This is a genomic window from Actinosynnema sp. NPDC050801 (genome assembly GCF_040673975.1).
GTDB lineage: Bacteria > Actinomycetota > Actinomycetes > Mycobacteriales > Pseudonocardiaceae > Actinosynnema.
Map to the genome: position 1 here is coordinate 57672 of NZ_JBFAQZ010000004.1, position 55094 is coordinate 112765.

At 71.7% G+C, this 55094-nt stretch carries 59 protein-coding genes and 1 tRNA gene (1 of these 60 only partly in view); 34 read left to right on the forward strand and 26 right to left on the reverse strand.

Annotation, left to right across the window (positions count from 1 at the left end):
- From AB0K14_RS10635 to AB0K14_RS10660, 6 genes are all read left to right on the forward strand, one after another.
- Window positions 1-413: the 3' portion of a hypothetical protein gene (locus AB0K14_RS10635; RefSeq protein ID WP_360451830.1), read on the forward strand. The gene continues 364 nt to the left of window position 1, outside the view; the window shows 413 of its 777 coding nt (coding positions 365-777); the start codon falls outside the window, past its left edge; its stop codon occupies window positions 411-413.
- Window positions 414-581: 168 nt separating this feature from the next.
- Window positions 582-1325 carry a hypothetical protein gene (locus AB0K14_RS10640; RefSeq protein WP_360451832.1) on the forward strand — a complete coding sequence of 248 codons (744 nt, stop codon included), beginning with the start codon at window positions 582-584 and terminating at the stop codon, window positions 1323-1325.
- 187 nt (window positions 1326-1512) lie between these two features.
- Window positions 1513-3300 carry a cytochrome c oxidase subunit I gene (ctaD, locus tag AB0K14_RS10645; RefSeq protein ID WP_360451834.1) on the forward strand — a complete coding sequence of 596 codons (1788 nt, stop codon included), beginning with the start codon at window positions 1513-1515 and terminating at the stop codon, window positions 3298-3300.
- A gap of 128 nt (window positions 3301-3428) precedes the next feature.
- A complete protein-coding gene (gene serB, locus AB0K14_RS10650) occupies window positions 3429-4646 on the forward strand; it encodes a phosphoserine phosphatase SerB (protein ID WP_360452149.1) in 1218 nt (405 codons plus the stop codon).
- Window positions 4647-4660: 14 nt separating this feature from the next.
- Window positions 4661-5350 (forward strand): peptidyl-tRNA hydrolase, encoded by a 690-nt coding sequence (locus AB0K14_RS10655; RefSeq protein ID WP_360452151.1) that lies wholly within the window; start codon window positions 4661-4663, stop codon window positions 5348-5350.
- A gap of 25 nt (window positions 5351-5375) precedes the next feature.
- Window positions 5376-6785 carry a phospholipase D family protein gene (locus AB0K14_RS10660; RefSeq protein ID WP_360451836.1) on the forward strand — a complete coding sequence of 470 codons (1410 nt, stop codon included), beginning with the start codon at window positions 5376-5378 and terminating at the stop codon, window positions 6783-6785.
- 149 nt (window positions 6786-6934) lie between these two features.
- Here AB0K14_RS10660 and AB0K14_RS10665 read toward each other — a convergent pair whose 3' ends face one another.
- Both AB0K14_RS10665 and AB0K14_RS10670 read right to left on the reverse strand, forming a co-directional pair.
- Window positions 6935-8962, reverse strand: a complete 2028-nt coding sequence (locus tag AB0K14_RS10665; protein WP_360451838.1) for an ATP-dependent DNA helicase — start codon at window positions 8960-8962, stop codon at window positions 6935-6937.
- Window positions 8963-9169: 207 nt separating this feature from the next.
- Complete coding sequence (locus AB0K14_RS10670; protein ID WP_360451840.1) at window positions 9170-9745, reverse strand: biotin transporter BioY; 576 nt, start codon at window positions 9743-9745, stop codon at window positions 9170-9172.
- 458 nt (window positions 9746-10203) lie between these two features.
- Between AB0K14_RS10670 and AB0K14_RS10675 the strand changes: the two genes are divergently transcribed.
- The 4 genes from AB0K14_RS10675 to AB0K14_RS10690 all read left to right on the forward strand — a co-directional run bounded on the left by AB0K14_RS10675 (window position 10204) and on the right by AB0K14_RS10690 (window position 13199).
- On the forward strand, window positions 10204-10992 hold the full coding sequence (locus AB0K14_RS10675) for a choice-of-anchor P family protein (RefSeq protein WP_360451842.1): 789 nt from the start codon (window positions 10204-10206) through the stop codon (window positions 10990-10992).
- A 3-nt stretch (window positions 10993-10995) separates the two neighbouring features.
- Window positions 10996-11163, forward strand: coding sequence for a peptidase (locus tag AB0K14_RS10680; protein WP_360451844.1), 168 nt, complete (start codon window positions 10996-10998; stop codon window positions 11161-11163).
- Window positions 11164-11246: 83 nt separating this feature from the next.
- The gene (gene wecB, locus AB0K14_RS10685) at window positions 11247-12410 is read left to right on the forward strand and encodes a UDP-N-acetylglucosamine 2-epimerase (non-hydrolyzing) (protein ID WP_360451846.1); all 1164 of its coding nucleotides are present in this window, start codon (window positions 11247-11249) and stop codon (window positions 12408-12410) included.
- Window positions 12411-12539: 129 nt separating this feature from the next.
- On the forward strand, window positions 12540-13199 hold the full coding sequence (locus tag AB0K14_RS10690; protein WP_360451848.1) for a hypothetical protein: 660 nt from the start codon (window positions 12540-12542) through the stop codon (window positions 13197-13199).
- 198 nt (window positions 13200-13397) lie between these two features.
- Here AB0K14_RS10690 and AB0K14_RS10695 read toward each other — a convergent pair whose 3' ends face one another.
- Both AB0K14_RS10695 and AB0K14_RS10700 read right to left on the reverse strand, forming a co-directional pair.
- Window positions 13398-13967 (reverse strand): isochorismatase family protein, encoded by a 570-nt coding sequence (locus tag AB0K14_RS10695; protein ID WP_360451850.1) that lies wholly within the window; start codon window positions 13965-13967, stop codon window positions 13398-13400.
- An 8-nt stretch (window positions 13968-13975) separates the two neighbouring features.
- Entirely contained in the window at window positions 13976-15250 is a 1275-nt protein-coding gene (locus tag AB0K14_RS10700; RefSeq protein ID WP_360451852.1) for a nicotinate phosphoribosyltransferase, read from the reverse strand.
- A 76-nt stretch (window positions 15251-15326) separates the two neighbouring features.
- Between AB0K14_RS10700 and clpS the strand changes: the two genes are divergently transcribed.
- From clpS to AB0K14_RS10735, 7 genes are all read left to right on the forward strand, one after another.
- Complete coding sequence (clpS, locus tag AB0K14_RS10705) at window positions 15327-15626, forward strand: ATP-dependent Clp protease adapter ClpS (RefSeq protein WP_360451854.1); 300 nt, start codon at window positions 15327-15329, stop codon at window positions 15624-15626.
- Complete coding sequence (locus tag AB0K14_RS10710; RefSeq protein WP_360451856.1) at window positions 15623-16180, forward strand: DUF2017 domain-containing protein; 558 nt, start codon at window positions 15623-15625, stop codon at window positions 16178-16180. Before clpS ends, AB0K14_RS10710 begins: the two co-directional genes overlap by 4 nt.
- Window positions 16180-16743, forward strand: a complete 564-nt coding sequence (locus AB0K14_RS10715) for a P1 family peptidase (protein WP_360451858.1) — start codon at window positions 16180-16182, stop codon at window positions 16741-16743. Before AB0K14_RS10710 ends, AB0K14_RS10715 begins: the two co-directional genes overlap by 1 nt.
- A 147-nt stretch (window positions 16744-16890) precedes the next feature.
- Window positions 16891-17427 carry a DUF2231 domain-containing protein gene (locus AB0K14_RS10720; RefSeq protein ID WP_360451860.1) on the forward strand — a complete coding sequence of 179 codons (537 nt, stop codon included), beginning with the start codon at window positions 16891-16893 and terminating at the stop codon, window positions 17425-17427.
- 51 nt (window positions 17428-17478) lie between these two features.
- Window positions 17479-17934 (forward strand): M67 family metallopeptidase, encoded by a 456-nt coding sequence (locus tag AB0K14_RS10725; protein ID WP_360451862.1) that lies wholly within the window; start codon window positions 17479-17481, stop codon window positions 17932-17934.
- Between the two features lie 71 nt (window positions 17935-18005).
- Window positions 18006-18278, forward strand: a complete 273-nt coding sequence (locus tag AB0K14_RS10730) for a MoaD/ThiS family protein (RefSeq protein ID WP_360451864.1) — start codon at window positions 18006-18008, stop codon at window positions 18276-18278.
- Window positions 18279-18328: 50 nt separating this feature from the next.
- Entirely contained in the window at window positions 18329-19279 is a 951-nt protein-coding gene (locus tag AB0K14_RS10735; RefSeq protein WP_360451866.1) for a cysteine synthase, read from the forward strand.
- A gap of 92 nt (window positions 19280-19371) precedes the next feature.
- Here AB0K14_RS10735 and AB0K14_RS10740 read toward each other — a convergent pair whose 3' ends face one another.
- Both AB0K14_RS10740 and AB0K14_RS10745 read right to left on the reverse strand, forming a co-directional pair.
- A complete protein-coding gene (locus tag AB0K14_RS10740; protein WP_360451868.1) occupies window positions 19372-20718 on the reverse strand; it encodes a PHB depolymerase family esterase in 1347 nt (448 codons plus the stop codon).
- Window positions 20715-21398, reverse strand: coding sequence for a polysaccharide deacetylase family protein (locus AB0K14_RS10745; RefSeq protein WP_360451870.1), 684 nt, complete (start codon window positions 21396-21398; stop codon window positions 20715-20717). The genes AB0K14_RS10740 and AB0K14_RS10745 overlap by 4 nt, the downstream gene beginning before the upstream one ends.
- 346 nt (window positions 21399-21744) lie before the next feature.
- Here AB0K14_RS10745 and AB0K14_RS10750 point away from each other — a divergent pair, with 346 nt between their 5' ends.
- Entirely contained in the window at window positions 21745-22515 is a 771-nt protein-coding gene (locus AB0K14_RS10750; protein WP_360451872.1) for an MBL fold metallo-hydrolase, read from the forward strand.
- Window positions 22516-22531: 16 nt separating this feature from the next.
- Here AB0K14_RS10750 and AB0K14_RS10755 read toward each other — a convergent pair whose 3' ends face one another.
- Entirely contained in the window at window positions 22532-23377 is an 846-nt protein-coding gene (locus AB0K14_RS10755) for an SMP-30/gluconolactonase/LRE family protein (protein ID WP_360451874.1), read from the reverse strand.
- 81 nt (window positions 23378-23458) lie between these two features.
- Between AB0K14_RS10755 and AB0K14_RS10760 the strand changes: the two genes are divergently transcribed.
- Genes AB0K14_RS10760 through AB0K14_RS10780 form a run of 5 tightly spaced genes read left to right on the forward strand, consistent with a single transcriptional unit; the run spans window position 23459 to window position 26650 of the window.
- Window positions 23459-24124 carry a rhomboid family intramembrane serine protease gene (locus tag AB0K14_RS10760; RefSeq protein WP_360451876.1) on the forward strand — a complete coding sequence of 222 codons (666 nt, stop codon included), beginning with the start codon at window positions 23459-23461 and terminating at the stop codon, window positions 24122-24124.
- Window positions 24121-24918: a glutamate racemase gene (gene murI, locus AB0K14_RS10765; protein WP_360451878.1), complete on the forward strand. Its 798-nt coding sequence runs from the start codon at window positions 24121-24123 to the stop codon at window positions 24916-24918. Before AB0K14_RS10760 ends, murI begins: the two co-directional genes overlap by 4 nt.
- A 17-nt stretch (window positions 24919-24935) precedes the next feature.
- Window positions 24936-25748 (forward strand): MBL fold metallo-hydrolase, encoded by an 813-nt coding sequence (locus AB0K14_RS10770; protein WP_360451880.1) that lies wholly within the window; start codon window positions 24936-24938, stop codon window positions 25746-25748.
- Window positions 25738-26241: a hemerythrin domain-containing protein gene (locus AB0K14_RS10775; RefSeq protein WP_360451882.1), complete on the forward strand. Its 504-nt coding sequence runs from the start codon at window positions 25738-25740 to the stop codon at window positions 26239-26241. The genes AB0K14_RS10770 and AB0K14_RS10775 overlap by 11 nt, the downstream gene beginning before the upstream one ends.
- A gap of 10 nt (window positions 26242-26251) precedes the next feature.
- Window positions 26252-26650, forward strand: coding sequence for an OsmC family protein (locus AB0K14_RS10780; RefSeq protein WP_360451884.1), 399 nt, complete (start codon window positions 26252-26254; stop codon window positions 26648-26650).
- A gap of 226 nt (window positions 26651-26876) precedes the next feature.
- Here the strand turns inward: AB0K14_RS10780 and AB0K14_RS10785 are convergent, their stop codons facing one another.
- Window positions 26877-27395: a DUF2231 domain-containing protein gene (locus AB0K14_RS10785; RefSeq protein WP_360451886.1), complete on the reverse strand. Its 519-nt coding sequence runs from the start codon at window positions 27393-27395 to the stop codon at window positions 26877-26879.
- Between the two features lie 54 nt (window positions 27396-27449).
- On the opposite strand from AB0K14_RS10785, the gene rph reads away from it, so the two are divergent.
- Both rph and rdgB read left to right on the forward strand, forming a co-directional pair.
- On the forward strand, window positions 27450-28214 hold the full coding sequence (gene rph / locus AB0K14_RS10790) for a ribonuclease PH (protein WP_360451888.1): 765 nt from the start codon (window positions 27450-27452) through the stop codon (window positions 28212-28214).
- Window positions 28211-28816, forward strand: coding sequence for an RdgB/HAM1 family non-canonical purine NTP pyrophosphatase (gene rdgB / locus AB0K14_RS10795; protein WP_360451890.1), 606 nt, complete (start codon window positions 28211-28213; stop codon window positions 28814-28816). The genes rph and rdgB overlap by 4 nt, the downstream gene beginning before the upstream one ends.
- On the opposite strand, the gene AB0K14_RS10800 is transcribed toward rdgB, so the two are convergent.
- From AB0K14_RS10800 to AB0K14_RS10815, 4 genes are all read right to left on the reverse strand, one after another.
- Window positions 28807-31983 carry an NACHT domain-containing protein gene (locus AB0K14_RS10800; protein WP_360451892.1) on the reverse strand — a complete coding sequence of 1059 codons (3177 nt, stop codon included), beginning with the start codon at window positions 31981-31983 and terminating at the stop codon, window positions 28807-28809. The genes rdgB and AB0K14_RS10800 overlap by 10 nt on opposite strands.
- A gap of 16 nt (window positions 31984-31999) precedes the next feature.
- On the reverse strand, window positions 32000-32473 hold the full coding sequence (gene bcp, locus AB0K14_RS10805; protein ID WP_360451894.1) for a thioredoxin-dependent thiol peroxidase: 474 nt from the start codon (window positions 32471-32473) through the stop codon (window positions 32000-32002).
- A 19-nt stretch (window positions 32474-32492) separates the two neighbouring features.
- Window positions 32493-33023: a hypothetical protein gene (locus tag AB0K14_RS10810; RefSeq protein ID WP_360451896.1), complete on the reverse strand. Its 531-nt coding sequence runs from the start codon at window positions 33021-33023 to the stop codon at window positions 32493-32495.
- 294 nt (window positions 33024-33317) lie between these two features.
- Complete coding sequence (locus AB0K14_RS10815) at window positions 33318-34370, reverse strand: LLM class flavin-dependent oxidoreductase (RefSeq protein WP_360451898.1); 1053 nt, start codon at window positions 34368-34370, stop codon at window positions 33318-33320.
- Window positions 34371-34464: 94 nt separating this feature from the next.
- On the opposite strand from AB0K14_RS10815, the gene AB0K14_RS10820 reads away from it, so the two are divergent.
- A complete protein-coding gene (locus tag AB0K14_RS10820; protein ID WP_360451900.1) occupies window positions 34465-35505 on the forward strand; it encodes an FAD-dependent oxidoreductase in 1041 nt (346 codons plus the stop codon).
- Here AB0K14_RS10820 and AB0K14_RS10825 read toward each other — a convergent pair.
- A complete protein-coding gene (locus tag AB0K14_RS10825) occupies window positions 35471-36802 on the reverse strand; it encodes a styrene monooxygenase/indole monooxygenase family protein (protein WP_360451902.1) in 1332 nt (443 codons plus the stop codon). The two genes, AB0K14_RS10820 and AB0K14_RS10825, sit on opposite strands and share 35 nt — an antisense overlap.
- A gap of 67 nt (window positions 36803-36869) precedes the next feature.
- Between AB0K14_RS10825 and AB0K14_RS10830 the strand changes: the two genes are divergently transcribed.
- Window positions 36870-37943 carry a histidine kinase gene (locus AB0K14_RS10830; RefSeq protein ID WP_360451904.1) on the forward strand — a complete coding sequence of 358 codons (1074 nt, stop codon included), beginning with the start codon at window positions 36870-36872 and terminating at the stop codon, window positions 37941-37943.
- Complete coding sequence (locus AB0K14_RS10835; protein WP_360451906.1) at window positions 37934-38572, forward strand: response regulator transcription factor; 639 nt, start codon at window positions 37934-37936, stop codon at window positions 38570-38572. Before AB0K14_RS10830 ends, AB0K14_RS10835 begins: the two co-directional genes overlap by 10 nt.
- Here AB0K14_RS10835 and AB0K14_RS10840 read toward each other — a convergent pair.
- The gene (locus AB0K14_RS10840) at window positions 38557-39195 is read right to left on the reverse strand and encodes a DedA family protein (RefSeq protein ID WP_360451908.1); all 639 of its coding nucleotides are present in this window, start codon (window positions 39193-39195) and stop codon (window positions 38557-38559) included. The two genes, AB0K14_RS10835 and AB0K14_RS10840, sit on opposite strands and share 16 nt — an antisense overlap.
- An 88-nt stretch (window positions 39196-39283) precedes the next feature.
- A complete protein-coding gene (locus AB0K14_RS10845; protein ID WP_360451910.1) occupies window positions 39284-39712 on the reverse strand; it encodes an SRPBCC family protein in 429 nt (142 codons plus the stop codon).
- 23 nt (window positions 39713-39735) lie between these two features.
- Between AB0K14_RS10845 and AB0K14_RS10850 the strand changes: the two genes are divergently transcribed.
- A complete protein-coding gene (locus AB0K14_RS10850) occupies window positions 39736-40284 on the forward strand; it encodes a TetR/AcrR family transcriptional regulator (protein ID WP_360451912.1) in 549 nt (182 codons plus the stop codon).
- 103 nt (window positions 40285-40387) lie between these two features.
- The gene (locus AB0K14_RS10855) at window positions 40388-41338 is read left to right on the forward strand and encodes a GTP-binding protein (RefSeq protein ID WP_360451913.1); all 951 of its coding nucleotides are present in this window, start codon (window positions 40388-40390) and stop codon (window positions 41336-41338) included.
- Between the two features lie 38 nt (window positions 41339-41376).
- Here AB0K14_RS10855 and AB0K14_RS10860 read toward each other — a convergent pair.
- A tRNA-Leu gene (locus AB0K14_RS10860) sits at window positions 41377-41450 on the reverse strand.
- The gene (locus AB0K14_RS10865) at window positions 41441-41884 is read right to left on the reverse strand and encodes a hypothetical protein (protein ID WP_360451915.1); all 444 of its coding nucleotides are present in this window, start codon (window positions 41882-41884) and stop codon (window positions 41441-41443) included. The genes AB0K14_RS10860 and AB0K14_RS10865 overlap by 10 nt, the downstream gene beginning before the upstream one ends.
- 114 nt (window positions 41885-41998) lie before the next feature.
- Between AB0K14_RS10865 and AB0K14_RS10870 the strand changes: the two genes are divergently transcribed.
- Entirely contained in the window at window positions 41999-42220 is a 222-nt protein-coding gene (locus tag AB0K14_RS10870) for a DUF3618 domain-containing protein (RefSeq protein WP_360451917.1), read from the forward strand.
- A 6-nt stretch (window positions 42221-42226) separates the two neighbouring features.
- Here the strand turns inward: AB0K14_RS10870 and AB0K14_RS10875 are convergent, their stop codons facing one another.
- On the reverse strand, window positions 42227-42871 hold the full coding sequence (locus tag AB0K14_RS10875; RefSeq protein ID WP_360451919.1) for a TetR/AcrR family transcriptional regulator: 645 nt from the start codon (window positions 42869-42871) through the stop codon (window positions 42227-42229).
- Window positions 42872-42934: 63 nt separating this feature from the next.
- Window positions 42935-43195, reverse strand: coding sequence for a hypothetical protein (locus tag AB0K14_RS10880; protein ID WP_360451921.1), 261 nt, complete (start codon window positions 43193-43195; stop codon window positions 42935-42937).
- Between the two features lie 278 nt (window positions 43196-43473).
- On the opposite strand from AB0K14_RS10880, the gene AB0K14_RS10885 reads away from it, so the two are divergent.
- Window positions 43474-44067 (forward strand): LPXTG cell wall anchor domain-containing protein, encoded by a 594-nt coding sequence (locus AB0K14_RS10885; protein WP_360451923.1) that lies wholly within the window; start codon window positions 43474-43476, stop codon window positions 44065-44067.
- Between the two features lie 15 nt (window positions 44068-44082).
- Here AB0K14_RS10885 and AB0K14_RS10890 read toward each other — a convergent pair whose 3' ends face one another.
- The gene (locus tag AB0K14_RS10890) at window positions 44083-44661 is read right to left on the reverse strand and encodes a TetR/AcrR family transcriptional regulator (RefSeq protein ID WP_360452153.1); all 579 of its coding nucleotides are present in this window, start codon (window positions 44659-44661) and stop codon (window positions 44083-44085) included.
- A 107-nt stretch (window positions 44662-44768) separates the two neighbouring features.
- Between AB0K14_RS10890 and AB0K14_RS10895 the strand changes: the two genes are divergently transcribed.
- Window positions 44769-46256 carry an NAD(P)/FAD-dependent oxidoreductase gene (locus tag AB0K14_RS10895; protein WP_360451925.1) on the forward strand — a complete coding sequence of 496 codons (1488 nt, stop codon included), beginning with the start codon at window positions 44769-44771 and terminating at the stop codon, window positions 46254-46256.
- 95 nt (window positions 46257-46351) lie between these two features.
- On the opposite strand, the gene AB0K14_RS10900 is transcribed toward AB0K14_RS10895, so the two are convergent.
- From AB0K14_RS10900 to AB0K14_RS10920, 5 genes are all read right to left on the reverse strand, one after another.
- Window positions 46352-47077 (reverse strand): glutamine amidotransferase, encoded by a 726-nt coding sequence (locus AB0K14_RS10900; protein ID WP_360451927.1) that lies wholly within the window; start codon window positions 47075-47077, stop codon window positions 46352-46354.
- Window positions 47074-48252, reverse strand: coding sequence for a MurT ligase domain-containing protein (locus AB0K14_RS10905; protein ID WP_360451929.1), 1179 nt, complete (start codon window positions 48250-48252; stop codon window positions 47074-47076). The genes AB0K14_RS10900 and AB0K14_RS10905 overlap by 4 nt, the downstream gene beginning before the upstream one ends.
- Window positions 48253-48365: 113 nt before the next feature.
- On the reverse strand, window positions 48366-48848 hold the full coding sequence (locus AB0K14_RS10910; RefSeq protein ID WP_360451931.1) for a helix-turn-helix transcriptional regulator: 483 nt from the start codon (window positions 48846-48848) through the stop codon (window positions 48366-48368).
- Window positions 48849-48980: 132 nt separating this feature from the next.
- Window positions 48981-49646, reverse strand: coding sequence for an ElyC/SanA/YdcF family protein (locus AB0K14_RS10915; RefSeq protein WP_360451933.1), 666 nt, complete (start codon window positions 49644-49646; stop codon window positions 48981-48983).
- Between the two features lie 22 nt (window positions 49647-49668).
- Window positions 49669-51468 (reverse strand): LCP family protein, encoded by a 1800-nt coding sequence (locus tag AB0K14_RS10920; protein ID WP_360451935.1) that lies wholly within the window; start codon window positions 51466-51468, stop codon window positions 49669-49671.
- Window positions 51469-51875: 407 nt separating this feature from the next.
- Here AB0K14_RS10920 and AB0K14_RS10925 point away from each other — a divergent pair, with 407 nt between their 5' ends.
- A complete protein-coding gene (locus AB0K14_RS10925) occupies window positions 51876-54851 on the forward strand; it encodes a glycine--tRNA ligase (protein WP_360452155.1) in 2976 nt (991 codons plus the stop codon).
- Window positions 54852-54913: 62 nt separating this feature from the next.
- Here AB0K14_RS10925 and AB0K14_RS10930 read toward each other — a convergent pair whose 3' ends face one another.
- Window positions 54914-55063, reverse strand: a complete 150-nt coding sequence (locus AB0K14_RS10930; protein WP_360451937.1) for a hypothetical protein — start codon at window positions 55061-55063, stop codon at window positions 54914-54916.
- Between the last annotated feature and the right edge of the window lie 31 nt (window positions 55064-55094).

The window sequence follows — 55094 nt, forward strand, 5'->3', positions numbered from 1 at the left end:
CGCTGAACAGCAGCGGCGACCCGGCCGGCATCAGCCACTGGTTCGTCTGCCTGACCACGACCACCACAACCACCACCACGACGACGACCACCACGGGCACGACCACCACCACCTACGGCACGACCACCACCACTCACGGCACGACGACCACCACCACACCCGGCACCACGACCACGACCACCACCCCGCCGGGCATGACCACCACGACCACCCCGACGACCACCACGACCCCGCCACCCGGCCTGGTCGCCACCACGACCAAGGCCGTGGCCGCGGTGAGCCCCGGCTCGCGTGACGGTCTGGCGAGCACCGGCTTCTCCGGCTGGTGGCTGCTCGTCGCCGGCCTCTCCCTGCTGGCCGCCGGCTCCGCCTTCCTCGTCTCACCGAAGCTCCGCAACCTGCTGCGTCGCTGACGCCTCCGACACCCGGTGGTGGTCCCATGGCCACCACCGGGCGTGTCACATCACCGACTCATAACGAATAGACGGCAACCCGCGTCATCTGAATGGGCTACCTCGATAGGAGGGCGACCGGTGTAGTTCGATCCCCCGGTCAGCCCTCGAACCCCGCGGAGCAGCACCATGCGCATGACCACCCGCCGCCTCTTCGGAGCAGCCGCCCTGCTCGCCCTGAGCGCCACCGGCCTGCTGGGCGGCACCGCCTCGGCGAGCCCCGAGAAGCCGGCGCCCCCTCCCGGCGACCCGCGCGCCACCTCCTTCTCCGGCAACGTCGAGTGGGACCACGACAAGGCGTGCGCCACGGCGGGCCTGGCCGGCGAGGCGTTCGACGACGAGGGCACGCCGACCCTGGCCAACACCTCGACCGGCACCCACCTCACCATCACCGGCGGCCTTGAGGGCTACACCGTGACCGGTGTCGTGGTGAAGGGCGGCGACGCCTACAACGTGTACACCGCCGCCAAGCTCGGCGACCTGGCCTGGGAAGGCCTGCACGCCCCCGAGCACCAGAACAAGGGCGGCGCCGGCACCGTCCCCGAGATCAGCCACTGGTTCTTCTGCGCCGAGAAGACCACCTCGGAGCAGACCACCACGCCCGAGAGCCCGAACCCGGAGAACCCCGGCGAGGAGACGCCGGTCGAGGAGACCCCGGCCGAGGAGACCGAAGAGGTCGTCCCGACCACCGAGTCCGTGGCCGTCACCCCGACCGCCACCACGACCCCGGCCCCCGCCGCCGGCGCGAACGACGGTGACCTCGCCAACACCGGCTTCGACGGCGGCTGGCTGCTCGCCGTCGGCCTCGCCCTGGTCGCCGCGGGCGCCGCGTTCGTCGCCTCCCCCAAGCTCCGCCACCTCCTGCGCCGCTGACCCGCACCGCGAGCCCGAGGGCCGCTCCCGCCCCGGCGAGGGCCGCCCTCGGGCTTGTGACCTGCGCTACCTCACTTGATCCAGGGGGCAGCCCAGCCGCACCACCCTGAACGCCGCCGTCTACGATCCGTTGAGCCGGCGGCGTCACCCACCGGCGAAGCCAGAACCAGACAGTGCAGGAGGCACCGTGACGGCCGTAGCCCCGCAGCCGATCGCAACGCGGCCCTTCGGGACGCGCGAGGCGGCCAAGGGTTCGTTCCTGCTGCGGATGTTCCGCACCACGGACCACAAGCAGATCGGGATCATGTACCTGGTCACCTCGTTCGCCTTCTTCATGGTGGGCGGCGCGATGGCCATGCTGATGCGCACGGAGCTGGCCCGACCGGGCATGCAGTTCCTGTCGCAGGAGCAGTTCAACCAGCTGTTCACCATGCACGGCACGGTGATGCTGCTGCTGTACGCGACCCCCATCGTGTTCGGCTTCGCCAACTTCGTCCTGCCGTTGCAGATCGGCTCCCCGGACGTGGCGTTCCCGCGGCTCAACGCCTTCTCGTACTGGCTGTACCTGTTCGGCGGCCTGATCGTGATGGCGGGCTTCCTCACGCCCGGTGGCGCGGCCGACTTCGGCTGGTTCGCCTACACCCCGCTGTCCAACGCGATCCACTCGCCCGGTGTCGGCGCCGACCTGTGGATCTCCGGCCTGGTCGTCGGCGGTCTCGGCACCATCCTCGGCGCGGTCAACATGATCACCACCGTGGTCTGCCTCCGGGCGCCCGGCATGACCATGTTCCGCATGCCGATCTTCACCTGGAACATCCTGGTGACGTCCGTGCTGGTGCTGCTGGCGTTCCCGATCCTGACCGCCGCCCTGCTCGGCCTGCTGGCCGACCGCCACCTCGGTGCCCACGTGTTCGACCCCGCCAACGGCGGCGTGATCCTGTGGCAGCACCTGTTCTGGTTCTTCGGCCACCCCGAGGTCTACATCGTCGCGCTGCCGTTCTTCGGCATCGTGTCGGAGATCTTCCCGGTGTTCAGCCGCAAGCCGATCTTCGGCTACAACGGCCTGGTCTACGCGACGCTGGGCATCGCGGCGCTGTCCGTGGCCGTGTGGGCGCACCACATGTACGCCACCGGCGCGGTGCTGCTGCCGTTCTTCGCGTTCATGACGTTCCTGATCGCCGTGCCGACCGGCATCAAGTTCTTCAACTGGATCGGCACGATGTGGAAGGGGCAGCTGACGTTCGAGACACCGATGCTGTTCAGCATCGGCTTCATCGTCACGTTCCTGTTCGGCGGTCTGTCCGGCATCCTGCTGGCCGCGCCGGCGATCGACTTCCACGTGTCGGACACGTACTTCGTCGTCGCGCACTTCCACTACGTGCTGTACGGCACGATCGTGTTCGCCACCTTCGCGGGCATCTACTTCTGGTTCCCGAAGATCACCGGCCGGATGATGGACGAGCCGCTGGGCAAGCTCCACTTCTGGACCACGTTCCTCGGATTCCACGCCACGTTCCTGGTGCAGCACTGGCTGGGCAACGAGGGCATGCCGCGCCGGTACGCGGACTACCTGCCCGGCGACGGCTTCACCACGCTGAACACGATCTCCACCATCGGCGCGTACATCCTGGGCGCGTCCACGCTGCCGTTCATCTGGAACGTGTTCAAGAGCTACCGCTACGGCGAGACCGTGAAGGTGGACGACCCGTGGGGCTTCGGCAACTCGCTGGAGTGGGCGACCTCGTGCCCGCCGCCGCGGCACAACTTCACCGAGCTGCCGCGGATCCGCTCGGCGCGCCCGGCCTTCGAGCTGCACTACCCGCACATGATCGAGCGGCTGCACAGCGAGGCCCACGTCACGTTCACCGGCAAGGCCATCGCGCACGAGGACGCGAAGCCCGCGCCGTCCGAACTGGCCGCCTCCGCTGTGCAATCGGGCACAGCCTCGGAGCACACCGAGAGCGACCACAAGTAACGCTTGTAACCTGAGCGCAGGTTCAACGACGAGCCCCGACGACCGCGTCCGACTCCCTCGGCCGGGTCGTCGGGGCTCGCCGCTGTCTGGCATAGGAGCCATCAGTGACCAAGCCCAGTGGGGTCAAGATCAGCGCCACACCCGTCCTGATCACGGTCACCGGACCGGACAAGCCGGGGGTGTCCTCGGTGTTGTTCGCGGTGCTGACCAGGCACGGCGTGGACATCCTCGACGTCGAGCAGGTCGTCATCCGCGGCCGGCTGGTGCTCGGCGTGCTCGTCGGGGCCGACCACGACCCGGAGGGGTTGCAGGAGGCCGTCGAGCAGGCCATGGCGACGGTCTCCATGCACGTCGAGGTGGAGATCGGCGCGGACTCCAAGCGGACGGCGCGGCTGGAGTCGAGCCACGTGCTGATCCTGCTCGGCCGCCCGGTCACGGCCCGCGCGTTCACCGAGGTGGCGCGGCGGCTGGCGGCGCTCGGCGTGAACATCGACGCGATCCGGGGTGTCGCCGACTACCCCGTCACAGGCCTTGAGCTGCGGGTTTCCGTGGCGGACGACACGGCGGAGGGTGACGCGCAGCTGCGGTCGGCGTTGGCCGAGGTGGCGGTGCGCGGTGGGTTGGACATCGCGGTGGAGCGGGCCGGGCTGACCCGGCGGGCCAAGCGGCTGGTGGTGTTCGACGTCGACTCCACGCTCATCCAGGGCGAGGTGATCGAGATGCTGGCCGCGCACGTCGGGGTGGAGCCGCAGGTCAAGGAGATCACCGACGCGGCGATGCGGGGCGAGCTGGACTTCACCGAGTCGTTGCGGCGGCGGGTGGCGTTGCTGGAGGGCCTGGACGAGGCCGTGCTGGACGAGGTCGCGGAGTCGTTGGAGCTGACGCCGGGCGCGCGCACGACGGTGCGGACGCTCAAGCGGCTCGGGTTCCGCTGCGGCGTGGTGTCCGGTGGCTTCACCCGGGTGATCCAGCGCCTGGTGGACGACCTGGGGCTGGACTTCTGCGCGGCCAACGAGCTGGAGGTCGTGGACGGCAAGCTGACCGGTCGGGTCCTCGGCGACGTGGTGGACCGGGCGGGCAAGGCGGTGGCGCTGCGGCGGTTCGCCGACGAGCAGGGCATCACGCTGGCGCAGACCGTCGCCGTGGGTGACGGCGCGAACGACATCGACATGCTCGGCGCGGCCGGGCTGGGCATCGCGTTCAACGCCAAGCCCGCGTTGCGCGAGGTCGCGGACACGGCGTTGTCCCACCCGTTCCTGGACGCGGTGCTGTTCGTGCTCGGCGTGACCCGTGCGGAGGTGGAGGCCGCGGACGCGGCGGACGGCATGGAGCTGAACCGGCTGTGAACCCGATCCTGCGGATGCTGGTGGACCGGCACTACGCGACCGACCCGGAGGACCCGGAGTCGGTGCGGGCGATGCCGGTCGTGCTGCGGATCGAGCGGACCGCGCCGCCGTCGAGGACCGAAGCGCTGGAGGCGGCCGCCGCGGCGGCCATCGCGGTGTGCCTGGACGATCGCGCCCTGCCGGGCGGTGAGTGGCACGACGAGGTCGTGGCGTGGGTGGACGGGCGGATCCGGAAGGTGACGCGACGGGCACGCGGCGCGCACTGGGAGGCCGTGCAGGCGTTGCCGGGCGTGACGATCACCGTGGGCGGCGCGTCGGCGCGGGCCTTCGTGCCCGGGCGGGTGGTGGACCTGCCCAAAGAGCTGAGCCGGTTGCAGATCTCGGGCAGCGAGCTACCGCCCGACACCCCCGGACCGATCCCCGCCGGAGCCTGCGAGCTGTGGCTGAACCCGCGGGTGGAGATGACGGCCGGCAAGGCGGCGGCCCAGGTGGGGCACGCGACGATGCTGCTCGCGCCGCACCTGTCCGACGCGGAGCTGAAGGAATGGGCGTCGCTGGACTACCGGTGCGCCGTCCGGACACCGTCCGCGGCCGAGTGGGACGCCCTGGTGGCGCGCCCGGACGTGGTCATGGTCCGGGACGCCGGTTTCACCGAGGTCGCGCCGGGAACCGCCACGGTCGCGGTGAACCGACGTTTCGGTTGACCGGTTTGCGGTAACCATCCCCGGCGTGGGCCTGTTGGACGTGCTGGATGCCAAGCTCGGTGACGGGCTGGAGAGCTTGCTGTGCGCGCACCACGCCAGACGGTTGCGCAAACTGGGCTGGGGTTCGGCGTTCGCGCCGGAGGCCGGCTGGTGGACGCCGCGGCGGCCGGTGAGGACCGGCAACCGGGTCGAGGTGCTGGTGGACGGGCACGAGGTGCTGCCCGCCATCGCCTCGGCGATCTCGTCGGCGCGCAAGTCCGTGCACCTGGCGGGGTGGTGTGCCAGCCCGGACTTCCGGTTGACCCGCGAGCCGGGCTCGCCGACGTTGCGCGAGCTGCTGGCGTCGGCCGCGTCCCGGGTGCCGGTGCGCGTGCTGCTGTGGGCGGGGCCGCCGGTGCCGATGTTCGAGCCGACCCGCAAGCGGGTGCTGGAGAGCCGGCGCGAGTTCACCCGCGACAGCGCGGTGAGGTGCGAGATCGACGCGCGGGAGCGGACGCTGCACTGCCACCACGAGAAGATCGTGGTGGTGGACGACGAGGTGGCGTTCGTCGGCGGGATGGACCTGACCGCCGTGGAGGGCGACCGCCACGACACCGCCGAGCACCCGCCGCGTGAACCGCTGGGCTGGCACGACATCGGGACGCGCCTGCACGGGCCCATCGTCGCCGATGTGGCCGAGCACTTCCGGCAGCGCTGGCAGGAGATCACCGGCGAGCAGCTGCCCGCCGTCGCACCGCCACCCCCGGCCGGCTCGTCGTCGGCCCAACTGGTGCGGACGATCCCGGAGCGCACCTACGACTTCGCGTCCCGCGGCGAGTTCAGCCTGCTCGACTCGTACCTGCGCGCGCTGCGCTCGGCGACGAGCCTGGTCTACATCGAGAACCAGTTCCTGTGGTCACCCGAGATCACCGAGATCCTCATTTCGAAGCTCCGCAAGCCACCGACCGACGACTTCCGGGTGGTCCTGGTCCTGCCTCGCAAGCCGAGCAACGGCGCGGACACCACCCGTGGACAGCTCGGCCGCCTGCTCGACGCCGACGACGGCAACCACCGCCTGGTCGCCGCCACCCTGTCCTCGCACGACGGCGCCACGTCCTCGTCGGTCTACGTGCACGCCAAGCTGGCCATCGTGGACGACCGGTGGCTGAGCGTCGGCTCCGCCAACCTGAACGAGCACTCCCTGTTCAACGACACCGAGGTCAACCTGGTGACCGACGACCCGGACGTCGCCCGCGACACCCGCCTGCGCCTCTGGTCCGAACACCTGCAACGGCCGCTCGCGGACGTCTCCGCCCCCGCGCACGAGGTCGTGGACACCCTGTGGCGCCCCACCCTGTCCGCCCCGGGCAAGCACCGCCTGACCGCCCTCCCCGGCGTCTCCCGCCGAGCGGGCCGCCTCCAAGGCCCACTCCGCGGCCTCCTCGTCGACGGCTAACCCCACCCCCCCCACACGCGAGAGTCCTACCTCCACCTCCCGCGAGTCCTACCTCCAGAACGCGCGTGTCCTACGTTCACGTCACGCGTGTCCTACGTTCAGGACCCCCGAGTTCAACGCTCAGAACATGCGACCTGCAGGTTCGGGGCTCAGTTGTGGGCCGCGTCGAGGCGCTTGAGCGCCGCCCGCACGACCTCCGGGTCGTACGTCGTCCAGAACGGCGGCAGCGAAGCACGCAGGAACCCGCCGTAACGCGCGGTGGCCAGGCGCGAGTCCAGGACGGCGACCACGCCCTTGTCGTTCATCGAACGCAGCAGCCGCCCGGCGCCCTGGGCCAGCAGCAGCGCCGCGTGCGTCGCCGCCACGGTGAGGAAACCGTTGCCGCCCCGCGATTCCACCGCCTTCTGCCGCGCCGACGCCAACGGGTCGTCCGGCCGCGGGAACGGGATGCGGTCCATCACCACCAGCTGCAACGCCGGCCCCGGCACGTCCACCCCCTGCCACAACGACAACGTGCCGAACAGGCACGTCCGCGCGTCCTCGGCGAACCGCTTCACCAACTGCCCCGTGGCGTCGTCACCCTGGCACAGCACGGGGTGGTCGACCTTGCCCCGCAACGCCTCCGCCGCCGCCTTCGCCGCACGCATCGACGAGAACAGCCCCAACGTCCGCCCGCCCGCCGCGTTGACCAGACCCTCGATCTCGTCCACATAGGACGGTGGCAGGCCGTCGCGTCCCGGCGGCGGCAGGTGGCGCGCCACGTACAGGATCCCGCTGCTGCCGTGCTCGAACGGCGAGCCGACGTCCAGCCCGGTCCACCGCGGCCCGCTCACGTCCGACGGCGGCTCCTTGTCCGTCGCCGTCCCCTCCGCCTTGCGAACCCCCGACGCCGCCGGCAACCCCCACTGCCGCGCCAACGTGTCGAACGTGCCGCCCAACGTCAAGGTCGCCGACGTCAGGACCGTGGTCCGCTTCCCGAACAACCGCTCCCGCAGCAGCCCACCGACCCCCAACGGCGCGACGCGCAGCGACGGCGCCTTGTTGCGGTCCGCGAAATCACCCGACACCCAGACCACGTCGTGGTCCTCGTCGAACGCGTCCAGGATCCGCGTCGCGCAGTCGTGCACGTCGTCCAGCAGCGACAGCGCCAGCTTGCGGGACGTCGCGCCGTCGACGTCCTCCTTGCGGTCCGGCCCCAACGACGTGATGCACGCGTGCGCCGCGTCCTTCGTTGCCCGCAACGCCCCGGCCAACGCCTGCGGCAGGCTGTCGAGCCTGCCCACCGGCATCTCCTCCAGGATCATCGCCAGGCCGTCGCTCGCCTCCGCCATCCGGTCGGCCACGTTCTGGTCGATCAGCCGCCCGCAGCGCCGCGCGGCCGTGGCGACCAGCGACGCGCTCAGCTCCTCCGTCGCCACCGACGTCACCCGGTCGACCAGGTCGTGCGCCTCGTCGATCACGACCACGTCGTGGTCGGGCAGGACCTGGTAGCCCTCCAGCGCGTCCACGGCCAGCATCGCGTGGTTGGTCACCACGACGTCCGCCCGGCCCGCCTCGGCGCGTGCCTTCTCCGCGAAGCAGTCCACGCCGATCGGGCACTTGTTCACGCCGAGGCACTCACGCGCCGTGACCGAGACCTGACGCCACGCCTGGTCCGTGACGCCGGGCACGAGCTCGTCCCGGTCACCGGTCTCGGTGTCGGACGACCACTCGTGCAGGCGCTTGACCTCGCGGCCCATCTTGGACACCGCGAACGGGTCGAACAGGCCCGCTTCCTCCGGCTCGTCCGGCGCACCGGTGTGCAGCCGGTGCATGCACAGGTAGTTGCGGCGGCCCTTGAGGATGGCGAACCGCGGTTCGCGCCCCAGCTCCTTGCGCAACGCCTTGGCGAGCCTGGGCAGGTCGCGGTCCACGAGCTGGCGTTGCAGGGCGATCGTGGCGGTGGAGATGACGACCGTCGACTCCTCGGCCACGGCGTGCCGCAGCGCCGGCACCAAGTACGCCAACGACTTGCCGGTCCCGGTGCCCGCCTGGACGGCCAGGTGCTCGCCGGTCCGGATCGCGCGCTCGACCGCCTCGGCCATGTCGACCTGGCCCTCGCGTTCCGCTCCACCCACCGCCTCGACGGCGACGGCGAGCAACGTCCTGGTGTCGGGGATCGCGGTGGTGGCGGGCACGGCGAAAACCGTACCCGCCCACCCCGTCATCCCGGTCCGGACCCGCCTACGCGTTCCGAGCGTTGAACTCGGGTGTCCTGGACGTAGGACTCGCGCGTCCTGGACGTACGACTCGCGCGACGCGAACGTACGACTCGCGCGTTCTGAACGTAGGACACGCGCGACGCGAACGTAGGACACGCGCGTTCTGGAGGTAGGACACGCGGGTTACTTGCGGTTGATCAAGGCCCAGGTGGCGGGCAGGAGGCCGGCGGCCAGGGCGATCTTCAGCGCGTCACCCAACAGGAACGGCGTCACGCCCAGTTGCAGCGCCTTGCCGAGGCCCACGCCCGCGGCGGCCATCAGCCACGGCACGCCGCACGCGTAGATCGCCAGGTTGCCCACCGCCATCGTGCCGACGGTCCGCAACGGCGTCCGGTCACCACCGCGCGCCGCCAGGTGCCCGACCAGCGCACCGGCGAGCACGAACCCGACCACGTACCCGAGCGACGCGGGCATCCCCGACGAACCGCCCTGGAACCACGGCACCCCGGCCACGCCCGCGACCAGGTACAGCACCATCGACGCACCACCGCGCTGCCACCCGAGCGCCGCGCCCACCAGCAGGGCGGCGAACGTCTGGCCGGTGATCGGCACCGGGCTGCCCGGCACGGGCAGCGCGACCTGGGCGGCCAGGCCGGTCAACCCGGCGCCCGCGACGACCAGGGCGATGTCACGCGCGAGCGCGCCGGGGACCAGGTCGGCGAGCACCGCGCGACGGCCGGGAACGGCGAGGACGGACACTTGGGACCTCCCAGAGGATCGACTTCCCGGGAGGTTAACCGGCGATCACAGGTTCGGTCTTTGTCGAAGCTCTACAAAGTTGGCCATCTCACGCAGGACACATCAGGTCGAACGCAGCACCGCGAGGTCGGGAGCGCAGCCACCACCAGTGCGACGACGACCACCCGGTCGAGGGGCCCGGCGCGAAGCACGGTCGCCACCGCCGAACGAGTCCCATTCCTCCATCGGGGATCGCCCGATAGGGCTGCCTGATGGTCATCGGGTTTGCGGAGGGCGGACCTCACCCCCGGATCGGGTGACAACGTGAAGCATTTTCGGGCTCCGGACCCACCTTTGGTGGCGGTGGTTGGGCGGTTCGAGTGGACGGCATCCCCCTTTACGGTCAGCAACCTTCAACACCACCGGTGGAACGCCGATAGGGGAAATTGCTCGGTCAAACGGTTCGAGGGAGGAGTTCCATGCGTGGGGGACTGACGCGTCACGCCGCGGTGGCCGGACTGGTCGTCGTCGCGGCGCTGGTGGTCGGCGCCGCGCCCGCCTGGGCGTCGCCCGGAGACGCCTCGGCCCGCGGCGTGGCGCTCGACCTCTCGCTGGTGGGCCGGGACGCGGTCTCGGCCGGCCCGTTCGCCGCCGCCGACGCGAACGGCCCCACCGCCGGCACGTTGGCGGCCGTGCACCTGCCGGACGTCCTCAGCACCGGCGTGATCACCGCGACCGCCTCGCGTGACGACAAGACCGGTGGCGTCGCGTCCCGGGCGAGCACCGCCGACGTCCGGCTCGACCTGCTCCGCACCGTCACCGGAGGCATGTCCGCCGAACTGGTCGAAGCCGAGTGCGCGGCCACCCAGAAGGGCCTCACCGGCAAGTCCCGGCTCGTCGGGCTGGACCTCGGCCGACTGGGCGACCTCGACCTCGACCCCCACCCCGGCCCCGACCTCGAACCCGCCCCGAACACCGCGGTCGACCTGGACCTCCTCGGTGTGGACGTCGCGAAGGTCGTGTTCAACGAGCAGATGCGCGGCACCGACGGCAGCCTCACCGTCAACGCCGTCCGCCTCACCCTGACCGGCGGCGTGCCGGGCACCGCCGATCTGGTGCTCTCGTCCGCCACCTGCGGCCCCGCCGGCCTGCCCACCGCGATGGCCTCGGCCGCGGGCCTGTGGATCGGGCTCGGCCTGCTCACCGCGTTCGGCGTGCCCGTCGGCGCGGTGGCGCTGCGCCGACGGCACGAACTCGGGACGGTCTGAGACATGTCCCGGATCCCCGGCAGCGGTGTCCCGGCCGGTACGGGATCCGGCTCGTCGGCGGCCACCGGCGCCGGGGTCGCGTGGTGGGCGGTGGCCGGTGTCGCGCTCCCCGTGACCGGCCTGCCGCCGACCCGCGCGGTCCGCGGGCGTCGAGCGGCGGCCGGCGAGTAGCGCGCGTGCGCCCCGGCGCCTGCCTGCCCCCGGGCACGCTCCGGGGCGCCGCACGCCCGTGGGACCTCCGAGGAAGGAGCAAGGTGAAGGAAGTCGTGTTGTTCGCGGGCACCCGGCCCGAAGCGGTCAAGATCGCACCGGTGGCGCTGGCGCTGGCCGACCACCCGGTGCTCCGGCCGATCGTCGTCCACAGTGGACAGGACACGGGGATGGTCGAGCAGGCGTTGCGGGCGTTCGGCCTCTCCGTGGACGTCGAGCTGGACGCGCCGCGCGCCACCGGCGGCCAGGCGGAGCTGCTGGCGTGCCTGGTGGCGGAGTTCGACCGGCTGCTGCGCACCCGCGAACCGGCCGTCGTCCTGGTCCAGGGCGACACGACCACCGCCCTGGCGGGTGCGCTCGCCGCGTTCTGGCGCGGCATCCCCGTCGCGCACCTCGAAGCCGGCCTGCGCACCGGCGACCTCGCGGGACCGTTCCCCGAGGAGGGCACGCGGCAGATGATCGCCCGGATCGCCACGCTGCACCTCGCGCCGACCGACGACGACGCCGCGGCGCTGGTCGGTGAGGGCATGGCGGACCGCCGGATCGTGGTCACCGGCAACACCGTGGTCGACGCCGTGCGCCGGGTCGCCGCCGCCGACCTGCCCGCCCGCGACCCCGACCTCGCGCTGCTGGAACGCGTGCTGGACGGGCGCTCCGAACGGCTGGTGCTGGTGACGGTGCGCCGGCGGGAGTCGTGGGGCGAGCCGCTGCGACGCGTGCTGGGCGCCGTGCGGGCCATCGCGGACCGGCACCCCGACGTGCGCGTGCTGCTGCCCCTGCACCCCGACCCGGGGGTGCGCGCGGCGGCACGGGACGTGCTCGGCGGGCACGAGCGGATCGTGGTGACCGAGCCGTTGGACTACTCCGACCTGGTGCGCGCGCTGCGCCGGTCCGTGCTGGTGCTCACCGACTCCGGCGGCATCCAGGAGGAGGCGCCGACGTTCGGCGTGCCGGTGCTGGTGCTGCGCGAGACGACCGAGCGGGTGTCCGCGGTGGAGGCCGGCTGCGCGTGGTTGGTCGGCACCGACCCGATCCGGATCGTCGCCGAGGCGGGTTGGGTGCTCGGTGCGCGCCTGCGGCTGCCGGTGGGGCACAACCCGTTCGGCGACGGCCGTGCGGCGGCGCGGGTCCGCGGGGCCCTGGAGCGGCTCGTGGGCCTGCCGACCGATTTCGCCAGTGCGCCGCTGCCGGTGCGCATCCCGTCCTGACGGCACCGGTCGTCGTCACTCGATCAGGTATCGGTCTTTGCTCTTGTGGGTGATGTGGGGTCGAGATCGTCTGGTCGCGGCGGCCCGGGCTCGATAGTCCTCTTCGAGGAAGAGCAGAAGGGCAACACGATGAAGCAGATCGGAGCGCGCCGGGTCGGTGCGGTGACCGCGGCGCTCGTGCTCGGCCTGGTCGCCGCCCCACCCGCGTGGGCGGCCAACCCGGCGGGGGTCGCGTCGGTCGGCTCCGCCGAGTTCACCAAGGACGGCGCGCAGGTCAGCGTGCCGCCGCTGGCGGCGTGCGCGGTGGACGGCACGACGTCGAACCGGTCCGAGGCGGTGAGCCGCCAAGGCGTGCGGTTCGGCGCCGGGACGTCGTCGTGCACGACGGTGGTCGTGGACCCGGCGAACAACACCACCAAGACCACGTCCGAGGCGATCGGTGCGGAGTTCGAGCTGTCGGCCCTGGTGTCGGCGGGCGGGCCGCGGCTGCGGGTGGCCAAGTGGAAGGTCACCTGCACGGGGGTCGAGAGCGGCACGAACGCCGGTTGGGCGGCGGACGGCCTGTACGGCTTCGCCGGGTTGCCCGACCAGATCCCGGCGAACTACGTGCACGAGGTGAAGTCCGGCGACGGCACGGTGCTGGCCACCGCGACGTTCGGCGAGACGCTGTTCCCCGAGCCGAACGACGGCGGCATCGCGATGAACCTGCTGCACCTGCGGTTCACCGAGGCCTCCACCGTCACCGGCGACGTCATCCTCGGCGCCACCGCCTGCTCCCCAACCCCCTAGACCCGCGCGAGTCCTACCTCCAAAACCCGCGTGTCCTACGTCCAGAACGCGCGTGTCCTACGTCCAGAACGCGCGTGTCCTACGTTCGCGTCGCGCGAGTCCTACGTTCAGGACCCCCGAGTTCAACGCTCAGAACACCGCGACGCGCGTGCGGGTGCCCGGAACCGGAACGCTCCGGGCACCCGCACGAAGGTGCCGTCAGCCGACGTGCGGCGCACCCGTCAACGTCACGCCCGCCGCACCGAGCCGCGTCAACGCGCTGTCCACGGTCGTCCGCGTCACACCCGCCGTCAGGTCCAGCAGCACGGTCGTGGCGAACCCGGCCTCGGCCGCGTCCATCGCGGTCGCCCGCACGCAGTGGTCGGTGGCGATGCCCACCACGTCCACCTGCTCGACGCCACGAGCCCGCAGCCAGTCCACCAGCTGCTCACCGGCCCCGGACGCGCCCTCGAACCCCGAGTACGCCGCCGCGTACGCGCCCTTCGAGAACACCTCCTGCACCGCCGTCACGTCCAGCTCCGGGTGGAACGACGCCCCCGCCGTCCCCGCCACGCAGTGCACCGGCCACGAGTCCACGAAATCCGGCGTCTCGCTGAAGTGCGGCCCGGGGTCCACGTGGTAGTCACGGGTCGCCACCACGTGGTCGTACGAGGACGACGCGACGTGCGCCGAGATCGCCGCCGCCACGGCCGCGCCACCGGCCACCGCCAGCGAGCCGCCCTCGCAGAAGTCGTTCTGCACGTCCACCACGATCAGCGCCTTGCTCATCTGACCCCCTACAGGTACGTCGTCGGGATCGCGGGTTCACCGCGGGACAGCTTCAGACCTTCCCACGGCACGGTCACCAGGGCAGCGCGCAACCGCTCCCGGCTCTCCGCCAGGGTGTCCAGGCCGTCCACCCGCTGTCCGGCGCGGATCATCGGCACGGGCAGCAGCCGGTCGTGCTCGCCCATCGACGGCTCGGCCGCGTGCGGGAACACGACTTCCTCCAACGCCGTCCCGGTCTCCTTGTGCCGCCGCAGCGCGCTCTTGCGCCCACCGCGTGACTCCTTCAGCGAACTGCGCTTCGCCACCGGCCGCCCGGCCACCTCGACCAGCTTGTAGACCATGCCCGCGGTCGGCGCGCCGGACCCCGTGACCAGGGACGTCCCCACGCCGTACGCGTCCACCGGCTCCGCCCGCAGCATCGCGATCGAGTACTCGTCCAGGTCGCCCGAGACCACGATCCGGGTGTTCCGCGCGCCCAACGAGTCCAGCTGGTCGCGTGCCTGCCTGGCCAGCACGCCCAGGTCGCCGGAGTCGATCCGCACCGCGCCCAACGACGGCCCCGCGACCTCGACGGCGGTCTTGATGCCGTTGGTGATGTCGTAGGTGTCCACCAGGAGCGTCGTGTCCACGCCCAACGCCTCGACCTGCGACCGGAACGCCGACTCCTCGGTGTCGTGCAGCAGGGTGAACGCGTGCGCGCACGTCCCGGCGGTCGGGATGCCGTGCCGCCGTGCCGCCTCCAGGTTCGACGTCGCGGTGAACCCCGCCAGGTACGCGGCCCGCGCCGACGCCACGGCCGCCTCCTCGTGCGTGCGGCGCGACCCCATCTCGATCATCCGCCGACCGTTGGCCGCACCCACCATCCGGGCCGCCGCCGACGCGATCGCGCTGTCGTGGTTGAGGATCGACAGCGCCAGGGTCTCCATCACCACGCCCACGCCGAACGGCGCCCGCACCGACAGGATCGGCGAGCCGGGGAAGTACAGCTCACCCTCCGGGTAGCCGTCCACGTCACCGGTGAACGAGTAGTCCGCCAGCCACGACAGGGTCGCCTGGTCGACCACGTTCGTGCGTTCCAGCAGCTCCAGGTCACGCTCGGTGAACGTGAAGTCGGCGATCGCGTCCAGCAGCCTGCCGGTGCCGGCGACCACGCCGTACCGCCTGCCCTCCGGCAGCCGCCGGGCGAAGACCTCGAAGACGCACGGCCGGTCGGCGGTGCCGTCGCGCAGCGCCGCGGCAAGCATCGTCAACTCGTAGTGGTCGGTGAACAGCGACATCGACATGGGGCGAAGCCTAAGCCGTCGAACACCGGGGCCCTGCGGGCTCCACCACGCACGGGAACATGACACCATTGGCGGTATGACCACGCCCGTCGAGCATGAGCGGACGCAGGTTGACCCGGCCGGCGAGGAGGTCCGCAGCGAGGACCGCCCCTGGCAGACCCTGGTCTGGAACGACCCGGTGAACCTGATGTCCTACGTGACGTTCGTGCTGCAGAAGCTGTTCGGCTACAGCCGCGACCACGCGACGAAGTTGATGCTGGACGTGCACCACAAGGGCAGGGCGATCGTGTCGTCGGGGACCAAGGACAAGGTGGAGGCCGACGTGGCCAAGCTGCACGCGGCCGGGCTCTGGGCGACCATGCAGCGTTCGTCGTGAAGAAGTGGACACGCACCGGCGACCTGGTGCTCGGCCGGTTCGACCGGCAGGAGGCCGCGGTGGTGCGCGGCCTGGTGAGCCAGATCCAGGACATGCTGCTGGCCCGTGCCGAGGAGGCGCCGCAGGACGAGCTGGCGGAGCTCACCGGCATCCGCACCGGCCCGTCCACGCCGCCGGACGACCCGATCCTGGGTCGGCTGCTGCCCGACTTCCACCGGCTCGACCCCGACGCGCCGGACCCGGGCGAGGTCGACTCGGCCAACGCGCTGCGGTCGCTGCACGAGCCGGAGCTGCTGGACCTGAAGACCGGGGTCGCGGCGGTGGTGCTGGAGACGTGCCCGCCCGGTGGCGGTGAGGTGCGGCTGGCGTTGGAGCAGGCCGAGGCGTGGCTGTCGGCGTTGAACGACGTGCGGCTGGCGCTGGGCACGGCGTTGGACGTGCAGGAGGACATGCCGGACGAGTTGCCGCCGGACGACCCGCGGTCGCCGCACCTGGGCGTGTACCACTGGCTGACGTGGGTGCAGGAGACGCTGGTCGAAGCGGTCATGAGCTGATGCTGCTCGGGCGGGCGCCGGGGGCCGCGGTGCTGCTGACGCCCGCCGGTGCGGTGGCCGGGGTCGACGTGCGGGGCGCGCCGGTCGGCACGCGTGAGCTGGACCTGCTGGACCCGTCGACGTTGGTGCGTCGGGTGCACGCGGTGGTGCTGGGCGGGCCGGCGGCGGTCGACGGCGTGGTGCGGTGGCTGGCGGAGCGGGGGCACGGGTTCCCGGTGGGCGCGCGGCCGTTCGAGGTGGTGCCGATCGTGCCCGCGGCGGAGGCCCTGGGGCTCGTGCCGGGTGACGGTCACGCGGCTTGCGAGGCGGCTGCCCCGGTCGACGTGCCGGCGTTGGCCCGCATCGGTGGCACGGCGGTCGGCCTGGTCGTGGTGGACGCCGACCTGGATCCGGCGGAATGCCGAAGGGTCGCGATGTCGGCGCACGACGGCTTCACGCGGGCGGGCGTCACGGTGCCCGCCACCGTCTTCGCCGTGGCCACCGGCCGCCCGACCGACACCCCGCTGAACGACCTCTGCACCACCGCCGCCGACGCCCTGCAACGCGCGGCCCAGCCGTCCTGAGCGTTGAACTCGGGGGTCCTGAACGTAGGACACGCGCGTTCTGAACGTAGGACACGCGCGACGCGAACGTAGGACACGCGGGGTCTGGAGGTAGGACTCGCGGGGCGGGAGTGTTCGACTCGCGGGTCGGAGGGGTAACCGGCCGGTATGGCGGGTGTGCAGAAGGCGTTGAAGTGGGTGCGGACCAGTCCGGCGGTGGGCAAGGCGGCCGGGGCGTTGGCCGAGGCGGTGCCGGCGGCGCTGCGGCGCCGCGAGGTGACCGACCTGCTGCGCGCGCGGGCGCTCGGCCGACCGGTGCACCCGGCGGTCGTGGCGCTGCCCATCGGGCTGTACGCGGCGTCGGCGGCGCTGGACCTGATGCCGGGCGCGAGCAAGGCGGCACGGGCGTTCATCGGGGCCGGGTTGGCGATCGCGCCCGCGGCGCTGGCCACCGAGCTGGCCGAGTACGGGACGTTGGCCGAGGACAAGCGGCGCGCGGCGTTCGTGCAGCTGACGGCCAACGCGGCGGCGACGGTGTGCTACCTCACGTCGTTCCGCCTGCGCGGCCACGGGTTCGGCCTGCTGGCCAGGGGCGCCTCGGCCCTCGGGCTCGCGGCGCTCGGTGCGGGCGGCCTGCTGGGCGTGCACCCGACCGACCCGAAGGTGCACCGAGCGGTCTTCGAAGGCGTGCGCGAACCGGTGTAGTGCGGGTTCTCACAAGCCGGGACACCTTCCCCCACCACGTAGGATGGAGGTGTGCTGGTGATTCGCCGTGACCTCGTGGACGCGATGGTGGCTCATGCCCGTCGCGACCACCCGGACGAGGCGTGCGGGATCATCGCGGGCCCCGAGGGCTCCGACCGCCCGGAGCGGTTCGTCGCGATGACCAACGCCGAGCGCTCGCCGACGTTCTACCGCTTCGACTCGATGGAGCAGCTGCGCGTCCACCGCGAGATGACCGCGAACGACGAGGAAACGGTCGTCGTCTACCACTCGCACACCGCGACGGAGGCGTACCCGTCCCGCACGGACGTCTCGTACGCGAGCGAGCCGCAGGCGCACTACGTGCTCGTCTCGACCCGTGACCCGGAGCAGCACGAGCTGCGCTCCTACCGGATCGTGGACGGCGTGGTGACCGAAGAGCCGGTCGAGGTCGTGGAGTCGTACATGTTCGCCCACACCGGCGCCGACGACACCCCCGACTGTCCCTGAGCCCTCCAGGTGCGCCCGCGCACCGCTCGTGGCACGACTCTCACCAAACCCGGCTCCTCGGAGGTACCAGCATGGCCGTCATCGTCTCCATCCCCACGATCCTGCGCACCCACACCGGTGGGCAGAAGTCCGTCGAGGCCGCGGGCGCGACGCTCGCCGAGATCATCGACGACTTGGAGACCAACCACGGTGGCCTGAAGCAGCGCCTGGTCAAGGAGGGCGCGCTCCACCGGTTCGTCAACGTCTACGTCAACGACGAGGACGTGCGGTTCGCGGGTGGCCTGGCGGCCGCGATCAAGGACGGCGACACCGTGACGATCCTCCCCGCCGTCGCGGGCGGCTGACCCACCCCCTAAGGACGCACCCCCAAGGACGCACCTCGGAGGACTGGACCGTGGCCCGCTACGAGTCACTGCTCGACGCGGTCGGCGGCACGCCCCTGATCGGGCTGCCCCGGCTGTCGCCGTCGAAGGACGTGCGGCTGTGGGCGAAGCTGGAGGACCGCAACCCGACCGGCTCGATCAAGGACCGCCCGGTCCTGATGATGATCGAGGAGGCCGAGCGGTCCGGGGCGCTCACGCCGGGCTGCACGATCCTCGAACCGACCTCGGGCAACACCGGCATCGCCCTCGCCATGGCGGCGAAGCTCAAGGGCTACGGCCTGGTGTGCGTGATGCCGGAGAACACCTCCACCGAGCGCAAGCAGCTGCTGCAGGCCTACGGCGCGCGGATCGTGTACTCGCCCGCGGCGGGCGGCTCGAACCAGGCCGTGGCGATGGCGAAGGAACTGGCCGCGCAGAACCCGGACTGGGTGATGCTCTACCAGTACGGCAACCCGGCGAACGCGGGCGCGCACTACCACGGCACCGGGCCGGAGATCCTCAAGGACCTGCCGACGATCACGCACTTCGTGGCCGGCCTGGGCACCACCGGCACGTTGGTCGGCGTCGGCCGGTACCTGCGCGAGCAGAAGCCGGACGTGCAGATCATCGCGGCCGAGCCGCGGTACGGCGAGCTGGTGTACGGCCTGCGCAACCTGGACGAGGGCTTCGTGCCCGAGCTGTACGACGCCGAGGTGCTGACCGGCCGCTACTCGGTCGGCTCGTACGACGCGCTGCGCCGCACCAGGCAGCTGCTGGAGGTGGAGGGCATCTTCGCGGGCATCTCCACCGGTGCGATCCTGCACGCGGCGCTGGCCGCGGCGGAGAAGGCGGCGGTGCGCGGCGAGTCGGCGGACGTGGCGTTCGTGGTCGCCGACGCGGGCTGGAAGTACCTGTCCACCGGCGCGTACGCGGGCACGTTGGACGAGGCCGCGGAGCGGCTCGACGGCCACCTCTGGGCCTGAGGCCGAGGAGCTCTGGGCCTGAGGCCAGAGAAGCGGAGAAGGGCCCCGCCTTGCAGCGGGGCCCTTCTCCCGTGTCAGCCGACCGTGCAGGGTCAGCCGATCGTGCAGGGGATCCCGTTGAGCCGGAACGAGCTCGGCTTCTCGGTGTTGCCGCCGTGGGTGGCCTGGAAGCCGATCCCGACCGACGAGGACGGGTTGATGGTGCCGTTGTAGTTGACGTTGGTCGCGTTGACCGTGCCGCTGGTGGGCGAGTAGGTCGCGCTCCAGCCGCTGGTGATCGTCTGCCCGTTGGGCAGGACGAAGGCGAGCGTCCAGCCGTTCACCGCCGTGGTGCCGGTGTTGGCGATCGTGACGCTCGCGGTCAGGCCGGTGTTCCAGGCGTTGACGGTGTAGGTCACGCGGCAGTTCGACACCGGCGGGGTGGTGATGGTGCTGGTGGTGGACGTGTTGGTCGTCGTGGTCGTCGTGGTCGTGGTAGTCGTGGTGGTCGTGCTCGTGCTCGTGGAGGTGCTGGTGGTCGTCGTGGTGTCGACGGGGCGGTCCAGGCCGAAGAACTGGATGGCGCGCAACGCCATGCCCGAGCCCATCAGGTTGTGGCCGGTGCCCTGCATGGAGATGGCCTCGACCTTGTCGCCGTAGCGGGAACGCGTCCAGCCGGACTGCGGGCTGTCGGTGGACGTCGGCGTGGTGGACAGGCCGTGCACGTTGGTCCACTGGTCGACGGTCTCGCCGAAGTTCGGGTACCGCAGCGTGTCGTCCGCGGTGCCGTGCCAGACCTGCACGCGCGGCCGCGCGCCGCTGTAGCCGGGGTACATCCCGCGGGCGGTGTTGCCCCACTCCTGCGGCGTGCGGAGCACCTGACCGTTGGCGCAGGCGCTGTTCCAGCCCGAGCCGTCGGTGGTGGCGAAGCAGCCGGCGGGCACGCCCGCGAACGCCGCGCCCGCGGCGAACACGTCCGGGTAGTTGGCCAGCATGACGTTGGTCGTCATGGCGCCGGACGAGACTCCGGTGACGAACACGCGGCCGGTGTCGCCGTTGTAGCGCTGGAGCACGTACCGGACCATCGACATCAGGCCGACCGGGTCGCTGCCGCCGTCGCGCCGCAGCGCCTGCGGGCTCGACACGTCGAAGCACTGGCCGCTGCGGGTCGCCGACGGGTAGATCACGATGAAGCCGTACTGGTCGGCCAGCCGGGCGAAGTCCGTGCCCGAGTGGAACGCCGGGCCGGTGCCCGTGCAGTAGTGCACGGCCAGCAGTACACCCGGCCTGGCCTGCGTGCGGTCCGGCACGTACAGGTGCATGCGCAGGTTGCTGGGGTTGGTGCCGAAGCCGGTGACCTCGGTGAGCGTGGCGGCCGACGCCTGCGGTGCGGCGACGAGGGCCAGCACGAACGCCGCGGCCGCGGCCAGGGCGGTCACGATCGCACCGAGGACCTTCACGGAGCCACCACCCGTCCGCTGCTGTCGATGCGACCGGGGCACAGGTTCTTGGCGGCCAGGCCCTGCACGATGCGCGGCACGGCGTTGACCGTGTTCTGGTAGCTCGCGTGCATGAGCACGATCCCGCCCGCGTTGGCGCCCGTCGCGGCGCGCACGATCGCGTCGGTGGACGCGCCGTTCCAGTCCTGCGTGTCGACCGACCAGATGACCTGGGTCAGGCCGAGCTTGCGAGCCTCGTTCTGCACGGTCCAGTTCGTCGCGCCGTAAGGCGGGCGGAACAGCGTCGGCGCCTGGCCGGTCGCGTTGCGGATCGCGTTCTGGGTGTCGTTCAACTCCTTGGCCACGGCGGCGGCGCTCAGGTTCGTCAGGTAGGGGTGCGACCACGAGTGGTTGCCGATCCACATGCCGGCCTGCGCGGTTTCACGGGTCAGTTGCGGCTGTTGCTGCACGCGCGAGCCGAGGTCGAAGAACGTGGCCCGCGCGCCGGCCGAACGCAGCGCGTTCAGCAGGGGCCGGGTGTACTGCCCGTTGGGGCCGTCGTCGTAGGTCAGCGCCACGTAACCGTTGCAGGCGAGCGCGACCGGACCGGCTGCCGGCACCGGGGCGGCGCCGGCGGTGTGCGTGGCGAACAGGGGCGCGGCGAACAGCAGTGCCACGGCCAGAAGGGTTCTCAAGACCATTCCCTCCTCCTTGAGGATCACGGCGAGAGTTGTCGTCACTATGTGTTCACCACGTGGTCGCGGACAACGTGTTTCGTGAATGTTGCGAGTCTCAAATGGCCTGTTGAGCTGCGGTAACGCCTGTTTGTCCCGAACCGTATTCACCGAAGACGGTTAACGGTTCGTTCCACAACCCGCGCAAGGAATTGTCGGGGTTTGGCCGCGCTTCGGAAAACCGCAGGTGGCTGCACGGTCCGTGACCTCGGTTGATGCATTCGAGTGAACCTGCGGGCGGGTTCATTCGAGGGGTGGGAACCGTGGGTCTTACCGCATTTTTGCCGTCCCGTCGGCTGCTATCGTTCCGCCCATGCAATTGACGGTGCTCGGGTGTTCGGGCAGCGCGCCGGGGCCCGGTCTGCCCACCTCCGGGTACCTGGTGGAAGCGGGTGGCGTCCGGATCGTGCTGGAGCTGGGCAGCGGCGTGTTCGGCCCGCTCACGCGCCACTGCGACCCGTTCGACATCGACGCCGTGCTGCTGTCGCACCTGCACCTCGACCACTGCGCCGACTTCAGCTCGCTCACCGTCCACCGGCGCGAGCACCCCGAGCCGCCCTACGACGTGAGGGAACGCCGGTTGCCGGTGCTGGCGCCGTCGCACGCGCCGGAACGCCTGGCCGCCGCGCACGCCGCCGACGTCGCCGAGCTGACCGCGCTGGACCTGGCCGAGACGTTCGACTTCGTGCCGCTCGCACCCGGTCGGTACGCCGTGGGCCCGGTGGACGTGGAGGTGGCCGCCATGCGGCACATCTGCGAGGCCTACGGGTTCCGCATCTCGTACGAGGGCGTGTCGCTGGTGTTCTCCGGCGACACCGTGCCGTGCCCGGAGCTGGTGCGGCTGGCCAGGGGAGCGGACCTGCTGCTGGCCGACTCGGCCTGGCGCGAGCAGGCGGGTCGGGCCAACTACCTGCACATGAGCGGGCGTGAGGCGGGCGAGGTGGCCACCTCCGCCGGCGTGGGCCGGCTGGTCCTGACCCACGTGCTGCCGTGGTCGGACCGCGAGGGCGTCCTGCGGGACGCGACCGAGTCCTTCGCGGGCCCGGTCACCCTCGCCACCCCCGGCGCCACCTACGCCCTCTGACGGCCGGGCCGTTCGGCTAGCCCGCGAACGCGGTGGACGGCAGGCCTTCGCCCGCGCCGGGGATCACCAGGACCGAACCGGCCAACTCGCTCAACGCGTCCTGGCTCAACCCGACCCGAGCGGTCGTCACGTACAGGTCGGTGAAGTCCAGGCCGCCGAAGCAGACCGCCGTCGGTTGACCCACCGGCAGCTCGATCTCCCGGTCCAGCACACCGTCCGGCGTGTACCGGTGCAACGCCGCCCCGCCCCACAGCGCGACCCAGACCGCACCGGACGAGTCCACGGTGAGCCCGTCGGGCAGCCCGCGCGGCACCTCGGCCAGCGGACGGCGGTTCGTCGCCTCACCGGTCGCGCGGTCGTAGTCCAGGACGTCGATCCGCCGCTCCGCCGAGTCGACGTAGTACATGAGCGTGGCGTCGGGGCTCCAGCCGATGCCGTTGCTGACGCTCACCTTGTCCAGCACGACCTTCGCGTCACCGCTGGGCTCGATCCGCGCCAACCACCCGCCGGGGTCCTCGTCGTACCGCATCGTGCCCGCCCACAGCCGCCCCGCCGGGTCGACCGCTGCGTCGTTGCCCCGCACGCCCTCACGCGCCCAGTACACGAGCCACGTCTTGACGCCGTCACGGTCGATCACCGCGACGCCGTCGCGCAGGTTCACCACGATGCCGCCGCTGGACCGCGGCTTGGCCGCGCCCACGTGCTGCGGCACCTCGAACACGGCGTCGTCGTCGCGCGACGGGTTGTAGCGGTGCACCTCGTTGCCGAGGACGTCCACCCAGAGCAACGTTCCGCTGGCGTGGTCCCACGTGGGGGCCTCACCCAACTCGGCTTCGGCCCGCACCGCCACTTCGATCGACACCGGCACAGCCTACGGTCACGCCGGGGCACGCCACCGGCGAACAGCGTGAACCGGACCACGTGAGCCGCGTAACCTGGTGACGTGGACCCCACCGGCCCCAACGCCGCCCCGACGCCCGAGCCGGTGCTCGCCGCGCCCAAGCCACCGAAGCCGCTGGCGAAGCGCGTCGTCCCGCCGAGGCCCGTGCTGTCGGCCGTGGTCGTGCTCGGCTTCGTCGGCCTGCTCTACGTCGTCGAGGCGATCGACACCGTCCTCGGCGGCCGGCTCAACGACGACGGCGTGATCCCGCGCGACCTCGGCCAGTGGGACAACATCCTCTGGTTCCCCCTGCTGCACGGCGACTGGACGCACCTGACCGGCAACGCGGTGCCGCTGCTCGTGCTGTCCTACCTGGCCACGTCCGGCGGGATCAAGCAGTTCTTCCAGGTCACCGCGGTCATCTGGTTGACCAGCGGCCTCGGCGTGTGGATCTTCGGCTCCTACGGCAGCCACATCGGCGCGTCCGGCCTCGTCTTCGGCTTCCTGGTGTTCCTGCTGGTGCGCGGGATCTTCGCGCGCAGCGTGCTGCAGATCGCGCTGGCCGTCGTCGTCTTCGCCGTCTACGGCGCCGCGCTGTGGGGCGTGCTGCCGGGTCAGCCCGGCATCTCGTGGGAGGGCCACCTGTTCGGCGCGCTCGGCGGCGTCCTCGCGGCCTGGGGCGTCGCCCGGGATGCGAAGAGGAACGCCCGCACTACGCTCGGCGTGTGACCGTCACCGCCGATTCGCCCATCGCGATCTTCGACTCCGGCGTCGGCGGGCTGACCGTCGCACGGGCGATCATGGACCAGCTGCCCGGCGAGCGGATCCGGTACGTCGGCGACACGGTGAACTGCCCCTACGGCCCGCTGCCCATCGCGCAGGCGCGCAAGTACGCGCTGGAGGTCACCGACCGGTTGGTCGCCGACGGGGCGAAGATGCTGGTCATCGCGTGCAACACGGCGTCCGCCGCCTGCCTGCGCGACGCCCGCGAGCGCTACGACATCCCGGTGATCGAGGTCATCCTGCCCGCCGTGCGCCGGGCGGTCGCCACCACCCGCACCGGCCGGGTCGGCGTCATCGGCACGCTCGGCACGGTCGCGTCCGGCGCGTACCAGGACGCGTTCGCCGCGGCACGGGACGTCGAGGTCACGGCGGTCGCGTGCCCGAGGTTCGTGGACTTCGTGGAACGCGGCACCACCTCCGGCCGCCAGGTGCTGGGCCTCGCCCAGGCCTACCTGGAACCGCTGCAACGCGCGGAAGTCGACACGCTCGTCCTCGGGTGCACCCACTACCCGCTGCTGACGGGCGTGCTCCAGATCGTCATGGGTGACGGCGTGATGCTCGTCTCCAGCGCCGAGGAGACCGTCAAGGACGTCGTGCGGGTGCTGACGGAGCGCGACATGTTCCGCTCCGGCGACCCTGACCAGCGGTTCAGCTGCACCGGTCCAGTGGAGCCGTTCGCGAGGCTCGCGCGCAGATTCCTACCCGGGTTGGAAAAGGCGTCCTTCCAAGCCCACGGCTGACCTGGCACGCTCCACGGGTGCTGTTGACCATCCTCGGCTGCTCGGGCAGCCTGCCGGGACCGCACGGGCCCGCATCCGGCTACCTCGTCGAGGCCGATGGCTGCCGGCTCGCGATCGAACTGGGCAGCGGCGTGCTGGCCGCCCTGCAGGCGCACCGTGACGTGTTCTCCCTGGACGCCCTGCTGTTCTCCCACCTGCACCCGGACCACTGCGCCGACTTCACCACGCTGGCGGTGACCCGCCGTTACCACACCCACCCGCCGTACGACACGCGCGAGCGCAGGCTGCCCGTGCACGGGCCGTCGGACACCGTCGACCGGTTCGCCCGCGCCTACGCGGAGACGGCCGACGAGCTGCTCACCACCGACCTGAGCGACGTGTTCGAGTTCCACACCCTCGCCGAGGACGTGGTGACGCGCATCGGGCCGTTCGAGATCACCGCCGTCCGGGTCGCGCACCCCACCGAGGCGTACGGGTTCCGCATCGCCACCAAGGACGCCACCTTGGCCTACACCGGGGACACCGGGCCGTGCGACGCGTTACGCGGCTTGGCGCGGGGCGTGGACGTGCTGCTGTCCGAGGCGACGTGGACGCACGCCGACGACCGGCCGCCCGGCAAGCACCTGTCGGGCGTGCAGGCGGGACAGGTGGCGGCGGAGGCCGGCGTCGGACGGCTGCTGCTCACCCACATCGCGCCGTGGACCGACCGCGACGCCGTGCTGGCCGAGGCGCGTGGCCGGTTCTCCGGTCCGGTCGACGTGGTCAGCCAGGGCGACACGTACGCGGTTGACGCGCCGAAGGTGCGGGTAATCGGCGGCCATGGCAACTGATGTCGTCGAGCTGATCCTGGCCGACCACCGCAAGTTCGAAGAGCTGTTCCGCGGGCTGCGCGACCGCGGCTCCGACCGGTCGACGTTGTTGAGCGAGCTGGCGGCGTTGCTCGTGGCGCACGCCGAGGCCGAGGAGTCCGAGGTGTACCCGGCGCTCAAGCGGTACAAGGAGGTCGACAACGCCGAGGTCGACCACGGTGCCGAGGAGCACGCCGAGGGGCACCAGGCGCTGCTGGCGTTGATGGAGGTCGCCGACACCGGGTCCGACGAGTGGGAGAGCAAGCTGGAGGAGCTCGTCCAGGCGCTCAACCACCACGTGGACGAGGAGGAGCGCACGATCCTCAACGACGCCCGGCAGGAGGTGTCCGACGAGCGGCGGGACGAGCTGGGCCGGTTGTTCGTGGAGATCCGGCAGAGCCGGTTGGACGACGACTGCGGTGACATCGAGTACGTGCGCAAGATCGCGGCGGCCACGGAGGACCGGATCGACTAGCGTCGATCGCGTGTCGGACGTCGAGGTGCGGTGGGTCGGTCAGCACGATTTCGTGGCCACGAACGACCGGGGCGCCTCGGTGCGCGTCGGCCGCAAGGGTGCCGAGGGCGCGTTCACGCCGGTCGAGCTGCTGCTCGCGGCGGCGGCGGGCTGTGCGGCGGTGACGGCGGAGACGCTGGTGACGCGTCGGGTGGACGGTGGCCTGGTGGCGCGTGCACAGGACGTGCGTTCGGCGGACGGTCACTCGTTGGCCAGCGTGCCGGTCGCGCTGGACTACGACATCTCCCAGCTGGACGACGCGCAGCGCGCGGCCCTCGAAACCGCTGTCCTGCGCGCCATCGACCAACTGTGCACCGTCACCCGCACCCTCAAGTCCTCCCCACCAACCCCCCTGACCCTCCCCACCTGACCCGCGAGTCGAACCTCCAGGCCTCGCGAGTCGAACCTCCAACTCGCGCGAGTCGAACCTCCAGACCGGGCGTGTCGAACACTCAGGCCCCACGAGTTCAACGTTCAGGTACGCGGGATGTTCGGCCCCTGCGGTCCTGAACGTTGAACTCGGGATACCTGAGCGTTCGACTCGCGGGACCTGAGCGTTCGACTCGCGGGGGCTGGGGGTTGGACTCCCGTGGGGGTCAGGTGGTGCCCACGCCGTCCCAGACGGCGGTGGAGCCGCTGTGGCCGATGCGGACGGTCTGGACGGTGGCGGCCGCGCCGGCGGCGATGACGAGGACGGCGACGACCACCGCGATGCGGCGCCAGGTCTTGGGGACGGCCGGGTCCTCGACCGCGGCGGCACGTTCGCGGTCGGCCAAGCGGCCCGCGACCAGCAGCGCCACGACCACCACACCGAAGCCCAGCGCGAACGGCAGCAGGTCGTTGCCCAGGCTGGCGTGCTGGTGGATCAACGGGTTGTCGAGCGTGGCGAGCCGGGCGTACAGCTGGTCACCCGCCCACTGCGCCAACGGCACCGAGCCGACGCCCAGCAGCGTCACGCCCAGCAGCGGCCACGCGTACCGCTGCCGCCACCGCGGCACCAGCGCCATCGCCGCCGCACCTGCGGCCGCCAGCGGGAGCAGCACCACCACCGCGTGGACCAGCAGCGGGTGCGCGGGGAGACCGAAGATCGTCACCAGGTCGTCTGCGAGTGCCATGCCTCTCCCTACGCCGGTGGGTTGCTCCCGGGTTCAGCGACATAGGGTAGTGCCGTGCTGAGGACCGATGGCAGGAACGACGACGTACTGCGCGACATCCGGATCACCCGCGGCTTCCAGCAGTGGCCGGCCGGGTCGGTGCTGATCGAGTTCGGCAACACCCGGGTGTTGTGCGCGGCCAGCGTGACCGAAGGCGTGCCGCGGTGGCGCTCCGGCTCGGGCCTCGGCTGGGTGACCGCCGAATACGCGATGCTGCCCTCCGCGACGCACACCCGCAGTGACCGCGAGTCCGTTAAGGGCCGGGTCGGTGGACGCACGCACGAGATCAGTCGCCTGATCGGGCGGTCGCTGCGCGCGTGCATCGACCTGGCCGCGCTCGGCGAGAACACGATCGTGATCGACTGCGACGTGATCCAGGCCGACGGCGGCACCCGGACCGCCGCCATCACCGGCGCGTACGTGGCCTTGGCCGACGCCGTCACCTGGCTGGGTGCCGCCAACCGCCTGGCCGACCCGCAGCCGCTCTCCTGCGCCGTGTCGGCGGTGTCGGTCGGTGTCGTGGACGGCCGCGTTCGCCTGGACCTGCCGTACGAGGAGGACTCGCGCGCCGAGGTCGACATGAACGTCGTCGCGACGGACGCCGCCACGCTGATCGAGGTCCAGGGCACCGGCGAGGGCGCGACGTTCGCGCGGTCGACGTTGGACAAGATGCTCGACCTGGCCCTGGAGGGCTGCGCGCAGCTCAACCGGATCCAGGCCGAGGCGCTGGCCCTGCCCTACCCCGGCGTGCTGCCCGAGCCGAAGGCGAGGAAGCGGTGAAGGTCCTGCTCGCGTCGCGGAACAAGAAGAAGCTCGGCGAGCTGCGCCGCATCCTGCTGGCCGAGGGGCTGGCCGGAGTCGAGGTGCTCGGCCTGGACGACGTGCCGAAGTTCCCGGAAGCCCCGGAGACCGACCCGACCTTCGAGGGCAACGCCCTGGCCAAGGCGCGGGACGCCTACAACGCCACCGGCCTGCCGTCGGTCGCGGACGACTCGGGCATCGCCATCGACGCCCTCAACGGCATGCCGGGCGTGCTGTCGGCCCGGTGGTCCGGCGTCCACGGCAACGACCAGGCCAACCTGGAGCTGGTCCTGGGCCAGCTCCGCGACGTGCCGGACGAGCGCAGGGGAGCGGCCTTCGTCTGCACGGCCGCCTTCGTCGCCGCGGACGGCGTCGAGACCGTCGTGCGGGGGGAGTGGCGGGGCACGATCACCCGCGAGCCGCGCGGCGAGAACGGCTTCGGCTACGACCCGATCTTCCGCCCCGAGGGCCACGACGTCACCTCCGCCGAACTGACCCCGGACCAGAAGGACGAGATCTCCCACCGGGGCCGCGCCCTGCGCCTGCTCCTCCCTCACCTGCGAGAGCTCGCTCAGCGGTAACGGCGGACGGTGACGTTCGGCCCCAGCTCCTCCATCCCGATCGGGTTGCTTCTCCGCGCCAGCTCCACCGTCACGGACATGTCGCGCAGTGGACGCAGGTCGATCGGATCGGCGTCCTGCCACCTGGAGAGGTAGACCGATTCCAGGTGAGAGAGGCGTGTGACGGCGTCGAGGTTGTCGACCATGTCGCCGACCAGGATCAACCGCCGCAAACCGGGCAGGTGCCGCTCGATCCCGTCGAGGACGGCGGGTGACGTGTCCCACCCGAACCGCACTCGGTGCAGTTCGGGCAGTTTGCCCAGAGGCGCCAGGCTGACGCCGTCCGGCCAGCCGTTGAAGCTCACGTCCCGCAAGCTGCGCAGCTCGGAGATCAGGTCGACGTCGGCCGCCGCGTCGACCCGGTCGAATGACAGATCGACCAGGTCGGGCACGTGTCGCAGGAAACCGAGGTCGCGCGTGCCCGCCTGCTCGTACCAGTGCAGGCCGCGCAGGTTCGGCAGGTCGCGGAGCACTTCGACGTGGTCGTAGCCACCCGCGTCGAGGAGCGCGAGATGGCGCAACGACGGGTGCTTGACCAGCGGCCGGAGGTCGACGGTGCCGCGCAGCCACACCCAAAACTCGGCGAGGTGGGGAACGCCCTCGATGAAGTGCAGGTCGTGGTGCACGTCGCCGAGGGTCAACCTGACCGCGACCTCTTTGACGTTCCGCAGCGCGGCCACGTGCGGCAGGAAGCGGTGGCTTTCCACCTCAAGAAGGCCGTCGTCGAGCGGTGCGTGGGCGAGCACCTCGTGGGCGTAGCGCTCAGGGTCGAAGTAGTCCCAGGCCCGGACGACCTCGGTCTGGACGCCCTGGCGGCCGTCCTGGGCGTAGCGGGCGAGCCGGGGGATGGCCTCGGCGCTGCCGGTCAACGCCACGGCCCGCGTGGTCGCGGCGGCGGCGGAGTCCGAGAGACCGTCGAGGGTGTCCGGCAGGTAGCGCAGCACGCGGCTGCCCAGTGAGGCGAGCGAACGCGTCTCCTTGATGCTTCGCGGTGGCGCCAACCGCTCCCGGATCACGGCCTCGATCCGCGCGTGCACCTCCGGGTCGACCTCGGTCACCGTCTCCAGGCACGCGGCCGCCAGCAGCCGCAGGTGACGGGCGTGGCGGGGCTCCTCGTCGGCCCGGTCGAGGATCTGGGTGAGCAGAGCCCTGGTCTGCGAACGCTTCCCGTGCCCGCACGCCATCACGATCGTCTCGCGCCACGTGTCCAGGTGCGCGTTGCCGGCCAGCGTCTCCACGTGCTCCAGCTCGGTCGCCTCGCTCGCGGCCAGGTACTCCTGGAACGTGCGGTGCACGAAGTCCACCCGGCCCGGCACCGGTTCGCGCAGGACCCCGCTGCGCTCCAGCAGGTGCGCCAGCACCGCGTCCGCCCCGAGGTCGACACCGGGTACGGAGCGGAGCTTGTGCGACACGAACTCGGTGGCCCGCGTGATCGGGAACTCGCTCCGGTTCGCCTGGGTCAGCCGCCACGCCAGATCACGCAGCAGCACGGTCTTCTCGGCGCCGGTGAGGATCCCGGCGATCTGCCGCTCGGCGTCACGCAGGTCGAGCAGCATGGTCAACGCGGCCCGGTACAGCTCCATCCGGCTCTGCGGCAACTCCGAGGTGCGGCCCAGGTTGAGCGCGCACAGCATCGCGCAGAGCAGCGGACTGGCCGTCAACGCCCGCAGGTGCGGTCGGTTGCCCAGCTGGCGCAGCAGTCGGCGTTCGGCCTCGGGAAGGTCCTCCGGCGGGCACGGCAGGGACTCCGCGTCCCGTGCGGCCTCGTGCCAGCGCCGCAGGAAGACTCGCACGTCGTCCGGGCTCATCCGGTCGAGCAGCACCGAGCCGAAGCCCTCGTCGGCCAGCCACCGCCGGTCCGCCGCGGCGGGGCGTGACGTCACCACGACCCGTGCCCGGGGGAACGCGGTGACGAGCTCGCGCAGCCACACCTTCACCAGCCGGCGGCGCCCGGCGGGCACCTCGTCCACGCCGTCCACCAGCACCAGCGCCCGCCCCGACCGCAGCACCCGGTGCACCCAGCCGGTCGGCATCAGACCGGCGAGCCACCCCGCTTCGTGGTCCAGGAACTGCTCCGGGCGCGGCAGCGGCGAGTCGGCGTAGCGGCGCAGCCGGACGACGAGCGGGACCGAGCCGTTCCACGCGGCCAGCCGATCGGTGAACGCCTCCCGCGCCGCGGTCACGGCGAGCCAGTCGAGCAGCGTCGTCTTGCCCGACCCGGCCTCGCCGCGCACCAGCGTGCGGTCGGCGCCGCCGATGGCCGCCTCCACCCGCAGCGAGCCGCCGCCCTCGACGTCGCCGCCGAACCAGCGGTCGGCGCCGCGTTCGGCCGCACGGCGGTCGCCGTCGGTCACGCTCAGGCTCAGGTAGGCCACGCTCAACGCCAGCTTCGGCCGGTGGCGCATGGTCAGGCCGAGCAGCTCCAGCCGGTCCAGGCCCGCCGCCACGTACCGCAGGTACTCGTCGCGGAACTCCTCGTCGGTGTCCACGCCGGTCGGCGCGTGCAGGCTGGTGCGCGGCAGGCGGGCCAGCACCTCGTCCAGCAACGCGGTCTGCTGCGACGCCCGGCCGAGCACCTCGGCCAACGCGCGCGGCTGGAACGCGGGCAGGTGGCGGATCACCTGCACCAGGTAGCGGCACGCCTGGTCCAGCGCGACCTCGTACAGCCGGGTCGCCCGCTCGGACAGCCCGGCGTCGCGGACGAGCGTGGCGCGCACCCGCCGCGCCAGCAGCTCGGGCTCGGCGTCGGCCGCGAGCAGCGCCTCGTCGGACAGGTCCAGCGAACCCAACGCGTCGACCACGGCGTCCAGGGCAGCGGTGATTTCATGCTCCGGCAGCGCGGCGAACTTGGCCGCCAGCAGCGGTTCGAGCTGGTCACCGACCTGGTGGCCGATTCCCTCGATCAGGTGATCCAGGCGCGCTCGTTGGCGGAGCGACGACAGCTCCTGCGCGGCCAGCGCGGCCAACGACGCCGTGCGGTCACCCGACTTGCGCCTGCGTTCCAGCCACGACTTCGCCGCGTGCTGCGCCACGGCCCCACCGAGCTTGCCGGCCGCCGCCTCCAGAATGGCGATGGTGTCCTCCCTGCCCCAAGCCGACAGGTTCGGGCAGGGGAGGACACCGGGCAATCGGTCGTACGGGTGATCAGGCGGGCAGTTCGCGCAGCAGCTTGGCCACGTGGCCGGTGGCGCGGACGTTGTACATGGCCTTCTCGACCTTCCCCTCGGGGCCGACCAGGAACGTCGAGCGGATCACGCCCATGACGGTCCTGCCGTAGTTCTGCTTCTCCCCGAACGCGCCCCACTCGCCCAGCACCTTGCGGTCGACGTCGGACAGCAGCGGGAAGTTGAGGCCCTCCTCGGCGGCGAACTTGGCCAGCTTCTCCGGCTTGTCCGGCGAGATGCCGACCACGTCGTAGCCCGACGACGCGAGGTCGCCGACGCTGTCGCGGAAGTCGCACGCCTGCTTGGTGCAGCCCGGCGTGCCCGCAGCCGGGTAGAAGTAGACGACCACGCGGCGGCCGAGGTAGTCGGACAGCGAGACGGGCTTGCCCTCGCTGTCGGGCAGCGTGAACGCCGGGGCCTGCTCGCCCGGTGACAGGCGCTTCTGCTCGGTCATGGCCCGAGACGCTACAAGGTCAGGCGACGCCCTCGAACGTCGCGCTCGGGTCCTGGTCGGCGCCGTTCGGCTCGACCAGGAGCTGCAGCCGCACGGGGTCGGCGGGCACGGCGAACGCCACGGTCAGCACGGTCTCCGCGCCCGGCGCCACCTCGTTGACCGCGGCGCCGACGCCGTTGAGGCCCTGGACCGAGTCGCGCACCTCGGCCACCGGCCGGCCGTCGACCAGCGCCCGCACGGACAGCTGGCTGGTCCGGTAGGGGGTCTTGGCGCCGTTGACCACGGTGAGGGTGAACACGGCGGTGCGCGGCGACTGCGGGAACGACGTGTCGCTCGGCTTGAGCGAGGTGGGCGGCGAGACGGTGACGGCCATGCCGTTGCTCCACACCCGTTGCGTGCCGAAGGCGGTGAACTCGACCGACGACGGCGCGTCACCGCGCTGCTCGGCCACCGCGGACGGGCTCGGGGGCGTGGAAATGTCGGAGGGGTCCGCACATCCCGCCACTACCAGGCCGAGGCACAGGCCGACGGCCAGTCTGGCGAACTTCACGAACCTCCCCTTCCCGCCCCGGCGGTGGGCTTGAGTGCGACTGCGTCCACCATGACGGTGCCGGGGCGTGAGGGGTGGCCGAACCCGGTCCTTGATTCGCACCTGGTGCCTGCCTGTGGCCAAGCCGTGATGACGCACGGCTGCCCGCGTGGGCGGCACCACACCTGGCGGCACCCACGCGGGTCGGCGGCGGCCGAGCACCGGGCGGGCGTTGCCGCCCGGAAGTTGGGGAGCGCGTCGGGGGGCGTGCGCGCTCCACTCTGATCATCGCGGCCGGTGGCCGAACCGCTACACCTATACTTCGGTCTTCACCCGTTCGGACGCACCCTGAACGGACGAACGCGGAGCCGTCGACCGTGGGGCGATGTCCGCCAGGAGCTGGTAGGACCGGAGTCGGTCCGACTGCTCGGCGACCATCGTCGTCACCATCAGCTCGTCGGCCCGGGTCTCCTCCAGCAACCGCTCCAGCTCCGCCGCCACGGTCTTCGGCGAGCCGATGACCTGCGACGCGATCCGGTCCTCGAAGATCAGCCGCTCGACGTCGGTGTACGGGTAGTCGGCGGCCTCCTGGTCGGTGGCCAGCGGGCCGGGCCGACCGCTGCGCAGCTTGACGAACGCGAGCGCGCCGGGACCGGCGATCCGGTGGGCGTGCTCGTCGGTGTCCGCCACGATCACCGAGGCGCAGACCAGCGCGTACGGCTCCGCCAGCCGTTCGGAGGGCCGGAACCGCTCGCGGTACAGGGCCAGCGCGGGCAGCGTGTTCTCGGCGCTGAAGTGGTGGGCGAACGCGAACGGCAGCCCGAGCAGGCCCGCGACCTGCGCGCTGTACCCGCTCGACCCGAGCAGGAACACGTCCGGCTTGTTGCCCTCGGCGGGCATCGCGTTGAGCTCCTCGGTGCCGTTGAAGTAACCGGTCAGCTCGCTGAGCTGCTGCGGGAAGTCGTCCACCGACAGCGGGCCGGCCGTGCGGCGCAACGCCTGCGCGGTGCGCTGGTCGGTGCCGGGCGCGCGGCCGATGCCCAGGTCGATGCGGCCGGGGTGCAGGGCGGACAGGGTGCCGAACTGCTCGGCCACCACCAGCGGCGGGTGGTTGGGCAGCATCACGCCGCCGGAGCCCACCCGCAGCGTGGTGGTGGCGTCGGCCACGTGGCCGATGAGGATCGCGGGGGAGGAGCTGGCGATGCCGGGCATGTTGTGGTGCTCGGCCAGCCAGAACCGGGTGAAGCCCAGCCGTTCGACGTGTTGCGCCAGCTCACGCGTGTGCTTGAGCGCCGTGCGCGCGTCCGTCGCCGTGGTGACGGGGGCGAGGTCGAGCGCGGACAGCGGCACGTCGCGGAGGAGGGTCATGCCTTCGACCAACGCCGAAGACCCCGAATGCCTTCCTGGTGTGACGGTCCCGACACCGGGAAGTGCCCGGCCACCCGCCGGCGTTGACCAGGACATGGACGTGGTGGTCATCGGTGCAGGTCAGGCGGGGTTGTCCGCGGCCTACTTCCTCAAGCGCGCGAACCTCGACCACGTCGTGCTGGACGCCGACGCGGGCCCCGGCGGCGCGTGGCGGCACCGCTGGCCGACCCTGCGGATGGCCACCGTGCACGGCATCCACGACCTGCCGGGCATGCCGTTCGCCGAACCCGACCCGACCGCGCCCGCCAACGAGGTGCTCCCCGCGTACTTCGCCGACTTCGAGCGCCGCAACGGCATCGAGGTGCGGCGACCCGTGCGCGTGCACGCCGTCCGCGACCACGGCGGCCTGCTGCGCGTGGAGACCGATCACGGCGTCTGGGAGACCGGGGCCCTGGTCAACGCGACCGGCACGTGGAGCCGCCCGTTCTGGCCCCGCTACCCCGGCCAGGAGCTGTTCCGCGGCCGTCAGCTGCACTCCTCGCGGTACCGGGGGCCGGCGGAGTTCGCCGGGCGGCACGTGGTCGTCGTGGGCGGCGGCACGTCCGCGGTGCAGCAGCTGCTGGAGATCGCCCGGCACGCCGCCTCGACCACCTGGGTGACCCGCCGCGAGCCGGAGTTCTCCGACGAGCCGTTCACGCCGGAACTCGGCCGTGCCGTGGTCGCCGAGGTGGAGGAACGCGTCCGCCAGGGCCTGCCGCCCCGCAGCGTCGTCAGCGTGACCGGCCTGAGCCTCACCCCGGCCGTCCGCGAGGCGCTCAAGACCGGCGTGCTGGACCGCCGGCCGATGTTCGAGCGGATCACCGAGGACGGTGTGGCCTGGTCCGACGGCACGCACCAGGCGGCCGACGACATCGTGTGGGCGACGGGGTTCCGCGCCGCGCTCGACCACCTGGCCCCGTTGCGTCTGCGCACGCCCGGCGGCGGCATCCGGCTCGACGGCACCAGGGTCGTCGCCGACCCGCGGGTGCACCTCGTCGGCTACGGCCCCTCGGCCAGCACTGTCGGCGCCACCCGGGCCGGTCGTGCGGCGGCGAAGGAGATCAAGGCGTCGCTGTCCCGCCGACAGGCCGCTTGACCAGCCTGGCCGCCTTCTGGGCGAGCAGGTGCGCGCCGACGCCCAGCTTGTACCGCAGCACGTCCAGCCGGCCGACGTTGCGCCGGGTCAGGAACTCGCGGGTGGCCGCCGCGTCGAAGAACCACGGGAACAGCGACGACGGGTCGTTGAACCCCTCCCACAGCTGCTCGCCGATGTCCTCCCGGCGTGACGCGGCGAGCATGACGCTCTGCTGGGCGTCGGTGAGCGGCGCGAGCAGCCCGTTGGAGAAGTCGCTGGTGTAGCGGCCGCGCTCCCACCACTCGTCGAACCGCTCGGTCAGCCACGACGCGGTGAACGGCCCGCCGTGCGCGGTCAGCTCCTCGGCGAAGAACCGGGCCATCCGGGTGGCGTTGTTCGCGCCCTGGCCGGCCAGCGGGTCGTTGAGCACGACCGCGTCGCCGAGGCCGAGCACGTGCCGCCCGGACGGCAGCACGGCCACCGGCTTGCGCACCACCGGCACGATCCGGCCCTTGATCCAGGTCACCGGGCTGGTCGGGCGGGCGGGCCGCAGGAACGCCGACTCGTGCGGCAGCATGTCGTCCACCACGCCCTTGAGCACGTCCAGGCCCTCGTCGGCCGAGGTCACGTCCTGGAACCGGTCCGCACGGCCGCCCGGCGTGGCCTCCACCACGATGCTGCGCGACTCGCCGACGTCCTTGTCGTGGAACGGGATCCAGAACACCTCCAGGGTGCCCGGCAGGAACGAGAAAACCCCTTCCCGGTGCTCGGGCCGGGCCGCCATGTCGTACCCGCGGATGTTGACCATGAACAGGCTGCGTTGCGGCTCGGAGTGCACCGACCGCTCCGGATCGCGCTCGAACAGGCCGGTCAGCGACTTGTGCCCGGCCGTGACGACCGCCAGGTCGTGCGTCGCGGCCAACCCGTCCAGGTCGTCCACGTCGACCGCGCCGATCACCACCGACGCGCCGCGCGACTCGACCTCCCGCAGCCCGGCGGCGAACTTCAACCGCTGGTCGACCGCCAGCGCGGGCTTGCGCAGCGGCGCGTCGACGGAGAACGCGAGCGACCGGTCGTCGGTGAACAGGTCCAGGTGGATGCGCCGCATCCGGGACGCCTCGGGCCAGAAGTCCAGGCCCAGCTCGGCCTCGTACTCCACCTGGTCGCCGAACAGGCAGGCGGTCGGCCGGCCACCACCGCCGAGGTGCTCCTCTGCCGTCCGGTCGGAGTAGAGCGTGACCCGCCATCCGGCGCGCAGCAGCGCCGCCGATAACACCAGACCCGCTTGACCTGCGCCGACGACCGCTATTGTGCCCACGCCACAAATCCTGTGCACAGGGTTGGCGATAGCCAATAGCACGATCGGGTCGACTAGCCTCGACCAGGTGCACAGGGGGTTGCGCGCCGTCGCCGGACTGGTGCTCGGTTTCGGTTCGGCGCTGCTGGACCTGCTCGTCGTGGTGTTCGCCCGCAAGGTGGCCGTCCGGGTCGCGGGGCTGGAACGACGGCGGCTGCGGGCGTTCCTCGGGATCGACAGCGCGGAACCGACGCGGGCGCAGGCCGTGCGGTACCTGGCCGTGCGCGCACCGGTCGGCCTGTTCGGCGGGTTCGTGCTGGCCTGGCTGTTCTACGGGCTGGCGATGGGCGCGATCGTGCTGTACCGGCTGTTCGCGGGTGGTCCGAAGGGCGGCCTGGACCCCTCCGACGACTGGACCGCTTTCCTGTGGACCGGGCTGATCGGCGTGGTCCTGCTCTACATCGAGGTGCAGGGCATCATCGGTGTGATCGCGCTGGAGGGGAAGGTCGCCCGCCGCTGGCTCGGCCCGAGCGAGGCCGAACTGCTGCGCCTGCGCATCGACGAACTGGCCGAGAGCCGGGCGGGCATCGTGGCCGCGGTGGACGCCGAGCGCAGGCGCATCGAACGCGACCTGCACGACGGCGTGCAGCAGCGGCTGGTCGCGCTCGGGATGCTGCTCGGCCGTGCCCGCCGCCACCCCGACCACGCCGACGACCTGCTGGCCCAGGCGCACGAGGAGTCCCGGCACGTCCTGGAGGACCTGCGCGAGGTCGCCTGGCGGGTCTACCCGGCGGCGCTGGACTCGCTGGGCCTGGTCGACGCGCTGGAGGCGGTCGCGGACCGGTCCGCGATCCCCGTGCGGATCCGGTGCGCGCCGCTCGACGCCGCGCCGCAGGTCGAGACGGCGGTCTACTTCGTGGTGTGCGAGGCGGTGACCAACGCGGCCAAGCACTCGGGTGCGACCATGATCGACGTGGACATCACCGAGGAGGCGGGCGCGGTGCGCGTGCGGGTCGCGGACGACGGCGTCGGGGGAGCGGACCCGGCGGGCGGCGGGCTGGCCGGCCTGCACCGGCGCGTGCTCGCGCTGGACGGCGCGTTCGGCGTGGCCAGCCCGGCGGGCGGCCCCACGGTGATCACCGCGGAGGTACCGTGCGGGTGATCCTGGCGGAGGACTCGACGTTGCTGCGCGAGGGCCTCGTGCGGCTGCTGGTCGAGGAGGGCCACGAGGTGCCCGCCGCCGTGGGCGACGCGGAAGCGCTGATCAGCGCGGTGGCGGCGCACCTGCCGGACGTGGTGGTGACCGACGTGCGGATGCCGCCCACGAACTCCGACGAGGGCCTGAAGGCCGCGTTGGAGATCCGCAGGCGGTTCCCGGGCGTCGGCGTGCTGGTGCTGTCGCAGTACGTCGAGCAGCGCTACGCCGTCGACCTGCTCACCGAGCACGCCGACGGCGTCGGCTACCTGCTGAAGGACCGGGTGGTCCAGGTGGAGGAGTTCCTGGACGCGCTGCGCCGGGTCGGAGCGGGTGACGTGGCGTTCGACCCGGAGGTGGTGCGGCGGTTGCTGGCCCGCAAGAGCCACCCGTTGGACGTGCTGACCGAGCGGGAGCGGCAGGTGCTGGCGCTCATGGCCGAGGGTCACACGAACAACGCGATCGCGTCCCGGCTGCACGTGTCGCGCAGCGCGGTGGAGAAGCACATCAACTCGATCTTCGACAAGCTCGGCCTGTCCGATGTGGACGGCTACAGCCGGCGGGTGCTGGCGATCCTGCGCTACTTGCGCGCGTGAGCCGGCTCGTCGTCCGACTCGTCCCGGTCCTTCTTGGTGAGCCTGGACACCACGAACCACACCACGGCCAGCGCCACCAGGCCCAGCACCACCTTCGACACGATCCCCGTGTACTGCTCCACGAGGTGGTAGTTCTCGCCGAGCACGTACCCGGCCAGGATCAGCGCGGAGTTCCAGATCAGGCTGCCCGCCGCGGTCAGCAGCAGGAAACCGGGCAGCGGCATGCGCTCCACGCCCGCCGGGATCGAGATGAGGCTGCGGAAGATCGGCACCATCCGGCCGAAGAAGACCGTCGCCTTGCCGTGCCGGGCGAACCACTCCTCGGACCGGTCCACATCGGACACCTTCATCAGCGGCATCCGCTGCGCGATGGCCCTGATCCGGTCACGGCCGAGCGCGGCACCCAGGTAGTAGAGCGCGAGGGCGCCGACGACCGAACCGGCGGTGGTCCACAGGATCGCGGCGAACAGGTTCATCTTGCCCTGGCTCGCGGTGAACCCGGCCATCGGCAGGAACAACTCGCTCGGCAGGGGTGGGAACAAGTTCTCCAGCGCGATCGCGATCCCGGCGCCGGGCGCGCCGAGCGCTTCCATCAGGTCGGTGACCCACGAGACGACATCCATGTCTTCACGTTACGAACGCGCCGAGCCCGTCACCATGAAGCCGACCGCACGACGGGGTGTGGAAAACCCCAGTGCCGGACGCGGTGGTTCAGCGTGCGGCGTGTGCGGCCAGACCCCGGGCGTACCGCGAGATCACGGCCTGGAGCACCAGGCGGTAGAGCCACCCCGTCCCGCGTGCCTTCGGCTCGAACGACGAGTACCAGCGGATCGCCGTCCCGTCGCCGTCCGGCTCGAGGTCGATGAACGCCTGGTAGTCGCGAATGGCGAGACCTGACAGCAGGACGTAGCCCACCCGCCGGTTCGGCGTCAGTTCGACGACCTCCTCCCTCGTGAGGGCCTTGCGGCCTTTGTTGTGGAATACCCGCACCTCGCCGACCCCATTCGCGTCACCGGCGCGTTCCCGCTCGTACCGCAGCACCGGCGACCACCGCGGCCACGTCGAGCTGTCCGCGACCAGGCGGTATACCCGTTCCGGTGGTGCGGCGCTGCGCACCCTGACGTCGACTCGCTGTACCATGTGGTACATGTACCATCCGGTACATGACGGAACAAGGGGCGGCCAGGCAGCGCCTGCTCACGGCCGTGGTGGAGCACCTGGCCGAGCGCGGTCTGGGCGACCTGAGCCTGCGTCGGCTGGCCGAGGCGGTCGGCACCAGCCACCGGATGCTCATCTACCACTTCGGCTCGATGGAGGGCCTGCTGGTCGAGGTGGTGCGGGAGGTGGAGGCGAGGCAGCGCGCCGTGCTGGCCTCCCTGCCGACCGACGACCCGGCCGAGGCCGCCCGCGCGTTCTGGCGCACGCTCACCGACCCCGCCCTGCGCGCCCACGAACGGCTGTTCTTCGAGCTCTACGCCCAAGCCGCCCAGGGCCGCCCCGGCACGACACCCCTCCTGGACGGCATCGTCACCGACTGGCTGGAACCGGTGGAGGCCATCCAGCGCTCCCTGGGCCACCCGCCCGACGTCGCCGCCGCCCGCGCCCGCCTGGGCCTGGCCGTCGCCCGGGGCCTCCTGCTCGACCTGATAGCCACCGACGACGAACCAGCCGTGACCGCCGCCATGGACCACTTCATCACCCTGATGACCTGACCCCGCGCCCCCAACCCGCGCGTGTCCTACGTTCAGAACGCGCGTGTCCTACGTTCAGAACACCCGAGTTCAACGCTCAGGCGCACCCGTAAGATCGGTCGGCGTGAAGCGGATCCCGGTGATCGTGGTCGCGGGGTTCCTCGGCTCCGGCAAGACCACGTTGCTCAACCACCTGCTCAGCGGCAGCCGCGGCACCCGGATCGGGGTGGTGGTCAACGACTTCGGCGCCATCGGCATCGACGCGATGAGCGTGGCCGGCCAGGTCGACTCCACGGTGTCGCTCAGCAACGGCTGCCTGTGCTGCGCCGTTGACGTGAGCGAGCTCGACGGCATGCTCGCCAAGCTCGACCAGCTGGTCGACGTCATCGTGATCGAGGCGAGCGGCCTGGCCGAACCGCAGGCCATGGCACGGATGGTGCTCGCGAGCGAGAACCCCCGCCTGACCTACGGCGGCCTGGTGCTGTTGGTCGACGCGGCGGAGTTCCCGGACGACCTGGCCCGGCACCTGCGCGTGGCGGACCTGGTGGTGCTGAACAAGGTCGACCGGGTCGGTGACGCCTCCGCGCTCGCGGCGGAGATCGACCGGCTCGAACCGGGCGTGCCCGTGGTCCGCTCGTCGTTCGGCCGGGTCGACCCGGCGCTGCTGTTCGACCCGCGGCCGCGCGAGCGGTTCGGCCAACTGTCCTTCGAGGACCTGGTGGACGAAGAGCACGACCACGTGCACTACGACAGCGTGGAGTTCACCGGCGGTGCGATGAACCCCGTGCGGCTCATGGCGTTCCTCGACGCACGTCCCAAGGGCCTGTACCGGATCAAGGGGTTCGTGCGGTTCGACGTGCCGGGCCACCGGCAGCGGTTCGGCCTGCACGCGGTGGGCGCGTTCCTGCGGTTCGAGCGCTCGGCGTGGCCGGGACCGCGGCGCACCGAGCTGGTCCTGATCGGCACCGGCCTGGACGTGGCCGCGATCCGCGCCGAGCTGGCCGCCTGCGAGGAACCGGACCCGTCCGCGGTGGACCCCCAGTCGATGCTGGAAGTCCTGCGCTACGCGGCCTGAACGCCCTCGGCGGCGAACGCCGAGGGCGACCGGTGACGTGGGCTCGGAGAGACTCGAACTCTCACTGGCACGGACCTAAACCGTGTGCCTCTGCCAATTGGGCTACGAGCCCGTCGTCGCCAGCTTATCGGCAGGCCTCAGCAGCCCGATGCCGAGGGACGCCACGCCCGCCGCCAGGCTCGCCCCACCCAGGTAGAGCAGCACGACCAGGCCGTTGGCCCGCGTCACGCCCTCTCCCATGGCGGAGAAGAAGAAACCCGCCGGCATGAGGATCGCGGCGACCGGCACGCCCAGCCGGGTCACCCAACCCCACGGACCACGCAGGTCGGCCACGTCGGCGTACAGCAGGCACACCAAGCCGAGGATCAGCAGCACGCCGGCGTGGGCGTGCCCGGCGCGGAAGAACGACTGCTGGAACTCGGTCACCTGGACCTCGCCCTGCGCCACGGTGGTCAGGAACCGGCCGCCGAACTCGACGCCGACGACGCTCAGCAACAGCACACCCGCCAGGCGACAGGACGCGGGGGACAACCGGATGGCGGCCATGACGCTCCTCCATTGAATGGAAACAGCGTTATAAAAGCACTCCTCGGCCGGTCCGGTCAACGTCGTTCCCGCGTCTCAACTACGGTTGTGGTCACGGAGCAGCTAGGAGGAGATGTGGCTCGCGATCCCGACACCATCCAGCGTGAGATCGAGCAGGCGCGCAACGCGCTGGCGGTGACCCTCGACGAGCTGGGGACGAGGGCGAATCCCCAGCGCTTCGTCGAGTCCGGCAAGCAGAGCGTGCGCGCGAAGTTCGACGAACCCAGGATCAAGTACTCACTGATCGCGGTGGCCGTGCTCGTCGGGTTCGCCTTGCTGCGCAAGCTGTTCCGCTGAGGTCGCCTACTGCCCCTTGGCGACGAGGGGCAGCAGCACCTGGTCCACCACGCGGTCCACGAAGGGCAGGTCCAACGGGTCCCCGGTGAGCATCAGCCGGTAGATCAGGGCCGCGCCCGCGAGCTCGACCGCCATGCCGCGGGGCGCGTCCTGGCGCAGTTCGCCGCGCTCATCGGCACGGTCCAGGATGCCCCGCAGCACGTTGCGCTGGGCGATCAGGAACGTCTCGCGGAACGCCGAGGCGAGCTCGGGCTCGTGCGGCAGCTCGCCGACCAGCGCCTGGGCCGCCTTGCCGATCGGGCCGGACAGGAACGCGGCGAACGCGCTCAGGAACTCCCGCAGGTCACCCGCGAGCGAACCGGTGTCCGGCTCGGCCAGGTTCTGCTGCGCCAACTGCGTGCACGTGTCGATCACCAGGTCGAGCTTCGACTCCCACCGCCGGTAGATGGTCGCCTTGCCCGCACGGGCGCGCGCCGCGACGGCGTCCATCGTCAGCGCGCGGTACCCGACTTCGGCCATCACCTCCAGCGCGGCCTGTCGCAACGCGTCGTCCCGGCTGGCGTCTCTCGGTCTGCCTCGCTGCGGGGTCCGAGACGCCCCGCTGTACACCGGTGTGGCCATTTCGCGCTCCTGTCGCCTTTGGCCGGACATCCTAGGCCGGAGCACCCGGAATCGGGCTTCGACCACGTGCTCCTGCGTGGCGCGGCTTCGGGTTCACCCCGTCGGCGGTGGCGCCAGACCCGCGCGGGTGTGCAAGTAGGCGACCGAGAACGCGAGCGCGTCGCCGTCCAGCAGGTGCACGACGGCACGGTCGGCGCACCCCGGCGCGATCTCGTCGACCAGTTGGTCGGCCGCGAGTCGGGCCGCGATCAAGCCCGGCGCGGTGGCGTCGAGCTCCTTGCCGGCGGCACGCACGGTGATCGCCCAGTCGTCGCCGGCACGTCGGTAGTTCGCGGTGATGGGGAGTTTGGGCATGCGTCGGCCTTTCATCGGTTGTCTCCCCCAGCTGACCTGCGTTCCGGCTGAGATCGCCGGTCTTTCCTGCTGTCGGGTGGCGGCCGGCTGGAGTTGTCGACGTCGAGCCGGGTCCGGTACGACGCGCCGACCGCGGGCGAACCCGGCGGCTTAGCCCGAATGGCCCAATCCTCAAGTCATGCACGCACCGTACACGTGCGGTAACGCACGGCTGTACGCGGCCGATAGGCCATTCGGAGCAACACCCCTTGGTTCGGGAGGTCCTGATGAGTCGTCGTATGAGTGTGGCGGTGTGCCTGGTGTTCGGGCTGCTGGTGGCGCCGGGCGTGGCGTTGGCCGATCCACCCTGGCGGGTGCCCGGGGGGTCGGGAGACCAGGTCCGGGGTGACGTGTGCAAGCACCGCGGGGATCCCCCGTGCCACACCACCACGACGAAGGCCACCACGACCAAGGTCACGACGACCACCTCGGCCTACGGGACGACCACGACTCACACGACGACCACGACGCCGTGGACCGGCGGGACGTCCACCGGCGCGACCACGACGACGACCGACGTCTCGGGCACGTCCGCGACCTCGACGTCCACCACGAACGTCGGCGGCACGTCCGCCACCTCGACCACCCCGGTCACCACGACGACCACCCCGGTCACCACGACGACGGGCGTGACGACCACGACCACCGCCGGCACCGTGCCGCTCGTGACCACCGTGCCCGCCGGTGTGCCGCCCCGCGCGGTGGCGTCGTCGTCCGCGAGCCACGCGTTGGCCTCGACCGGCGCCGCACCGCTGTGGACGGGCATCGGCGGCTTGGCCGTGCTGCTGTCCGGCGGGCTCCTGCTGCTGTTCGGCCGCCGGCGTCGCGGGTGACCGGACGGGTGGGGCTCAAGCCGTGAGCCGGCGCGCCACACCCCGCCACACGACATCCATGACGTAGGCCGTCGCGCGCGCGGGCCCCACCTCGGGCCTGCGCTCGCACCACAGCGCCAGCCGCTCGGTCGACCCCACCACGATCTCCGCGAACGCCTCGGCCTCCACCGGGTCCACATCGGAGTCGAAGCCGCCGATCACGGCCGCGATCAGGTCGGTCTGCTGCCGCCGGATGCCCTCGACCTCGTCCACCGCCGACGGCACGGTGATCGCCGCCTCCTGCCGCAGCAGCGACCATGACTGCTTGTGCTCGGCGATGAACTCGAAGAACGCCATCAGGCCGCGCCGCAGCACGTCCTCCGGCCCGTCCGCGCCGGTGATCGCCTGCTGCGTGCGGTCGAGCAATTCCGTGCGCGCCCGGTGGATGCAGCCGATGAGCAGGCCCTCCTTGGAGCCGAAGTACTCGTAGAGCATCGGCTTGGACACCCCGACCCGTTCGGCGATCTCGTCCATCGACGCCGCGAGGTACCCGCGTTCGGCGAAGACTCCCTCGGCGATGTCGAGCATCTGCGCCTTGCGCTGCGCCTTGGGCATCCGCCGCCGGCGTGGCTCGGTGGTGGTCACGAAGTGGAGACTACCGGAGGTAACTTACTTCGAGTAACCTACTCGGGAGTACGTAAGCCGACCGGGAGGAGACGGGCGTGCACCGAGAGGTCAAGGTCCTGGTCGTCGGCACGGGCTTCTCCGGCCTGGGCATGGCGATCGAGCTGAAGCGCACCGGGGAGCGCGACTTCGTCGTGCTGGAGAAGGCGGGCGACCTCGGCGGCACCTGGCGGGACAACTCCTACCCCGGCTGCGCGTGCGACGTCCCGTCCCACATGTACTCGTTCTCGTTCGAGCTGAACCCGCGCTGGTCGCGCACGTTCGCCCGGCAGCCGGAGATCTGGGACTACCTCAAGCGCGTGGCCGAGAAGTACCGGCTGCGCGAGCACATCCGGTTCAACAGCAAGGTCAGCGGCGCGCGGTGGGACGAGGACGCGAAGGTCTGGCACGTCAGCACCGAGAACGGCGACACCTACACGGCGAAGTCCGTGGTCGCGGGCGTGGGCGCGCTGCACATCCCGAACGTGCCGAGCCTGCCCGGCATCGAGGAGTTCCAGGGCAAGACGTTCCACTCGGCGCAGTGGGACCACGACTACGACCTCCGGGGCAAGCGGGTCGCCGTGGTCGGCACGGGTGCGAGCGCGATCCAGTTCGTGCCGCGGATCGCCGACGAGGTCGGTCGGCTGACGTTGTTCCAGCGCACGCCGCCGTGGATCATGCCCAAGGTCGACCGGGCCATCAACACGTGGGAGCAGAAGCTGTTCCGGGCGCTGCCGGTCACCCAGCGCCTGTACCGCAACTTCGTGTACTGGACGCGGGAGTCGAGCGCGCTCGGCTTCGCGGTGAACCCGAAGATCATGGAGTTCGCGCAGAACATCGCGCGGCGGCACATGCGCGGCCAGGTGCCCGACGAGGCGTTGCGGGCCAAGCTGACGCCCGACTACACCATGGGCTGCAAGCGGGTGCTGATCAGCAACGACTACTACCCGGCGTTGAGCAAGCCGAACGTGGACCTGGTGACCGACGGCATCGCCGAGGTGCGGGCGAACAGCGTGGTCGACCGGGCGGGGGTCGAGCACGAGGTCGACGTGATCATCTACGGCACGGGGTTCCACGTGGTCGACTCGTTCGACTACCTGGACATCACCGGCAAGGGTGGCGTCGACCTGGCCAAGCAGTGGCGTGAGCAGGGCATCGAGACGTACTACGGCATCACCGTCTCGGGGTTCCCCAACCTGTTCTTCCTGCTCGGCCCGAACACGGGGCTGGGGCACAACTCTGTGGTGTTCATGATCGAGTCGCAGATCCGGTACGTGCGCCAGTGCCTTGAGCTGCTCGACCGCCACGACGCCGACGAGCTCGACGTGCGGCCGGAGGTCCAGGCGCGGTTCAACCGGCAGTTGCAGCGCAAGCTGTCCAAGGGCGTGTGGACCGAGGGCGGTTGCAAGAGCTGGTACCTCGACGCGCAGGGCATCAACCGCACGGTGTGGCCGGGCTTCACCTGGCGCTACTGGATGCGCACCAAGACCGTCCGCGCCGAGGACTACACCCTGACCCGTGCCCGCCGCACCCGCGTCCCGGCCTGACCTGAGCGTTGAACTCGGGGTACCTGAACGTAGGACACGCGCGACCTGAACGTAGGACACGCGCGTTCTGAACGTAGGACACGCGTGTCCTGCGGTCAGACGCCGGCGGCCTTGGCGCGTTCGGCGCGCAGGCGGGTCACGTCGGGCAGGTCGAGGGGCCGCAGCTTGGCGCCCGTGGCCCACTCGATCAGCAGGTCGGCGATCTGCGGGTTGCGCGGCAGCACGGGCCCGTGCAGGTAGGTGCACAGGATCCGGCCCTGGACCGCGCCCTCCACCGAGCCGTCGTTGCCCGTGCCCACCTTGACGTGCGCCAACGGCCGGGCGGACGGCCCCAGCACGGTGCGGCCCTGGTGGTTCTCGAAGCCGGTCAACATGCCCTCGAACAGGCCGTCGGCGGGCGTGGCGATGACCTCGCCGATGGCACGGCTGCCGCCCGCGTGCGAGGTCGAGTCGATCAACCCGAGACCGGGGTGGGTCACCTGGTCGGCCCGGGTGAACGACTCGCCGAAGATCTGGATGCCCGCGCACACGCCGAGGATCACCGCACCGCGCGACGCCGCCCGCTGCATCCCGGGGTGCTCGCGCAGGTGCCGCACGGCCAGCGTCTGCGCCGTGTCCTCACCGCCGCCGACGACGTAGATGTCGCACGAGTCCGGCACCGGCTCGCCGAACCGGATGTTGACGATCTCGGCGGGGATGCCCCGCCACGTCATCCGCTTCTCCAGCACGACCGCGTTGCCGAAGTCGCCGTACGTGCCCAGCAGGTCGGGCAGCACGAGCGCGATCTGGACCTTGCTCGTTCTCGTCGGGCGGGTGCTCACTGGGCGGCCCTCGCGTTCAGGTCGCGGAATGCGGTGTAGTTGGCGATCACCTCGACCGGCCCGGGCGGCATGGCGTCGATCGCCAGCAGCGGGTCCGGCACGATCGTGTGCTCGACCTCGGCGTAGGTCAGCCGGACGGCCAGGTCCGTCGCCCGCTCGCCGGACGCGATCACCTGGCGCCCGCGCAACCGCTCGAACGGCACGTCCCACAGCCACGACAGGTCGCGCCCGTCCGCCTCGTGCGCGTTGATCACGAGCACGGCGGGGTGGTCGGCCTCGCGGACCACGGTCAGCGTCTCGCTCCACCCGGCCGGGTTCTTCGACAGCAGCAGCCGGGCCCGGTGTCCGGACCGCTGGATCGTCCGGTACCGACCGGCCACGTTGGACACCGCGCGCAACCGCTGCACGGCCTCCTCCACCGGTACGCCGAGCGCCGCCGCGGCCGCCGCCGCCATCACCGCGTTGGCCTGGTTGAACTTGCCGGGCAGCCGCAGCGACAGCTCCACCTTCACGCCGTTCGGCGTGACCAGGAACCCGTCACCGGTCACCCACTGCGGCCGCGGCCGGGCCAGGTCGCACCCGGTGCAGTGCCAGTGCTCGCCCTGCCACCGGATCGGGTCGCCGCACCGCGGGCACGAGGCCGCGTCGTTGTGCCAGCCCGTGCCGGTGGACACCCACACCACGTTCGCCGAGTCACGCGCCGCGGACGTCACCATGATGTCGTCGCAGTTGGCCACCACGACCCCGGTCACCGAGGCCAGCGCCGTGCGCAGCGACTTCTCGATGGTGCGCACCTCGCCGACCCGGTCGAGCTGGTCGCGGCTGAGGTTGAGCAGCACCGCCACGGCGGGCGACGCGGCCCGCACGACCTCGGGGAAGTACCCCTCGTCGACCTCCAGCACCGCGTACGGCGCGTCGGGCTGCTTGGACAGCGCGGTCACGTGCCCGTCGGGCATGTTCGCGCCGCCGTGGTTGGTGGCGACCTCGCCCAGGAACGACACGGCGCGGCTGAGCATCATCGTGCTGGTCGTCTTGCCGTTGGTGCCGGTCACCAGGGTGACCGAGCGACCGGACGTCAAGTGCGCCAACGCCTGCGGGTCGAGCCGCAGCGCGACCCGGCCGCCGATCATGCCGCCGGCGCCCAGACCCATCTTCTGCGACAGCTTGGAACTCATGTTGCCCAGTCGCACGGCCGCCGCGGTGCGCAGCGGCAGGCGGGCTGGGTCTGCACCTGGAGTGTTCGGCAACCGACTTCCTGCATCCGTCAGGGGAGGGAGATCCCCCGATGCTACCGGTGCCGGTGGTGGTCCAACTCCCGCAGGGTCCGGATCAGCTCCACCGTGCTGAGCTGGCACAACTGCGCCATGTACTCCAACGCGGGCAGGTCGAGGTGCACTTCGGGCGGCTGGCCGGGCACCAGGTGGGCGAGCCGGCCCTGCGCCCAGCGGCGCAGCGGCATCAGCTGCGGTCGCGAGTCGGCGACCACGGTGGCCAGGTCGACCGAGAGGTGACCGGCCGGCGCGTCACCGAACACGCGTTCGTGCACGCGGGCCAGCACCTGGTGCGCGGGCACGCCCAGCGCGACGCAGATCTCCACCAACCGGACCACCGAGCACTGGCGGGTGCCCAGCTCGTAGGTCGCCAGCGTTTGCAGCGAGATCTCGCTCTGCAGCCGGCGGTTGAGCTCCTTGCGGGTCCATCCGCGCTGCTTGCGCAGGCTGCGGAGCTCATCTCCGAGCACGCGCTGGTACGCCCCTGTGTCGATCTGCACCGTCGATCCTCCTGCTCCCCCGGGGCCCCGACCGACCCCACGGAGATGGAAAGCGCGACAACGCGGTTGCTTACGCGAGATGTCCGAATTACCGCCCGATCGGGCTAACGTAGTCGTACCGAAAGTAGCGTTTCAACGCTCCAAAGCGCTGGTTACGCCGATCTCGCGCGGACCGAGGAAGCGCGGGTCGGGCTTGGCCACGACGCCGTCCCACATCGCCTTGCCCGCCGCGAACACCTCCCGGAAGTGCCCGTAGGTGGTGGTCGACACCCGGCCGGACGTGTCGTGCCCCACGCCGAACGCCTCGATGCCCGCCGAACGGCACAGCGCCACCGCGCGGGGCAGGTGGAACTCCTGGGTCACCACGGTCGCGCGCTCGACGCCGAAGATCCGCTTGGCCCGCGTGCACGAGTCCCAGGTGTCCAGGCCCGCGTAGTCGGCCACCACGACGTCCTCCGGCACGCCCCTGCCGATGAGGTACGTGCGCATCGCGGTCGGCTCGTCGTACTCGTTGCGGCTGTTGTCGCCGCTGACCAGCAGCACCTCCACCTTGCCGCGCCGGTAGAGGTCGGCGGCCACGTCCAGCCGGCCCGCCAGGAACGGCGTGGGCGTGCCCGACCTGGTCAGGCCCGCGCCGAGGACGAGCGCCACCGGGGTGTCCGGCACGTCCGCCGCGTCGTGGCGGTAGGCCGCGCTGCTGGTCTGCACCCACACCCACGGCGTGGCCGCGAGCACGGCGAGCAGACCCAGCGCGATCAGCACCCGCCGCCAGCGGATCCGTCCGATGAAGCTCCCCACGGCAGTCCCCCCGAGTAGACGATCAGTTGATGCAGCGCACCCCGTCCGCCGTGATGGGCGGTTCGGTCGTGGTGCTGGTGTCCGGCTGCTGCCGCCGGGCGCCGTCCAGGCCGACCAGCGGCCGGCCGGCCAGGTTCTGCGTGCCCGGCCCGGAGTAGTCCGCGCCCACGAACACCCGCACGTGACCGGCCGGGACGGTGGGGTCCGGCGCCAGGTCGAGGCCGCCCAGCGACTCCGACACCGCCTCCGCGCCCGCCTCGCCGCCGACGCCGTAGCGGACCACCGACGTGTCCATGGGCGGGGCGTTGTCGGCGCCGCCGTCGAGGAACCTCTCCGCCACGAGCGCCTGGAGCACCCGACCGGCCAGGCCCGGCGAGCCGGAGGCGTTGCGGACCTCGACGGTCACCGTCGCGTTGTCGACCACCGGCACGGTGCCCGCCGCGCCGGGGTCGGCGCTGAGGGTCTTGAAGAACTTCTTCACCTCGCGCTCGTTGACCTCGACCGCGGTGCCGTCCTCGGGCGTGGCCAGCTCCGGGTTGCCGGTCGGGATCGTCTCGAACTTGAGGTTTCCGCCGGTCAGGTCCTTCATCTGGGTGGCGAACCGCAGCACGTCCCAGTCCTTGTCCAGCACGATCGACTTGGTCAGCGCCTCGATCAGGGCCCTGAGCTTGCCGGGGTCCGACAGCGTGCCCGCGGACAGGATCTGCTTGGCCAGACCGGCCATGAACACCTGCTGGCGCACGATGCGGTCGAGGTCGCCGCGCAGCAGCCCGTACCGCTGCCGGACGAACGCCAGCGCCTCGCGGCCCTGGATCTTCTGCGGCCCGGCGGCGAAGTTCGCGCCGGACATGTCGTCCCGGGTGGCCTGGTTGAGGCACACGTCGACGCCGCCGACGGCCTTGGTGATCTCGTAGAAGCCGACCAGGTTGATCTCGGCGTAGTGGTCGATGGTGACGCCGGTCAGGTCCTCGATGGTGGTGATGAGGTTCTTCGCCGCGCCCTGGCGGGACTGGACCTCCAGCTGCGCCGGGTCGGTGACGCCCTGGCCCTCCAGCTGGGCCTTGGCCTCGTTCTTGCCGTACCCGTAGGCGGAGTTGATCTTGTGTCGACCGTAGCCGCCGGCGATCTGCACGTACGAGTCGCGGGGGAACGACACCGCGACCGCCTTGCCGCCGTCGTTGGGCACATGCATCAGGATCAGCGTGTCGGTGTTCAGGCCGCCGTCGTTCTCGTTGCCCGCGTGCAGCTCGTTGAGGATCTCCTGGGGCAGCGGGTTGCCCTTGGAGTCGGTGCGGCTGTCCATGCCGACCATGAGGATGTCGACCGACCCGTCGGCGGGCTTCTCGCCGCCGCCCGCGTCGCTGATCACGTCGGTGGTGCTGATGTTGCTCAGCAGCGTGCTGAGGTTCGCCCACGCGTAGCCGGTGCCCAGCAGCACGGCGACCGAGAACAGCGCGAGCAGGGTCCGGCCGAAGATCGCGCCGCCGGTCGTGCGGCGCTCGGGCGGGCGGCGGCGCGGCGGGCCGGTGCGGCCTGCCGCGGGCCGCGGCCATTGACCTGCGGCGCGCTGACCGGCGGGTCGTCCCGCCGGACCGACCCGCTGCGGTGCGGCCGGACGCCGTTCCTCGGCGGGACGGGGGCGTTCGGTGGATCGGGGGCGGCCGGCGGGTTCGCTGCCCGCCCTGGCGCGCTCGTCGCCGCGCGGCACACCCGGACGCGGCCGCTCACCCGACACCGGTTCGGTCGCGGGACGCCTCGGCCGCTCGCCGGGCACGTGCCCGCGCTCGCCGGTCGGGCGCTCGGGCCCGCTCGTCGGGCGCACGGGTCCACCAGTGGGGCGCACGGGTCCGCCGGTCGGGCGCACCGGCCCACCGGTCGGGTGCTCGGGTCCGCGCCGGGGCGACGGGTCGAGTCGACCCCCCGGCTCGGAGCGCCGTGGCGGCTGCTGGCCGCGCGGCGGTTGACCTGCGGAAGGACTCCGAGGGGGAACAGGTCGCCTGCGGAACCCATCGGGTTCGCCTGGCCTCGGCGGCCGGTTGTCCACTCCCACTCCTCCCATGTACCCGGGTACGTCCCAATGGACGCGTGGCGGACCGCCCGGGTTGCCACCAATGTCGCACAGCCACCGCGCCGGACGTGGTGATACCGGCCCGCGGCCGGGCTGACCAGGTCGGTTACCCGATTGTGAGGTCCACCCCCGGTCGTTCGTAGACTGCCACCGTGCTGACCATGCAGGATGCGCTGCTCGCGCTGACCAGGTACTGGACCGAACGGGGCTGCGTCGTCGTGCAGCCCTACAACACCGAGGTCGGCGCCGGGACGTTGAACCCCGCCACCGTGCTGCGGGTGCTGGGTCCCGAGCCCTGGCGCGTGTCCTACGTGGAGCCCAGCGTGCGGCCCGACGACGCGCGGTACGGCGAGAACCCGAACCGGTTGCAGACCCACACGCAGTTCCAGGTCATCCTCAAGCCCGACCCCGGTAACCCGCAGGAGCTGTACCTGGGCAGCCTCGAAGCGCTGGGCATCGACGTCCGGGCGCACGACGTGCGGTTCGTGGAGGACAACTGGGCCTCGCCCGCGCTGGGTGCGTGGGGCCTGGGCTGGGAGGTGTGGCTGGACGGGTTGGAGATCACCCAGTTCACCTACTTCCAGCAGGCGGGCGGCATGTCCCTCGACCCGGTGTCGGTGGAGATCACGTACGGCATCGAGCGCATCATGATGGCGCTGCAGGGCGTCGGCCACTTCAAGGACATCGCCTACGCGCCCGGCATCTCCTACGGCGAGGCGTTCGGCCAGGCCGAGTACGAGATGAGCCGCTACTACCTCGACGACGCCGACGTCGAGGCCAACAAGCGGCTGTTCGAGGAGTACGCCGCGGAGGCGCGCCGGATGCTCGACGCGCGCCTGCCCGTGCCGGCGCACAACTACGTGCTGAAGTGCTCGCACGCGTTCAACGTGCTCGACGCGCGTGGCGCCATCAGCACCACCGAGCGGGCCCGCGCGTTCGGTCGGATGCGCGGCCTGGCCCGCGAGGTCGCCGGGCTGTGGGCGGCCCGCCGCGAGGAGCTGGGCCACCCGCTCGGGCTGGCCGAGGCGCCCGCCGCCGCCCCGGTGCCGGACGCGTTCGCCGAGGTCACCGAGGCCGGCACGTTGCTGTTCGAGATCGGCACCGAGGAGTTGCCGCCCGCCGAGGTGACGCGCACCGTCGACGCGGTGGGCAAGGCCGTGGCGGACAAGCTGGGCGCGACCCGGCTGGCGCACGGCGCGGTCGAGGTGCACGGCACGCCGCGCCGGGTCGTGGTGCTGGTGCCCGACGTGGCGCCGCGCGAGCCGGACGCCGAGAAGACCGTGCGCGGACCCCGCGTGTCCGCCGCGTTCGACGCCGACGGCAACCCGACCAAGGCCGTGCAGGGCTTCGCCCGCGGTCAGGGCGTGGACGTCGACGCGCTCGGCCGGGTCACCGAGAACGGTGTCGAGCACGTCGCCCTGGTGCGCACCGACCCCGGTCGCGGCGCGGTCGAGGTGCTCAGCGGGCTGCTCGGCGAGGTCGTGTCCGAGCTGCGCGCCGAGAAGAACATGAAGTGGAACGACCCGAAGCTGTCGTTCACCCGCCCGATCCGCTGGCTGCTCGCCCTGCTCGGCACCACGCCGGTGCCGGTCGCGGTGTCGTCGTTGGCGGCCGAGCCGAAGACCCGCGTGCACCGCACCGCCGACGTGCCGGTGGTGGAGGTGTCCGAGGCGGACGGTTACCTGGAGTTCCTGGCCGGGCACGGCATCGACGCCTCGGCGCGACGGCGGCGCGAGGCGATCGTGGCGCGCGCCGAGGAGCTGGCCGCGTCCGTGGGCGGCGTGGTCGACTTCGAGGGCGTGCTGGACGAGGTCACCAACCTGGTCGAGCGGCCGACGCCGCTGCTGGGCTCGTTCGAGGAGCGCTACCTGGAGCTGCCCGCGCAGATCCTGACCACGGTGATGCGCAAGCACCAGCGCTACCTGCCGGTGCGCGCGGCGGACGGCTCGCTGCTGCCGCACTTCGTCGCGGTGGCCAACGGCGAGGTGGACGTCGACCTGGTCCGCGCGGGCAACGAGGCCGTGCTGCGCGCCCGGTACGAGGACGCGGCGTTCTTCTGGCGGGCCGACCTGCGCACGCCGCTGGCCGACATGAAGGCCGGGCTGGAGAAGCTGACCTTCGCCGACAAGCTGGGCTCGATGGCCGACCGGGCGGGGCGGATCGCGGCGCTCGCGCAGCGGCTCGCCGAGGTGGTCGGTGCCGCTGGGATCGGTGCCGCTGGGATCGGGCGTGCCGACGACACCCTGGCGCGGGCGGGCGAGCTGGCCAAGTTCGACCTGGGCTCGCAGATGGTGATCGAGCTGTCCAGCCTGGCCGGCGTGATGGCCCGCGAGTACGCCGAGCGGGCGGGGGAGACGCCGCAGGTCGCGCAGGCGCTGTACGAGATGGAGCTGCCGCGCTCGGCGGGTGACGCGCTGCCGTCGTCCACGGCCGGTGCCCTGCTGTCGCTGGCCGACCGGTTCGACCTGCTGGCCGGGCTGTTCGGCATCGGGGCCAACCCGACCGGGAGCTCCGACCCGTTCGGGCTGCGGCGGGCGGCGCTGGGCGCGGTGAGCGTGCTGCGCGCGTTCCCGGACCTGAAGGACATCACGCTGACCAAGGCGTTGGCGCTGGCCGCCCAGGAGCTGGAGGTGTCGGCGGAGGCGCTGGACACCGCGCGCGAGTTCACCGTGCGGCGCTACGAGCAGCAGCTGCTGGACGCCGGGCACGACCACCGGTTCGTCAACGCCGTGCTGCCGCTGGCCGACGCGCCCGCGGTGGCCGACACGACGTTGGCCGAGCTGACCGCGCTGGCGGGCGACCCGGACTTCGCCGCGCTGGTGGCGGCCTTGCAGCGGGTGCGGCGGATCGTGCCCGCGGACACCGTCGGCGAGTACGAGCCGCAGGCGCTGGTGGAGCCCGCCGAGGTGGCGTTGCACAAGGCGCTGGCCGACGTGCCCGCCGGCGTCACGGGCCTGGCCGCGTTCACCGCCGCCGCGACCGGGCTGACCGGGCCGGTGAACACGTTCTTCGACGAGGTGCTGGTGATGGCCGAGGACGCCGACGTGCGGCGGGCGCGGCTGGGGCTGTTGGCCGCGATCCGCGACCTGGCCGCGCCGGTGCTGGACTGGCAGGCCCTGGGCACCGCCCTGGGCTGAGCCCCCTGACGCGATGATCCCCGCCCTCCGGTGAACCGGTGGGCGGGGATCGTCGGGTGTCACTACATGTCGCGGTTGTCGACCAGGATGCTGGAACCGGCAACGGCAACGGCGTGGTCCGGCGTGGCCTGTTCGGCGGCGGCGGACCCGGCGCCCAAGGCGAGCAACGCCGCGGCGGCCACGGCCACCAGCGCTGCGGGGACGATTCTCACGCTGCTACTCCTCACACACCCGGCCAGGGTT

Excerpts from the sequence above, each read along its gene's own strand:
- AB0K14_RS10640 (WP_360451832.1), top strand. The coding sequence starts at position 582 with ATGCGCATGACCACCCGCCGCCTCTTCGGAGCAGCCGCCCTGCTCGCC.
- AB0K14_RS10655 (WP_360452151.1), top strand. The coding sequence starts at position 4,661 with ATGCTGGTGGACCGGCACTACGCGACCGACCCGGAGGACCCGGAGTCG.
- AB0K14_RS10675 (WP_360451842.1), top strand. The coding sequence starts at position 10,204 with ATGCGTGGGGGACTGACGCGTCACGCCGCGGTGGCCGGACTGGTCGTC.
- AB0K14_RS10680 (WP_360451844.1), top strand. The coding sequence starts at position 10,996 with ATGTCCCGGATCCCCGGCAGCGGTGTCCCGGCCGGTACGGGATCCGGC.
- AB0K14_RS10690 (WP_360451848.1), top strand. The coding sequence starts at position 12,540 with ATGAAGCAGATCGGAGCGCGCCGGGTCGGTGCGGTGACCGCGGCGCTC.
- AB0K14_RS10695 (WP_360451850.1), bottom strand. The coding sequence starts at position 13,967 with ATGAGCAAGGCGCTGATCGTGGTGGACGTGCAGAACGACTTCTGCGAG.
- AB0K14_RS10700 (WP_360451852.1), bottom strand. The coding sequence starts at position 15,250 with ATGTCGATGTCGCTGTTCACCGACCACTACGAGTTGACGATGCTTGCC.
- clpS (WP_360451854.1), top strand. The coding sequence starts at position 15,327 with ATGACCACGCCCGTCGAGCATGAGCGGACGCAGGTTGACCCGGCCGGC.
- AB0K14_RS10715 (WP_360451858.1), top strand. The coding sequence starts at position 16,180 with ATGCTGCTCGGGCGGGCGCCGGGGGCCGCGGTGCTGCTGACGCCCGCC.
- AB0K14_RS10720 (WP_360451860.1), top strand. The coding sequence starts at position 16,891 with ATGGCGGGTGTGCAGAAGGCGTTGAAGTGGGTGCGGACCAGTCCGGCG.
- AB0K14_RS10730 (WP_360451864.1), top strand. The coding sequence starts at position 18,006 with ATGGCCGTCATCGTCTCCATCCCCACGATCCTGCGCACCCACACCGGT.
- AB0K14_RS10745 (WP_360451870.1), bottom strand. The coding sequence starts at position 21,398 with ATGGTCTTGAGAACCCTTCTGGCCGTGGCACTGCTGTTCGCCGCGCCC.
- AB0K14_RS10750 (WP_360451872.1), top strand. The coding sequence starts at position 21,745 with ATGCAATTGACGGTGCTCGGGTGTTCGGGCAGCGCGCCGGGGCCCGGT.
- AB0K14_RS10775 (WP_360451882.1), top strand. The coding sequence starts at position 25,738 with ATGGCAACTGATGTCGTCGAGCTGATCCTGGCCGACCACCGCAAGTTC.
- AB0K14_RS10785 (WP_360451886.1), bottom strand. The coding sequence starts at position 27,395 with ATGGCACTCGCAGACGACCTGGTGACGATCTTCGGTCTCCCCGCGCAC.
- bcp (WP_360451894.1), bottom strand. The coding sequence starts at position 32,473 with ATGACCGAGCAGAAGCGCCTGTCACCGGGCGAGCAGGCCCCGGCGTTC.
- AB0K14_RS10815 (WP_360451898.1), bottom strand. The coding sequence starts at position 34,370 with ATGACCCTCCTCCGCGACGTGCCGCTGTCCGCGCTCGACCTCGCCCCC.
- AB0K14_RS10820 (WP_360451900.1), top strand. The coding sequence starts at position 34,465 with ATGGACGTGGTGGTCATCGGTGCAGGTCAGGCGGGGTTGTCCGCGGCC.
- AB0K14_RS10840 (WP_360451908.1), bottom strand. The coding sequence starts at position 39,195 with ATGGATGTCGTCTCGTGGGTCACCGACCTGATGGAAGCGCTCGGCGCG.
- AB0K14_RS10845 (WP_360451910.1), bottom strand. The coding sequence starts at position 39,712 with ATGGTACAGCGAGTCGACGTCAGGGTGCGCAGCGCCGCACCACCGGAA.
- AB0K14_RS10850 (WP_360451912.1), top strand. The coding sequence starts at position 39,736 with ATGACGGAACAAGGGGCGGCCAGGCAGCGCCTGCTCACGGCCGTGGTG.
- AB0K14_RS10865 (WP_360451915.1), bottom strand. The coding sequence starts at position 41,884 with ATGGCCGCCATCCGGTTGTCCCCCGCGTCCTGTCGCCTGGCGGGTGTG.
- AB0K14_RS10875 (WP_360451919.1), bottom strand. The coding sequence starts at position 42,871 with ATGTCCGGCCAAAGGCGACAGGAGCGCGAAATGGCCACACCGGTGTAC.
- AB0K14_RS10880 (WP_360451921.1), bottom strand. The coding sequence starts at position 43,195 with ATGCCCAAACTCCCCATCACCGCGAACTACCGACGTGCCGGCGACGAC.
- AB0K14_RS10885 (WP_360451923.1), top strand. The coding sequence starts at position 43,474 with ATGAGTGTGGCGGTGTGCCTGGTGTTCGGGCTGCTGGTGGCGCCGGGC.
- AB0K14_RS10890 (WP_360452153.1), bottom strand. The coding sequence starts at position 44,661 with ATGCCCAAGGCGCAGCGCAAGGCGCAGATGCTCGACATCGCCGAGGGA.
- AB0K14_RS10905 (WP_360451929.1), bottom strand. The coding sequence starts at position 48,252 with ATGAGTTCCAAGCTGTCGCAGAAGATGGGTCTGGGCGCCGGCGGCATG.
- AB0K14_RS10925 (WP_360452155.1), top strand. The coding sequence starts at position 51,876 with ATGCAGGATGCGCTGCTCGCGCTGACCAGGTACTGGACCGAACGGGGC.